Source organism: Capnocytophaga sp. H4358 (assembly GCF_002302515.1).
GTDB classification, from domain to species: domain Bacteria; phylum Bacteroidota; class Bacteroidia; order Flavobacteriales; family Flavobacteriaceae; genus Capnocytophaga; species Capnocytophaga canis.
The window spans coordinates 1,810,344-1,868,014 of sequence record NZ_CP022380.1 but is presented as its reverse complement, the minus strand read 5'-3'; the positions used below and the strand labels follow the sequence as shown (position 1 = coordinate 1,868,014).

The 57,671-nt window shown below is 36.7% G+C and carries 35 protein-coding genes, 1 tRNA gene and 1 pseudogene (1 of these 37 only partly in view); 17 read left to right on the top strand and 20 right to left on the bottom strand.

Annotated elements, in window-relative coordinates; genetic code table 11:
* Positions 1-248: 248 nt before the first annotated feature.
* Positions 249-11,963, bottom strand: coding sequence for a T9SS type B sorting domain-containing protein (locus CGC49_RS07955; RefSeq protein WP_095912329.1), 11,715 nt, complete (start codon positions 11,961-11,963; stop codon positions 249-251).
* Positions 11,964-12,221: 258 nt separating this feature from the next.
* On the opposite strand from CGC49_RS07955, the gene ald reads away from it, so the two are divergent.
* A complete protein-coding gene (ald, locus tag CGC49_RS07950; RefSeq protein WP_095912328.1) occupies positions 12,222-13,334 on the top strand; it encodes an alanine dehydrogenase in 1,113 nt (370 codons plus the stop codon).
* 229 nt (positions 13,335-13,563) lie between these two features.
* Here ald and rplS read toward each other — a convergent pair whose 3' ends face one another.
* The 3 genes from rplS to CGC49_RS07935 all read right to left on the bottom strand — a co-directional run bounded on the left by rplS (position 13,564) and on the right by CGC49_RS07935 (position 16,846).
* Entirely contained in the window at positions 13,564-13,911 is a 348-nt protein-coding gene (gene rplS, locus CGC49_RS07945) for a 50S ribosomal protein L19 (RefSeq protein ID WP_042006040.1), read from the bottom strand.
* A 106-nt stretch (positions 13,912-14,017) separates the two neighbouring features.
* On the bottom strand, positions 14,018-15,916 hold the full coding sequence (locus CGC49_RS07940) for a LysM peptidoglycan-binding domain-containing protein (protein ID WP_095912327.1): 1,899 nt from the start codon (positions 15,914-15,916) through the stop codon (positions 14,018-14,020).
* A 168-nt stretch (positions 15,917-16,084) separates the two neighbouring features.
* Complete coding sequence (locus tag CGC49_RS07935) at positions 16,085-16,846, bottom strand: creatininase family protein (protein WP_042006038.1); 762 nt, start codon at positions 16,844-16,846, stop codon at positions 16,085-16,087.
* 92 nt (positions 16,847-16,938) lie between these two features.
* Here CGC49_RS07935 and trpS point away from each other — a divergent pair, with 92 nt between their 5' ends.
* The 4 genes from trpS (at position 16,939) to CGC49_RS07915 (ending at position 22,467) form a co-directional block, all read left to right on the top strand.
* The gene (trpS, locus tag CGC49_RS07930) at positions 16,939-17,907 is read left to right on the top strand and encodes a tryptophan--tRNA ligase (protein ID WP_095912326.1); all 969 of its coding nucleotides are present in this window, start codon (positions 16,939-16,941) and stop codon (positions 17,905-17,907) included.
* A 20-nt stretch (positions 17,908-17,927) separates the two neighbouring features.
* Entirely contained in the window at positions 17,928-18,743 is an 816-nt protein-coding gene (locus CGC49_RS07925) for a 2,3,4,5-tetrahydropyridine-2,6-dicarboxylate N-succinyltransferase (RefSeq protein WP_042006035.1), read from the top strand.
* 95 nt (positions 18,744-18,838) lie between these two features.
* Entirely contained in the window at positions 18,839-19,570 is a 732-nt protein-coding gene (locus CGC49_RS07920; protein WP_095912325.1) for a YggS family pyridoxal phosphate-dependent enzyme, read from the top strand.
* Between the two features lie 47 nt (positions 19,571-19,617).
* Entirely contained in the window at positions 19,618-22,467 is a 2,850-nt protein-coding gene (locus tag CGC49_RS07915) for a DEAD/DEAH box helicase (RefSeq protein WP_095912324.1), read from the top strand.
* A gap of 299 nt (positions 22,468-22,766) precedes the next feature.
* Here CGC49_RS07915 and CGC49_RS07910 read toward each other — a convergent pair whose 3' ends face one another.
* Positions 22,767-24,533: an aminopeptidase P family protein gene (locus CGC49_RS07910; protein ID WP_095912735.1), complete on the bottom strand. Its 1,767-nt coding sequence runs from the start codon at positions 24,531-24,533 to the stop codon at positions 22,767-22,769.
* Between the two features lie 131 nt (positions 24,534-24,664).
* On the opposite strand from CGC49_RS07910, the gene CGC49_RS07905 reads away from it, so the two are divergent.
* The 4 genes and pseudogenes from CGC49_RS07905 to CGC49_RS07890 all read left to right on the top strand — a co-directional run bounded on the left by CGC49_RS07905 (position 24,665) and on the right by CGC49_RS07890 (position 26,358).
* Complete coding sequence (locus CGC49_RS07905) at positions 24,665-24,844, top strand: hypothetical protein (RefSeq protein WP_095912323.1); 180 nt, start codon at positions 24,665-24,667, stop codon at positions 24,842-24,844.
* Between the two features lie 79 nt (positions 24,845-24,923).
* Positions 24,924-25,139 carry a hypothetical protein gene (locus tag CGC49_RS07900; RefSeq protein WP_042006077.1) on the top strand — a complete coding sequence of 72 codons (216 nt, stop codon included), beginning with the start codon at positions 24,924-24,926 and terminating at the stop codon, positions 25,137-25,139.
* Positions 25,140-25,168: 29 nt separating this feature from the next.
* Positions 25,169-25,516: a transposase gene (locus tag CGC49_RS07895; RefSeq protein ID WP_095912322.1), complete on the top strand. Its 348-nt coding sequence runs from the start codon at positions 25,169-25,171 to the stop codon at positions 25,514-25,516.
* Positions 25,517-25,669: 153 nt separating this feature from the next.
* Positions 25,670-26,358 (top strand): annotated as a pseudogene (locus CGC49_RS07890) (IS1 family transposase).
* A gap of 159 nt (positions 26,359-26,517) precedes the next feature.
* Here the strand turns inward: CGC49_RS07890 and CGC49_RS07885 are convergent.
* The 9 genes from CGC49_RS07885 to CGC49_RS07845 all read right to left on the bottom strand — a co-directional run bounded on the left by CGC49_RS07885 (position 26,518) and on the right by CGC49_RS07845 (position 35,354).
* Positions 26,518-26,591 (bottom strand) — tRNA-Ile (locus CGC49_RS07885).
* Between the two features lie 104 nt (positions 26,592-26,695).
* Positions 26,696-27,595 carry a DUF1835 domain-containing protein gene (locus tag CGC49_RS07880; RefSeq protein ID WP_095912321.1) on the bottom strand — a complete coding sequence of 300 codons (900 nt, stop codon included), beginning with the start codon at positions 27,593-27,595 and terminating at the stop codon, positions 26,696-26,698.
* Positions 27,596-27,735: 140 nt separating this feature from the next.
* A complete protein-coding gene (locus CGC49_RS07875; RefSeq protein ID WP_095894023.1) occupies positions 27,736-29,955 on the bottom strand; it encodes an NADP-dependent isocitrate dehydrogenase in 2,220 nt (739 codons plus the stop codon).
* 205 nt (positions 29,956-30,160) lie between these two features.
* Entirely contained in the window at positions 30,161-30,832 is a 672-nt protein-coding gene (locus CGC49_RS07870; RefSeq protein WP_095894022.1) for a spermidine synthase, read from the bottom strand.
* Positions 30,829-31,326 carry a hypothetical protein gene (locus CGC49_RS07865; RefSeq protein WP_095894021.1) on the bottom strand — a complete coding sequence of 166 codons (498 nt, stop codon included), beginning with the start codon at positions 31,324-31,326 and terminating at the stop codon, positions 30,829-30,831. Before CGC49_RS07865 ends, CGC49_RS07870 begins: the two co-directional genes overlap by 4 nt.
* A gap of 200 nt (positions 31,327-31,526) precedes the next feature.
* Positions 31,527-32,201, bottom strand: a complete 675-nt coding sequence (locus CGC49_RS07860; protein ID WP_042344224.1) for a hypothetical protein — start codon at positions 32,199-32,201, stop codon at positions 31,527-31,529.
* 95 nt (positions 32,202-32,296) lie between these two features.
* Entirely contained in the window at positions 32,297-32,818 is a 522-nt protein-coding gene (locus CGC49_RS07855) for a hypothetical protein (RefSeq protein ID WP_095912320.1), read from the bottom strand.
* Positions 32,819-33,117: 299 nt separating this feature from the next.
* Positions 33,118-34,299 carry a hypothetical protein gene (locus tag CGC49_RS07850; protein WP_095912319.1) on the bottom strand — a complete coding sequence of 394 codons (1,182 nt, stop codon included), beginning with the start codon at positions 34,297-34,299 and terminating at the stop codon, positions 33,118-33,120.
* A gap of 149 nt (positions 34,300-34,448) precedes the next feature.
* A complete protein-coding gene (locus CGC49_RS07845; protein WP_111947370.1) occupies positions 34,449-35,354 on the bottom strand; it encodes a leucine-rich repeat domain-containing protein in 906 nt (301 codons plus the stop codon).
* A gap of 893 nt (positions 35,355-36,247) precedes the next feature.
* On the opposite strand from CGC49_RS07845, the gene CGC49_RS07840 reads away from it, so the two are divergent.
* From CGC49_RS07840 to CGC49_RS07830, 3 genes are read left to right on the top strand one after another with little or no spacing between them, the layout of a single operon-like run.
* Positions 36,248-39,124, top strand: coding sequence for an ATP-binding protein (locus CGC49_RS07840; protein ID WP_095912317.1), 2,877 nt, complete (start codon positions 36,248-36,250; stop codon positions 39,122-39,124).
* An 18-nt stretch (positions 39,125-39,142) separates the two neighbouring features.
* Positions 39,143-40,264 carry a formimidoylglutamase gene (locus tag CGC49_RS07835; protein ID WP_042006101.1) on the top strand — a complete coding sequence of 374 codons (1,122 nt, stop codon included), beginning with the start codon at positions 39,143-39,145 and terminating at the stop codon, positions 40,262-40,264.
* A gap of 19 nt (positions 40,265-40,283) precedes the next feature.
* Positions 40,284-42,068, top strand: a complete 1,785-nt coding sequence (locus CGC49_RS07830; protein WP_095912316.1) for a M14 family metallopeptidase — start codon at positions 40,284-40,286, stop codon at positions 42,066-42,068.
* 110 nt (positions 42,069-42,178) lie between these two features.
* On the opposite strand, the gene CGC49_RS07825 is transcribed toward CGC49_RS07830, so the two are convergent.
* The 4 genes from CGC49_RS07825 to CGC49_RS07810 all read right to left on the bottom strand — a co-directional run bounded on the left by CGC49_RS07825 (position 42,179) and on the right by CGC49_RS07810 (position 47,115).
* The gene (locus CGC49_RS07825; RefSeq protein WP_095894015.1) at positions 42,179-42,967 is read right to left on the bottom strand and encodes a hypothetical protein; all 789 of its coding nucleotides are present in this window, start codon (positions 42,965-42,967) and stop codon (positions 42,179-42,181) included.
* Between the two features lie 12 nt (positions 42,968-42,979).
* Positions 42,980-43,411, bottom strand: coding sequence for a DoxX family membrane protein (locus CGC49_RS07820; RefSeq protein ID WP_157909020.1), 432 nt, complete (start codon positions 43,409-43,411; stop codon positions 42,980-42,982).
* Between the two features lie 63 nt (positions 43,412-43,474).
* Positions 43,475-44,716, bottom strand: a complete 1,242-nt coding sequence (locus CGC49_RS07815; protein WP_095894013.1) for a hypothetical protein — start codon at positions 44,714-44,716, stop codon at positions 43,475-43,477.
* Between the two features lie 26 nt (positions 44,717-44,742).
* Positions 44,743-47,115, bottom strand: coding sequence for a TonB-dependent receptor (locus tag CGC49_RS07810; RefSeq protein WP_095912314.1), 2,373 nt, complete (start codon positions 47,113-47,115; stop codon positions 44,743-44,745).
* 71 nt (positions 47,116-47,186) lie between these two features.
* On the opposite strand from CGC49_RS07810, the gene CGC49_RS07805 reads away from it, so the two are divergent.
* From CGC49_RS07805 to CGC49_RS07790, 4 genes are all read left to right on the top strand, one after another.
* A complete protein-coding gene (locus CGC49_RS07805; protein WP_095912313.1) occupies positions 47,187-48,155 on the top strand; it encodes an AraC family transcriptional regulator in 969 nt (322 codons plus the stop codon).
* A gap of 191 nt (positions 48,156-48,346) precedes the next feature.
* Positions 48,347-50,212 carry a M1 family metallopeptidase gene (locus tag CGC49_RS07800; protein WP_095912312.1) on the top strand — a complete coding sequence of 622 codons (1,866 nt, stop codon included), beginning with the start codon at positions 48,347-48,349 and terminating at the stop codon, positions 50,210-50,212.
* Between the two features lie 4 nt (positions 50,213-50,216).
* Entirely contained in the window at positions 50,217-50,621 is a 405-nt protein-coding gene (gene rnpA, locus CGC49_RS07795; protein ID WP_042006106.1) for a ribonuclease P protein component, read from the top strand.
* A 21-nt stretch (positions 50,622-50,642) separates the two neighbouring features.
* Positions 50,643-51,221: an alkylphosphonate utilization protein gene (locus CGC49_RS07790; RefSeq protein WP_095912311.1), complete on the top strand. Its 579-nt coding sequence runs from the start codon at positions 50,643-50,645 to the stop codon at positions 51,219-51,221.
* Between the two features lie 143 nt (positions 51,222-51,364).
* Here CGC49_RS07790 and polA read toward each other — a convergent pair whose 3' ends face one another.
* A complete protein-coding gene (gene polA, locus CGC49_RS07785; protein ID WP_095912310.1) occupies positions 51,365-54,169 on the bottom strand; it encodes a DNA polymerase I in 2,805 nt (934 codons plus the stop codon).
* Positions 54,170-54,633: 464 nt separating this feature from the next.
* Entirely contained in the window at positions 54,634-55,311 is a 678-nt protein-coding gene (gene radC / locus CGC49_RS07775) for a DNA repair protein RadC (protein ID WP_095912734.1), read from the bottom strand.
* Between the two features lie 119 nt (positions 55,312-55,430).
* Between radC and CGC49_RS07770 the strand changes: the two genes are divergently transcribed.
* Positions 55,431-57,671, top strand: partial view of a hypothetical protein gene (locus tag CGC49_RS07770; RefSeq protein ID WP_095912308.1) — the 5' portion only. It continues 120 nt past the right edge of the window; the window shows 2,241 of its 2,361 coding nt (coding positions 1-2,241); it begins with the start codon at positions 55,431-55,433; its stop codon lies beyond the right edge, outside the window.

Genomic DNA, 57,671 nt, shown 5'->3' with positions numbered 1-57,671 from the left:
AGCTCCTAATTATCGGTGCAGATTTACCCAAAACTAACAACATTTTTTTCAATAATAACTTATTATATTTCAGCAATATACCGTATATACAATCCTCTTTCAAAAAGAATCAAAATCTTTTGAATTATGTCTTAAATGTTGATATAAATTACCTCCTTTTTCTTTACCTAATAAATTCGCTCTACACTTACCACAGAGATGTTCTAAGAGTCACAATATCTTACAATCTGTTGTAGAAACCATTGATCTTATCGATACAAGGTAAAGTGTCCCATAAATCGACGGTTATCATCTTGGCGATTTATTTCGATGATGTACCAGTAGTCCCCCGAAGGCACTGGTTTATGGTTATAGTTTCCGTCCCATTCATCAAGAACTCCATTTACAAATTGTAACGTTTTGATTCTTCGTCCGTATCGGTCGTATATATGTACATTTGAATTTGCAAAATTTTCCATATTTCGAGGTTTCCAAGAATCGTTTATTCCATCTCCATCGGGGGTGAAATAGTTCGGAATGGTGATGTCGAAATATTCTTGCTCTATGGTCATCGTTCTAGTACATCCAGCGGAATCTTGAACCATTACTTCAATAATTTTGATTATCTTACCATCTTCAATGCGTTGAGGGTCGTTTATATTCATCACATACACAGAATTTTCCCCTTGTTCTTTTCCATTGAAATAGAAAGTGTACTGAGGAGTTCCTTGTTCTGCAATAACCTCAATGGTATTCAGCCTCATGTCCGTTACTCTTTCCAATGTTAAAGGCAGCACGTTGTAAACCGTAAAAGGATCAGCTGTAATGCTACAACTTTCAGTGAGTCCTAAAACAGTATCTTCATAGTACACTGTAATCTGTTGCTTTTTAATGGTTCTGTCAAAGTCATAGATGCGTCCAGCAAAACGTGTGGTGTTTGAGAACGTATTTTTTGTAGAAGAACCATTCAGAGTGTAGTACAACTTAGAGAAATCCAGCTCAATAGCAAATCCTACTTCGATATAATCGGAATATTGATTGTCAACACACGTACCCTGTTGTTCAATGTGTCGTATGGTCAAATCGGGAAACTCCACCACAGTGAAAGATACTGTATTTTGCATCAAACATTCGTTGGCATCGGTCATTCGAATTTCGTAGTTTCCTGGTCCTATGTTGTTATTCTTGAATTCTAACTCTGTTCCAGGATTTACGTTGGAGTAGCTTCCTACCTCAACAAAACTGTCTTTATGAACTACAGAAACTCGGTATGGAGCTGTTCCTCCTCCGATAATGTTCACTCTTACGTATGCATTTTCTTCTCCGTAGCATACCGAGAATCGAGAACTTCCACGCACAATTTCCACGTTCATTGGAGCTGGCTCATGGATATTTATAGCAGACGTTCTCATGCCACAATTCCACGCATCGATGATTTCAACGAAGTAAGTAGCTTCACCTAAATCTGTGAAAACATTCGAAGTCTGAGGTTCTCGATAAAGTGTATTATCCTTGTAAAGAGCATAATAGTATGTTCCTACTCCAGAACCGCCACTTGCATCAACCGTAATGGTTCCATCATTGCTTCCGATACACGTGATTTGCGTTGCGGACACCGTAGCTGTAACACTACTTGGTAGTAATAACGTCAGGGAAGTTGTTCCAGTAAATACGTTACATCCAACAGCATCTGTCACAGATATAACATAATTATCGGCACTCAATCCTGTGAATAGGGCATACTGAACCACACCCGTTTTAGTGATTGGAGCTCCACCACCAGTTAATGTTACCTCAAACGGAGCTTCTCCTCCTTTGATAGTTACCAACACTTCACCTTTGTTATTGTCGCAGGTAACTCCATAGGTTTCATTGGCTTGAACTTCTATTTTTGGAGGGCTTTGTGGAATTACGATACGAATTGGCAACGTCTCACAATCATTTAGTAATGATTTGGCAGTCACTTCGTACATGCCAGCTTTTAGGTTGATAGCTCCTGTCACGTCTGTGGTTGTTGTGCCTGTGTATACTTCAGTTGAATTTATAACCGAAGTGATGGTATATGTAAATCCATGAACAGCTTGATTACCATTTCCTAAGGCAACATCCACGAAACGTAGAGAGGCACTACCCCAATCGCCGTAACATGTTGGACGTACGATGTTTTCGGCTACTACCTCAAAGGTGTTAGGGTCGTCCACTCGGTGGGTAGATACCAATTCACAACCCGTGGTTAGGTTGATGACCTGAATTTCATAGTTACCTACACCCAAACCTACGAACGTATGCAAGGTTGCAGTAATGGTAGTTTCTGTAACCACCGCCCCTGTGTCTATATTTCGCAAGATATACTTTAAGTCAGTTCCTAAATAGGTTGGTAATACCGTCACTGCCACAGCGATATGCTCATCACGGCTGCAAGTGATGCTTTGCGTGGTAACTACGTTGATGGTTTCTAAGCTAAACGTAGGAGTTACGGTTACCCCCGTTGTGCTTGACACCGTACATCCGTTTTGGTCGGTTATCATCATATAGAATGTCCCTCCGTTCAAATCAGGTAGAGTGTAAGAGTTTCCGTTACCTAAGGCAGCGTTAGTTGTAACGTCGTAGAAAGTTGCCTGATATGGAGATGTTCCTCCTTTCACTTTTGTCATATCAAAAGTGAGCGTTGCAGGATTCATTCGGCCATTACCTGCACAGGCGTATGCACTTGCTGTTAAAGCCTCGTTTTGTAATGATAATGGTTCAGGAGCAGTCAGCGTAATGTATCTTTCTGCATAACAATCGTTGTCATTTGACACTACTCGGATAGTGTAGCGCACCCCTGCTACCGTACCTCTCAAATCTTTGAAATTAGCGGTGTAGTTATCTGCTGTGGTTGGAGCAGTGACCGTAGTAGTTACCATTCCACCTGAGGTCAAATCCTCCATACGGACAATGGCAAAAGTAAACCCTGCGGGATCCGAGTTTGGCATACTCACGATAATTTCGCCTACGTTTGGATCGCAAGTGAGCGGAGTGGCTACCAGAGTTGCATCAGCAATATTTGGTTTTACAGGTTCTTGAATTTGTAAATCCTTGTAAATAGGACATGCAGCAGTATTGTTGTCATATACCGCTATGCGATAGTTTCCATATGCAGGATTCAATATGGTGATTGTAGGTGTGTAAGCTCCTGTTAATACTACGGTGGCTGTTTCACTGGCAGTTCCTTTTTCTTCGATTCTTTCCAAGATGTAGAAATAGTTACCAGTACCACCTGTTGGGGTACTCACACCAATTTCTACCGATGGAACGGTTGTTCTACAAGTGGCTACACTGCTTATATTGGCTGTATACTGAATCAATTCATTTACCACAAAAGTAGTGGTAGAGGTACAGTTATTGCCATCGCGTATAGTGATGGTGTAAGAACCTGCCTCTAAGTTTAATGAGAAAGCGTTGCCTGAAGCATCCCAAGTAATAGGCTCTTGTGGTTTCACGCCAGAACCTGTTTCAAGTGTATAGAAATGATTTCCAATCCCTAATTGGTTCATGGTGATGCGTACAGGAGTTTCCAACGTATTCGGGTCTGTACTACAGAACATTACGTTGGTAGTTCCAATCTGAGGTTCTTCATCTTTCGGTACGAATACGGTGGTGCTTTTCGTACAGCCGTAATCGTCACGCACATAGACCGTCCATATGGCAGTTCCCTGAGGAATAACTACCGTAGTTGCGTGAGTGTTCAACGGATATGTCGGTACAGCACTTCCTGTCACAAAATCATAGTGGTATGGTGATTTTCCTCCGTTGAAGTTCAAACGAACTAAACCATTGCTGCTACAAGTAGCATTTACCATTGGAGTGGCGGATACTGATAGTTCTATTGTGGCTTTCTCTATAATAAAATCTTTAGAAGCATTTACGCAAGTATCATTTCCTGAATTATCTTGTTCTGTAAACACAATATAATATCTTCCTGCAGGTAAATTAAATATTGTAGCAGTACTTCCTGGTACAAATGTCTGTGTAGCTCCAGTAACTTCCGTATTGCCGATGTAATTATATACTTGAGCGTTAATGAAAGTCGTTGAAGTTTGCGTTCCTGATGCAGTGAACGTTACACTTCCATCATTGGCACTACTACACGTTGTAGGCTTAGTTGCCGTAATGGTAGAAGTCAATGTTGAGAAAGTCGGTACAGGGATGGTTGCCCGCTGTGTATAATAACATCTCGTGCCACTGTTGTACATCGTAAAGGTGTACTCAACCCCTGGCACCAATCCTGTGAAAGTTATTCCTGCAGATGTAGTCACTGACCCACTAACTGTTTGGGCTGTATGTTTGTGCCATACTGTCTGTCGTGTTCCGTGAGTTACGGTTTGAATACTTCCTGTAAACGTTGTAGGTAACATGTTTTCAATACCTGGTTGGTAAATAGCAAACCAATAACCCTGTGTAGCATTTTCCAAACCTCCTGTAATAGTAGTGAATGCGGTAACACTCACCGTTCCCGTAGTTGCACACGCGGTAGGTGTTGCAACTTGAGTGGTAAGGATAAAATTCGCATTTGCCAATACATCAAAAGGTATGGTAACTTCACAGCCATTAAGGTCAGTAACAATAGCGTTGTATTGTCCGAAATCCAATCCATTGAACGTACTTGTTGAATGAGAGGTCAAAATTCTTGTTTGTGAGTAACCATTTGAGGTACTTTCAACTTTCACAGTAAACGGAGGCGTTCCTCCTCTGTTGACAGAAACTTGCCATTCCGCTAATTTCAATCCTCCTGTTTCTCTACAACTGATTGGGGTAATTTGAGTCGCTGTTGCTGTCATGGCTTCCACTCCTGGGACGGTTACTGTGGTGGTTACCACACAGCCTCTATCATCAGTAATTTCTACTAGATAACTTCCAATGGCCAAAGCTGTTGGGGTTACCGCTGGTAATATCCGATTTCCTGTGGCATCCAATTTAAACACATTTACAGTGTTGGAAGCTGTAGACGAGTAAAAATCACTTGGTTTAACGATGATTGCTCCATTGTTTTGTCCACAGAACGCCTCTTGGGTTGTAACGCTTGGATTTAAGAATCGCGGAGGGTCGTAAATAACCTTTCTCTCTACGATAGCTTCGCAGGCTTCACCATTCGGGAAATAAATTACCATAAAGCGATAGTCTCCTGGTGTAGAAGTGCTGTATGTAGCATTAGAGGTTGCAGAGGCAAAATTTGTATATGTAGCTCCCCCATCATTGCTAACTCTAAATTCTTTCGTAGCTAAAGGATCACCTCCCATAGCCGTCAGTGTAAAGGTTACGGTAGCTCCTGTAGTACAACCTATATATTGATTGTTTTCAGTCACTTGCAAACGCATAGGTGGATAAACGGTAGCTATCACAGTAGCTGAACATCCCGCATTGTCTGTGACGGTAAAGGTATGGTTTCCAACACTTAGTCCTGTAAATAGATACGAATCATCAACAGATGTGTACATATTAGCATCTCCCACACGCTGGAAGCGATAACCTTCATTTCCTTCGGTTACGGAGATACGTACACTTCCGTTTCCGATTCCATCATAACAATAGATGGTTTCAGCAGTAATGGTCAAAGTTTTTTTGTCTTCGATTATCAAAGAAATAGACTCCTCACAGCCATTACCATCACGAACTGTTACAGTGTAAGTTCCTGCTGATATGTTCACAAATTGATTATTAGAAGTGAAAGCCGTTGGGCCTAATTGATAGTTATACGATGAAGGATTTCCTCCCGTTGCTGTAACAAGGACGGTAGCCCCTGAAACAGCCCCACAAGTGACTTTTTTAACGACTTCAGCCTTTACTACAATAGGAATTGCATCGCCAATAGTGTATGGAGTGAAATCTACCATACACGAAGGCTGATTGGCGTCTCTAACGAAAATCACACCGTTGGTTGTCACAGGTAAACCTGTAGCTACGAAAGTGTTGTTAGTTGTCGTTAAAGTTACCGTTGTCCAAGAGGCTTGACTGCCAATAGCATATTCAATCACGCGTGATGCAGGAGGATTATTGACCTTAATGGTTAAAGTTCCGTCCGAACTTCCTTTACATCTTACGTTAGTTTCAGCTATTTTTTCAATATATAACTGTTTATTCTTTTCGATAGTTATCGGCTTAGAAACCATAGCTTCACAGTGTTGAGTATCTTGCCACACCTCAATATTGTCAATAGCAACATCATTCCCCAAGTTTCCTACCGAGCTATTTGCTTTATTGATGATTACCACTTCTAAGGTATTTTCTTTAATTGTGTTTTTTGGAAAAGTTACCTTATGTGTTTCCCAATTGCCTCCGTGAGGAATGTTTCCATTTCCAACATGCTGACTGCTGAGAACGACCCCTGTGGTGGTTCGTAATTCTACATATAAATTGGCATTTGTTCCCGTATTTAGAAGTAAGCTACGCACATCAAATTGTAGGTGAGCATCGGATGTGTTAGTTACGAATCCGGATATTCGTTTTTTATAAATTATCTCATTATTTCCGTTACCCATCACTGCCAAATATCTACCACCTGTTGGATCAGTAGGTGTTGGATTCACCCAATTGGCATTGGTAGCTACTTGTTGAGTGATAGCATATTCTCCATCGAATAACGTTTGATTTTCACGACAAGTCAAGTTGTTGATATTTGGCATACAAATATCAGCACCCGAACCAAAATCCTCTTGGAACAACAGATTTTTAGAAGCTATATTCGATTGAGTAACATAACGAACCTGAACCAAATGTGTGTTTGGTTCTAATGTTAGCATAAACGAAGTACCACTCACTGTTTGATAGTTTTCTGTTGATCCTACGCGATACTCATAGGAGTTGGAAGAGGTAGCACTCATGGTCACTGTAACCACTCCGTAACCATTGTCACAGCGGTACGATATTGGACTAAATTCAATAGTAGGAATCTCTGCAGGAGCAACTACAATATCAAATCCTTGTTTGCAACCCTTGTTATCTTTCACATAGATTCGCATCGAATTACTGATGTAACCAATGTTGTCAATAGAGTAATTAGCCTCTCCATCGAAGCTATATCTGTAAGGAGCTTCTCCACCACTTACGTTGTTTACCGCGATTTTGTATTGCTTACTTGAAATACCTATCCTAGTATCACAATCTTTATCGGCAACCACACCAATGAAAGCCTTAATAGTAGTTTCAGAAGGTTTGATTTCGATAGGTTTTTTAACATATGTACAGGTAGTCCCTGAAATAGTTGCGATAACCTCTGTTTCGTATAAGCCCACTGGCAAATTCAAGAAAGTTCCAGTGCTGTTTTGTTGAATTGGCACACCGTTGCGAGTGTAGTCAGGGTTCAAACGATACAATCGGACACTTCTATTTTGTTGCGAAGCGAAGTTTAATAAAATAGACCCTTCATTTGGTGCTGATGCACATTGAATGTGGTTTACATTTAGCTTAAAATTATGTGGAACAGGAGGTTCTATAAGTAAAGGAGGTGTTGAAAGAGCAAAAGCTCCATTACGCTGGTCACCTGCGATAAAAACATACTCTCCTACATGCGTAATATTTGGAATTTCCGCTTCAATAAAAGTTTGATTTTCAGGTAAGGTAGCGATTACCGCATTTTGGAGGGCTAATTCCTCCGAGGCATGTTGCTCAATTCCGTTAATACTCCAAATAGCGAAACGATATGGAGGTTTCCCTCCTTCGGCAGAAAATCGCACACGAGCAGTATTACACTGTGTCCACCCCAAAAAGGATGCTGTCATGGTCATCTCTGTACGCTTATCAATTTTGATGATATCTTCATATTTACATCCCTGAATTTGAGGAGAGGTTACCACTATGCGGTAATTCCCTGCTGTTAAATTCGTGAATTGATAGCTATTTGAGCCTGTGGTTATGTCTCTTTCTAAAGCGTTATCTTTGTAGAGTTTCATATTGTAATTAACACCCGTTGCACTCATTACAACAGAAAAATAACCTTGTGAATAATCCGATTGATGTCCTACTAAATTCGAAGGAATATCTCCTGATAATCCATTGGTTATCACATCAAAATAGTAACTCGTGTTACAGTTAGCATCTTTGATTTTCAATCGATATTTTCCTGCGGAACTGATTGTGAATGAATTATTGCTACTCACATCCTCCCAGCACGATTCATCGGAGTACGGACATCCTTGGAATGGAGCTGGGCAGGAGCCATTGGCTCGTTGCCATATAAAGTTAGTGTTTTGGAAACTCACCGTCAATAGTCGTGAATTCGATTCACACAAGAAAAATAAACTCGTCCAAAGTCCGTTGTTCGAACACACCATACCGATATTGTTTGCCAATGCTCTTATTGGGTCAATGGCTACAGCAGGAGCTACTAAATTGACAGTTTCTGAGTTAGTTACCGTTATTCCGCTGCAAGTGTTGGTTTTGATAACTTTGTAGATTCCCGCTCCGCTACTTGTTAAAGAGGCGGTGTTAGCTCCAGGAATTGCAACACCATTTTTGTACCACTGATAACTGTCAAAGCCTTCCGTTGAAGTAAGAACAACCTCTTCACCACAGAATAATTCCTGACGCTGACAACTGTCGGTGTTAATTTTGATAGTAGTTGTGTGTGTGCGCATTTGCGGAGCCAAACTACAACCCGCAGGGCCACCTCCAAAAACTACAGAAGTATTTGCTAACAGATGATCCAAGCATGGTTTAATAGCTTGTTCACAACCTCCAGTGATTCTTAATGGAATACGGATTATTCGTTCAGCAGATGCTTGTCGTAAGGTTTCGCCAGGAATGACAAATTGGTAGGTACGACTCGCCGTGTCATAGGTGTATGTAGGCACAAAACTTCCCATTGAGGCTGCTGTTAGCATCGGGCTTCCGTCTAAAGTAACATTGCTGTTTGATGGTAACACTACAGTCATCGTAGCAGTAGTGATGTGCTCACCACCACTGTTTCTGTAGCGGATCTCATATAAGAACGCATCAGAAGTCGGAGATAATTCGGATAAAGGCGTATTACTACCATTCACATAACGAGATGTCAAACTAAGATCCAAAGCGTTCGAAAGAACTGTTACCAAGAAAGTACGGGTGGTTGTGTTTCCTGACAAATCTGTAAAAGTATAGGTAACGGTAGTTACACCCAAAGGAAACTCATCTCCTGGAGTATGCGTACTACTTACTGTTACAGGCGGACAGTTATCCGTGGCCGATACCGTCCATGAAACAGGAGCTAAACATCGTCCCAAAGGTAGCCTTTGTGTGATGTCAGGCATTGGTGCCACAACAGGAGCCTCATCATCATGTGGAATGGTGATTGTACGTCTCAAGGATTTGATTTCTCCTTGATTACAAATTATGGATTGTTTTAAGTTATATTCCACTTCAAAGGTGGTCGTTTTAGTTACAGTAGTTAGGAACACACGTCCGGTATGTAATACTCCACCCACTCGATTGTCTTGTTCATCTAGCTTGAACCAACGAATGTCGTACAGAGATTCAATTCCCGTGAAGTTCAAAATAACATTTGCAGGGGAACAAACATCGGGGCGGTTTACCAGTGGAATCATCCGAGGAGGATAGAAGTTATTTGCTAACACTTCTACATCTTTCGGCACTGAACCACAACGATGTGCCGTAATCACTTTGTATTTCCCTGTTGGAATGTTAGAGAACACATGGGATGTTCCTCCTGACGAATATGTTTGTGACGCTACTACAGCATTCGTTATAGGGTTTATCAACGAATAGGTCAATGGATAGGAAATAACATGAGGATTATTGATGTTTACAGCCACGTATGCTGGTGTGGAAGCATCGCAAGATGAGCTAATAATGTCTGGATCAATAATTTCTTGTTCTTTAATTTCAAAATATGCGTAATCCTTAAAGTTTGGTGCATATGAGCTATGGTGGAAATACGGATTTCCATTCAACGCCTCTTCTAAGAAAGAATAACCAGATATATTAGTTTTTGAACCATTAGAATATATATAAGTATAATGATAATTATAAAACTCCACTCGGTATTCCCCTGTAGGTATGTTTACAAAAGTATTTACACGACCTGCAAGATTTGGGTGAGTAGCCACCATTGATTCCCATGTTACCTCCCCTGTAACACTGGTTACTTTTCGTTGTAATCTGGCTACAGGATTCACTAACAAGGGTTGATAATCTTTAAATTCATATTTATATGTTCCTAATTGGCAATCTTTAGTTATGGTAGCTTGATAATTGACTGGAGGTCGCCCTTCTGCAATGGTAATGGTTTTGGTTGCGACACTTCCACAGGCATCCGTTACTGAAACAATATACTCACCCGTAGGAATATCTCCAATATGATAATATCCTCCACCACTTTTGGAAAATTGTATAGGAAATTTAACCGTACGAGTATAGGTGCTTGTTTCCAACGGTAATTTTGTTTGGAATGCCATAGTCGTTTGCCCATCAACACGTTCCACTCGAATACTCATGTTATTCTCGTGAAAGTAGTTACCAATAGCTCCCATTCCTTCGTATACTCCATACCCTGGTCTTAAGTAATCCATTGTTCGTTGCAGTGGGGTGGCGGGAATAGGAGGAAGAGGAACCTGAACCTCTTTTTCTACGTCAGGATAACAACCTTCATGGGCATTTAATTTATAAACGATCTTATATTTCCCTGCCCCATGAGCTGTTACATCGATGTGATTATTAGATTTTATGATGCCTGTAATCAAAGGGCCTGTCCAAGTGTTAGTGCCTTCGTCGAATTTATAGATATCGACATGGTTCATCAAATTAGTGTTATTTTTTACTGCCCATCTTATGTGGAAAGACATTCGTTTATTATTGTCTGTTGGGAACATTAGGTGGTTGTATATTCTGTATCCATTGTATTTTAGGAGCTCAATCAACAATCGTGGGGTAGGTGTACAACCTCCTATTATATTAGCATGTACACGAAATTGCGGAACCGCTTGTTGGGTCACTTCTCCAAACTTGAAATGGTCGTCTCGTTCAAAAATAGGCGGTACGGTGGGTATGTTAACTCGTACTCTCACTTTAATTTCATCATTTTCTTCAAAGGTATAATCTGTGTAGTACCACCCCCCTGAAAAGCTGGATGAAAAATCCTTGATAGTTCCTTTGGTCACGTTCTCCACCACAAAAGTACCCGACTGTTTCATCAGGTTGTCAAGTACAGTTCTTTCCGCACCGCTTAAGTTCGAGTAGATGTATCCACCTCCCGTAAGCAAATGAGAACTGTACGTCATTCTGTACTTACAGACTCCAGAAGGGTCTCTTTCAAAACTCTGAGGTTTTACTCCTACCCCTAAGCATTCATAGTTTTGTACTATTGTCCCCGTCATAACCATCGGAATTCGGCGTGTTTCCCCACATTGTACAACATCTCCTGCCAAATCCTCTATTACCAATACTACATTTCCTAACGGGATGGAATTAGAGCCTGACCCTTCGATGCTTATTACATTGCTTCCCGTAGGTCGTGTAAAATCTTCGGGAGCATATAAAACATTTCCGTTAGGATCTTCAACACTCACTCTAAAAGGACCAGTCCCTCCTGTAGGTATTCTAAATGTGATTTTACCGTTTCTCTGAGTTAAACATGTAGGAGGGGATTGTTTAATCTCCTGAATGTTCATTATCACGTAGGAGCTGGTTACGTTAACTATCTTAGGAGCAGTTTGTGTACCAGAATCCTGATCCATAACTGTTACGGTGTACGTTCCAGCGCGTAAAGCATTAAAGGTGTAGGAAGCAGGAGTTCCCGTCAATTGTTGATATTCAACGTTTCCCGTTCCTTCTGGTGGTGTCAGAACCGCCAAATAGCTTCCTGTACAACCAGCAGGTAATTCTACCTTTAAAGTTGCATCAGAAAAACACGATCCGGGAGTAGGTGTTGCCGTGAAACTATCAATACATGGGGTCTGAGCCTGTGTTACCCAAACAGTGCATAAAAAGACAAATGTTAGCAAAAGATTTTTCATATAGGTTGAATCTTATTAGTTCATGTTTCTATCATCGCTATGCGTAATACAAAAAAATCGAAACATAGCTATGTAGAAAATATTCGATATGCAAATATATATTTTTTAATGGATTTTCTCATAAAAAAACTTCTTTTTAGCGAAAATTTAATGCGTTTATAAATAATCAGTTAAATTTTTCATCTTAATTTTTCAATACTTTTGTTTGTTTTCTTTTTTTTTGTAATTTTATGGCTTCAATTTTAATATGTATTTATTATGATAATAGGAATTCCAAAAGAGATTAAAAACAATGAAAATCGTGTTGGAGCCACTCCAAGTGGCGTGAATGAACTTGTAAAATTCGGACATACGGTTTATGTCCAGAAAACGGCGGGTGAAGGCAGTGGATTTTCTGATGAGGAATATGTGGAAGCTGGAGCTAAGTTGTTGCCAACTATAGAGGAGATTTATGCTCAATCGGAAATGATTTACAAAGTGAAAGAACCTATTGCGGTTGAATATGATTTAATACGTGAAAACCAATTGATTTTCACCTATTTCCATTTTGCAGCAGAAGAAGCTCTCACCCATGCTATGATAAAACAAAAAGCTGTATGTTTGGCATACGAAACGGTCACTGAAAACAATTCGTTGCCACTACTAACTCCCATGTCGGAAGTGGCAGGACGTATGGCAGCTCAGCAAGGAGCTCGTTTTTTAGAAAAACCTCAAGGAGGACGAGGGGTGCTTATGGGCGGAGTGCCAGGAGTTCATCCAGCTCGTGTACTGGTATTAGGCGGTGGAGTGGTAGGTTATAATGCCGCTATCATAGCCGCAGGATTAGGTGCTAATGTGCTGATAGCGGATATTTCGCTTCCAAGGCTACGTTTGTTGGATTCAATTTTACCTAAAAATATAAAAACTTTGTTTGCATCCCAGTACAATATCAAGCAAGAACTGGCTCATTGCGATTTAGTTATTGGAGCAGTGTTGGTTCCTGGAGCAAAAGCACCTTATTTAATCACTCGCGATATGCTCAAATTGATGAAAAAAGGTTCTGTATTGGTGGATGTTGCTATTGACCAAGGTGGATGTTTTGAAACTTCACGAGTAACAACCCACAGCAACCCTGTATATGAAGTTGATGGTATCGTTCACTATTGTGTAGCCAACATACCTGGAGCTGTTCCTTACACTTCTACGTTGGCTCTAACAAACGCTACACTTCCGTATGCTATTGATTTGGCAAACAAAGGATGGAAACGAGCTTGTCAAGACAACCGAGGTTTAGCTGAAGGATTGAATATTATCCAAGGAAAAGTGGTCTATCAAGCAGTAGCAAATACCTTTGGATTAGAGTATACACCAGTAAGTGAATTTCTAAAATAATGCGAGGAGTATAGTGATTACGTAGCAAGAAACTATCCTCTTGTAAAAATATAGAAGAAAATAGGCTTAAAAAAATAGATCTTTGCAACTTTTAAAAAGTTAATTTATTTTAATTCAGGTTGTTACAGATTAAATTTAACTCAAACGATTTTTTTGGATAGCCTTAAATAAAAAAAGTGAAAAATGAGTTTGAAATTCATTTTTCACTTTTACATATTCACTAATTCGATTAGCGAACTTCTTTAATACGAGCTTTTTTACCTGTAAGTCCTCTGAAGTAGTAGATTCTTGCGCGTCTAACTTTACCTCTTTTGTTCACTTCGATTTTTTGAAGAGCAGGCAAATTGAAAGGGAAAATACGCTCTACACCTACTGTTCCAGACATTTTTCTGATAGTAAATGTTTCAGTAGCTCCGCTTCCTTTACGTTGAATCACTACGCCTTTGAAAAACTGTGTACGTTTTTTATCTCCCTCTTTAATTTCATAGTACACTGTTATAGTGTCACCTGATGAAAATTCAGGAAAATCCTTTCTTTCTACAAAATTGTCTTGTACGTACTTTAATAAAGGTTCCATAAAAATTTAAAATATAATTTAGTTATCATTGGGCAACATTCACGTCTTTCGCCAGAGGTTGACCAAATCGAGTGCAAATTTAGATATTATTTTTGAAAATACAAGTTTATTTTACTTCTTTTACTTCCATATTTTCGTATTTAACGATGAAAACACCTTGGTTTTCGTAACCTCCACCTTTGTAAGGGTTGCGTTGATAGGCAAATTTATTTTCTAAGTAGGAAGTTTCGCCCACATGTGATGTTGATTGTTCAAAGTTTCCAGTAACTCCTAATCGCAGTACGGCATCCATTGTAATGTCAAATCCTCTAATAGCATATCGGTTAGGCAAAACACCATATGTTTTCACATAGCGTTGCGAAAAACTGTCATCTCCGTTGGAGTATTTATTGAAAGTAGGATAGGTGAACTGCAAATCCGATAACTGATTGTTAGAAATGTTATTAGAGTCAAAAACACTTCCTCTATCAATAGTAGCCAAGATAATTTTTGGAGAAATATCGTTCTTTTTAAGAGATAAAGCTCCGTGTAGCACACGCACCGCGTTGGACACATAGCCAATATCATTGGATTGAATCAAAACAAAATTCAGACGGTTGTAATCAATGGCATTAGGAATTGATTTTGCAGTAACTTCAGTAACGATTTTTGCGTTCGGAAAACTACTTGCTAATCGTTCACGAACCGCAGTGTTCTTAGAGTCTGCCAAAATTAAAATGTTTGCATCTGAGTGATTTTCAGAAATGTAAGTAATCATTTTGTTTTGTTGTACCTCATCAGTTGGAAGTGTTTGAAATACGTTTGGATTTAAATCAATATTTCGGTTTGATAGAGGAGCCAATACCGCAACATTGGTAACATGTTTTGTCAGGTCATTAAACGATTTCGCTGAAAAAGGGCCAATAATTAGCTGTGAGTTTAGCAAATTCTCATCGGCGATTATATTTTTCATGTTGTTATTTTCACTGTCAAACACATTGACTTTAAACGAATACCCCATTTTTTGTAATGAATCTAAGGCAATCATAGCTCCCGAATAGAAATCCGTTGCCATAGGCGTGGCACGATTGTCTCCTAAGCGTGTACGAAGTGCGGCAGATTTGTTTTCTTCCGAAATATCTGATATTCTGAAAGGAAGCACAAAAGATAACTGACGTACATTTTCTGTCGATGATAGCGATTGCACATTTTGATTCGAATCTGGAAAACTTTTTTCCTCAAAAGAGGTCATTGAATAGCGATATCGATTGTAATTTTCCTTCGGAATCCAAATTTGAGTATCGGCCTTTACACCATCTTTTAATTCAGGATTCAATTTGATAAGTTCTGCCTCTGACAAGCCAAATTTACGTTGCAAACTATAAAAACCCTCAGCTTTTTCTACAGCGTAAGGCACTAAATCCGTTCTATGATTTGGTTTTGAGGCAACACTTTCAACGGCAGGTACCCAAATTTCTTGGCCATCTTTGAGGTTACTTGCCGTAACTCCACGGTTCATTTTTTCTAATTCTGCTTGACTGATGTTATGTTCACGAGCGATACGCCACAGGGTTTCTTGAGGTTTTACTACGTATTTTTTTTGTCCTTGCACACCTTTTTCAACTGTCCCAGTAGCTCTACTGAAAATTGGAATTGAGATTAATTCTCCTTCTTGTAATCCACGTGTATATAAATCAAAATTATACCGTTTGATATCATCGATGGTGATGTTGTACTTTTGAGAAAGCCCGAAGAATGTTTCTTTAGCTTCCACTGTATGCGGTATAAATCCCATTGGGCGTTGTGTACTGTAATATTTCACCTTTCCACTTGGAATAACAATCACCATACCCTTTTTCATACTATCTTTAAGTCCTGGATTCTGCTTAAAAATATCGGATGGTGACACACGATAAGTCTTAGCAATGTGGTCAATACTCTCATTTGCTTTAATTGTATGGGTCTGCTGTTGGGCGAAGATCACTCCAAACAAGAGGAAAAAAACGATAGAGGTAATTTTTTTCATATTTGTATTACACTTTTTTTTAGTAATTGAATGCACAAAGATATTGCATTCATTGAGAACAAACGCAATAAACTCAAAAAATTAATATTTTTTTAACCTCAGCATCAACAGTCTTTACTTTCAATAGAGGAAAGCGATGCGGAGAATCAGTATGAGGTTAGATTCTGACTATTCGTATGGGTGCTCAACATCCAGTTTTTCCAACTGAATGAACACATTAGCAATTTTTTCAGTGATGAACTTAAAATATCGCTCTCCTTTTTCAGCGGTAGCTAATTTAGGGTTACCGACACCTGTGTCGGCAGTGATTTTTGACCATTTGCGTTCTGACCACATCCAACCTTCTGTAAATTCTTTTATTTTATGTTTCTTCTCTTTACCTTCGCCTGCCTCAGACAAAGGAAGTACTAATTCAGGACGCAGGTACATTAGCAAACTGGTTTCCATCTCATCGGCATGGTCGCCAATTTGGTCAAAATAGTTTTTTTTCTCTCCATTTTGAAACCAATTGCACACAGAAATATGCATTTTAGGAAATTTTAGCCCTAATTCTCGTAGAATAGGCTTGAAATCATTACCGCCGTGGCTGTTGAGTACCACTAATTTATGAATGTTCTGGCGGTTGAGGGTTTCGACAATGTCCGAAAGTAAAATCAATTGAGTGCTTGGATTGATATTGATATCTAAGGTAATGTCAGCTTGTCCCGTATTTACTCCGAAAGGTATGGCAGGAAGTACGATGATTCTACAACCTTGTTCCCATGCAATTCGTGCCGATTCAGAAGCAATACATTCCGATTCAATTACATCGGTGGCATAAGGCAGATGATAATTGTGTGCTTCCGTAGCTCCCCAAGGTAAAACGGCTATGCTAAAATTAGTTTTTTGGATAGTCTTCCAATTTGTTTCTGCTAAGATATATGGTCTCATTTTGAGTAATTTTGATTTAAGTAGCATGCAAAGTTACAAAAAATAAAAATGATTTTGTACTTTTGTAGACTTTATTTAAAAAAACAAAGAATATGGCACGAATTTTAACCGGCATTCAAAGTACAGGAACTCCCCATCTGGGCAATATACTTGGAGCAATTATGCCGGCAATAGAAATGGCTCAAAATCCTGAAAATGAATCTTTTCTTTTTATTGCGGATATGCACTCGCTTACCCAAATTAAGAACGGTCAAGAACTTAAAGCAAACACATATAGCGTAGCGGCTACGTGGTTGGCTTTTGGGTTGGATTATAATAAAATTACGTTCTATAGACAAAGTGATGTGCCTCAAACAGCGGAACTTACGTGGTATTTGAGTTGCTTTTTCCCTTACCAACGTTTGACACTTGCTCACTCATTTAAGGACAAGGCAGATCGTTTGGAAGATGTGAATACGGGGCTTTTTACGTATCCAATGTTAATGGCAGCTGACATCCTTTTGTATGATGCCCAAATTGTACCCGTAGGCAAAGATCAGTTACAACATCTCGAAATCACACGTGATGTGGCTTCGCGTTTCAACCACCAAATGGGCGAAACTTTTGTATTACCACAGGCTAAAATTGAGGAGCGAATTATGATTATCCCTGGAACAGACGGAGAGAAAATGAGTAAATCACGCAATAATTACATCAATATTTTTCTTCCAGAAAAGCAACTTCGCAAACAGGTGATGAGTATCCAAACCGATAGTATACCGCTTGAAGAACCTAAAAAACCAGATACATGTAAAGTTTTTGCTCTATATAAGCTGTTGGCTTCGGATGAACAGACACAAACTATGCGAAATCTATACGAAGGAGGAAACTATGGTTATGGACAAGCAAAACAGGCTTTGTATGAACTTATTTTAGAAAAATTCTCCGAACCGCGTCAGAAATTTCATTATTATATGGAAAATTTGGACGAATTGGAGAAAATATTACAAGAAGGAGCTTCAAAAGCACAAAAAATAGCAACAAACGTACTAAAAAGGGTACGTGAAAAAATAGGATATTAAAAAAACAACACTATAACAGTATGACAGAAATAAAAAATACGATAGAAGCAGCTTGGGAAAACCGAGAGCTTCTTAAAGATGAAAGCGTACAAAACGCTATTCGTAAAGTAGTTGATTTGTTGGATAGTGGAAAGTTGCGTGTGGCAGAACCTACTGAAAACGGATGGCAGGTAAATGAATGGGTTAAGAAAGCCGTTGTGATGTACTTCCCGATACAGAAAATGGAAACCTTAGAAGCGGGAATTTTTGAGTATCACGACAAAATTCCGTTGAAGAGAGGCTATGAAGAGAAAGGAATCCGTGTAGTTCCTAATGCAGTCGCTCGGCATGGAGCTTATATTTCAAAAGGCGTGATTTTGATGCCAAGCTACGTTAATATAGGTTCATATGTAGATGAAGGCACCATGGTTGATACCTGGGCAACTGTAGGAAGTTGTGCTCAAATTGGGAAAAATGTACATTTGAGCGGAGGTGTTGGTATTGGAGGGGTTTTAGAACCTTTACAAGCGGCTCCTGTGATTATAGAAGATGGTGCTTTCATTGGTTCGCGTTGTATTGTAGTGGAAGGCGTTCGAGTGGAAAAAGAAGCTGTTTTGGGAGCAAACGTGGTACTTACAGCTTCCACAAAAATCATTGATGTAACAGGAGAAACTCCGATAGAGTTGAAAGGATATGTTCCAGAGCGTTCGGTAGTTATCCCAGGAAGTTACACTAAAAAATTTGCAGCAGGTGAATTTCAAGTGCCATGTGCATTGATTATCGGAAAACGCAAGGCTTCCACCGACAAAAAAACTTCATTGAATGACGCTTTGAGAGAATATAACGTTTCGGTGTAAATATCTATTTTTAAACTGTTTAGACTTTACCAAGTTTGATATTTCTTTATATGATATTCATGCTTGGTGAGGTCTAAATTTATTATTGTTCCCCAATGAATCAAAATATTACTGAAAATATAAATCAAATTCAAGCACGAATTGAAAATGCTTGTCAGAAAGTAGGAAGAAATCCAAAGGAAGTAAAATTGCTTTTGGCAACCAAAACGGTTAATGCAGAGCGGATAAAAACAGCATTGAATGCAGGATATACGCTCATTGCTGAAAACAAAGTGCAAGAGGTCAAAGAGAAATATGATGCTTTGAAGGACATCCCACATACGAGTCATTTTATTGGGCATCTGCAAACTAACAAAATAAAAGAAATTCTAAGATATAATATCCATTGTATTCAATCGCTTGACAGAATTGAACTAGCTCAAAAATTGCAACAGCGATTGGCTTACGAAAATAAAAATATGGATGTTTTCATTCAGGTAAACACATCGAACGAGGCTAGTAAATTTGGAATAGCTCCAGAAAAAGCCATTGCTTTAGTGCAAGAGGTAGCTCAATTTGATCGACTACACATCAAAGGATTGATGACTATAGGTTTATTCAGTGCAAAATCAGAAGAAGTTAGACCATGTTTTCAATTATTAAAGAATTTACAATTAGAAATCAACGGATTGAACATAACAAATGTAGATGTTTCTGAACTTTCAATGGGAATGAGTAATGATTTAGAAATCGCCATTGAGGAAGGAGCAACAATCATCCGAGTTGGAACAGCTATTTTTGGAAAACGTATATATTCAGATAGTTATTACTGGAATGAAAATCATTAACACAATTTTTTTTCCAAAGTACAAACAAGAACTTCATCGCTAAGAATATGTATTTACTTTTTTTTGATTTTACGTTTGACACTGATTTTTCGGTTTATCTGCCTAATGCTTATATTGCTCAGCAAAAAGGCAAGGCGTGGTATTTTTTAAAAAAAGCTACGGATTCCGTGTTGTTAGGATTACCTGAGTTATCCATAAATTTACAACAAAAAGAGGCTTTGGTCTTAGTTAATAGCTTACAACGAACAGTATTACTGCAAAAATTTGTAAAAAAAGGCAGTTCCTTAGAAATTATTTATAAAAACATCACTCAAAAACAACTTATTCAAAGATATATTGAAGAAAAAACGGATGTTTTATTAGAGATTATTGCCAAAAATGAATTTATAACCACTTTAGAATACAGTAGTAGGGATGAAATTTTTAAAAAACGCATTCAGGTTAGTGAAAAAATCATAAAACCTTTTTTAGAGTTTGAAAAAACAAACTTAGGAATTAACTATCGTTTGTTTTTGTATGACAATGACACTAAGATGATTCCTTCGGAACAAAAAATTGAATTGTTGAACAATCAAAAATCATGGATTGTTATCAATCGAGAGTTAATGCGTGTGAATCATATTAAAGCATTGAACATAAAACCTTTTTTGAATAAAACTGAAGTTCATATTCCTGAGAAAATGGTTCATGAATATTTCGATAAGTTTCTTAAAGAAATTCTTAAGAAAGTAGAAATCAATGCCATAGGGTTCAACGTTTTACAAAAAAATAGTATTCAGTCATCGGAATTGCGTTTAGTTAATGATTTTTTTGAAAATCGCTATAAAATTTCGGTGGGATTCAATTATGGAGGTTATGTTTTTTTCAGTAACCAAGGTCGAATTTCCCATTCTGTTCTAGAAGTAGATGAAAATAACGCCATACAAATCATAACTTATAAAAGAGATACATCGTCTGAAGAAAAAATATATGATTTATTTAGGAAAATAGGTTTTGAAGAGGAAAATGGTTTATTTTTCGTTCAAAAAGAAGGTCTTTATGCGTCAGTATATCATCTTTTGGGACACAGTTCTGCTTTTATTTCTGAGAATATCAACATGAATTCCATAGAAATTGAAGGTAAAAAACTAAATAAAGACAATTTTGAGCTTATTTTTGATAACATATATACCGAAAATGATTGGTTTGATTTGAAAATCCATGTAAAAAAAGGGAATAATACGTTTCATTTTAAGGAATTAGTCAAAAATATTAAGGAAAATAATCCAGTTTATATATTGCCTGACGGAACTGTTTTTTTAATTCCCGAAGAGTGGTTTGCCCGCTATGGAACAATTGTAAAATTCAGTAAAGTGAACGAAGGTAAATTGCAGTTGCCTAAAAGTAATTATGCTCTGTTGAACGACACTCCTGAGTTGCAACCTAAACAGTTGATAAACAATGTAGTATATGTTCCTTCTCCTAATTTGAAAGCTACGCTTCGACCCTATCAAAAGGAAGGAGTGCAATGGCTTTTGGATCATCATTACAACGGCTTGGGAGCGTGTTTGGCGGACGACATGGGTTTAGGAAAAACCTTGCAAACCATCGCTTTGTTGGTTGATATTCACGACCGATTGCCCATGCAGGAAAATACCACTCCAACCGATTTATTTGATTGTGTGCAGCAGAAAGAACCGCTAAAAGCCTTGGTAATTTTGCCTTCATCGTTAGTGTTCAACTGGTATGACGAAACTAAACGCTTTGCACCGCATCTGAAATGTACGCAATATGTTGGTAATGAGCGCAAAGGCAAATCTAATCGTTTGCAGAATTACGATGTAATATTCACCAGCTACCCTATTGTGACACGAGACGCTAAGTTATTCCATAAACATGAATTTCGATATGTGATTTTAGATGAAAGTCAACGAATTAAAAACAAAAACTCGCAGATTTTCAAAGCTATTCACGATATCAAAGCTACGCATAAAATTTCACTCAGTGGAACACCTATCGAAAACTCCCTCAGTGACTTATGGTCGCAAATGCAATTCATAAATCCAAATATATTGGGAAGCTTTTCTCAGTTTTCGAAATATTTTAAGCAAGGCATTGAAAAGAAAAAGGATCCCATTGTTTTGGAGGAATTAAAAACAATCATCAGGCCGTTTTTGCTCCGCAGAACAAAAGAGCAAGTATTGGATGATTTGCCTGAACTTACAGAACAAATCACTTATTGTGAGCTTTCCGAGGCTCAAGAAAAATGGTATGAACGTGAAAAATCAGCAATTCGCAATCAATTACTACAAGTTGATGGACAGATTTCGCAACTGAATGCTTTAAATATGCTCATGCGTTTACGTCAAATTAGTAATCATCCTAAATTGGTGGAGAAAAACAGCGATATACCCTCTGGAAAGTATGAAGAGGTTATTAGTTATATGGAATTAATAGCTAATTCATCACAAAAAGCATTAGTTTTTAGTAGTTTTGTGTCACATTTGGCAATTTTTGAACAATGGTGCATTGAAAATAATCTAAAATATGCGAAATTGACAGGAAGTGTACCAACGGATGAGCGGAAAAAGGAAGTAGAAGCCTTTCAAAATCAGCCAGAAGTTATATTCTTTTTCATTTCGCTCAAAGCAGGTGAAGTAGGGTTGAATCTCACTAAAGCCTCTCATGTGTTGCTTTTGGATCCTTGGTGGAATCCTTTTTCCGAAAAACAAGCCATTGCCAGAGCTCATCGTTTAGGGCAAAAAAACAAGGTGAACGTTATTCGTTTTGTATCAAAAAACACCATTGAGGAGAAAATCATTCGTTTGCAGGAGTCGAAAAAAGAATTGTCACAAAACATCGTGGACGATACTGCAATCATCCACGATGTGATGCAACATATTGATGAAATTCTTTAGGTTCATTTGTAAAATATCTAATTTTCTTTCAGAGTGTTAAAAAACACCCAACTTCATCCCAACTGTTGGATTTCTTTCTTTTTTTGGTTGTTTTTTAGCTTTGAAAATCAGAAAAAACAATTTGGCGTCTAAAAGGTATAACTATTCTTTTCTATTTAAAAATTTTGTAGCATTGGAATTCAATTTTTAACACAAAACCCCGATTTTCGGTTTTCGCCGAACTTCGGGGATTCGTTTGTAGCAGATTTATAAATTATTTATCTGATATACAGTAGCATATACTCTTTTTTTGAACAGACCTACAGAGGTTTCACCAATTCCAAAAACCAAGTTTTCACTTCGCCTTCCAGGTGTGGAGCGATTTTCTCTTCACAAGTTTTGTGATAAGCATTCAGCCATTGCTTCTCGTCATCAGTCAAAAGTGTAGGATTAATACCAGTTGCCATAAACGGACAAAGAGTTAAGGTTTCAAAGTCACAGAATGTACCAAACTCATTTTTACAGACTTCTCTAACAGCAACTAAATTTTCATGTCGAATCCCATATTTATTTTCTAAGTAAAAACCTGGTTCATTTGAGCAAACCATTCCTGGCAATAGCTCCTGTGGGTTCATATCCTTACGAATGTTTTGAGGGCCTTCATGCACGTTCATAAAACTACCTACACCGTGTCCTGTACCATGTCCATAGTCTTTGTTATTTTTCCAAAGAGCCATACGTGCAAAAGCATCCAGCTGTACACCACGTGTTCCTTTGGGGAATTTCACCAACGAGAGTTGAATCATCCCTTTAAGAGCCAACGTACTATCATTGATAAACTCTTGCGATACTTTTCCTAACGGTATAGTACGCGTAATATCGGTTGTCCCCTCTAAATACTGTCCTCCAGAATCTACCAAGATACTTCCTTCCGCAAACACCTCTTTGCTACCGGTTTCAGGAGCAGAATAATGCACTATAGCTCCATTTCCTTGATATCCAACAATGCTTCCAAAACTTTCTCCTACGAAATTTTCTCCAGCCGCTCGAAATTCTCTTAACTTAACCCCTATGCTGTATTCTGTCATTGGTTCTTTACCTACTTGATGTGTGAGCCAATAAAAGAATTTAGCTAAAGCTACACCGTCACGAACCATTACGGTACGGAAACCTTCTAATTCGGTAGCATTTTTTACCGCCTTCATTAAATTTCCAGGAACAGGAGATTGGATAAGCACATTCCCTTGAATTGCCTTGAAAATCGCCTGATTTGTATTTGGTGCAATAAGAATCTGTTTATCTTTTATTTCTGTAAGATATGGAAAGAAATCGGAATAAGCCCTTATCGTTACGTTTGCTTGGGTCAAATGAGCTCTCACCTCATCGGTAACTTTTTGTGTATCAACAAACAAAAAAGCATCTTCATTAGAAAGAACTATATAACCCAGAAATACAGGATTGTACGCTACATCACTCCCTCGGAGATTGAGTGTCCAAGCTACATCATCCAAAGCTGTGATAATATGGAGGTTTGCTTTTTGTTGCTTCATTTTCTCGCGGATAGCTTTCAATTTTTCTGCCACCGTTTGTCCCGCCCATTTGTCAGGATGTACAAAAATTGAATGTAAAGGACTTTTCTCTCGATTTACCCAAACTTTATTTAACAAAGGGTTGTCTTTCAATTCAATATGTTTAGTAGCTAGTGCCTTTTCCAATTTTTCCCAAGCTACATGTGATGTTGCTAATGCATTCACAGCAACTACCGATTTCTCAGGAAGCTCTGAAAGTAACCAATCCGTATAGTCAGGTGTACCTTCCACACCTTCTTTAAACAAATCAATACCCGACCCTTCAAGTTCTATAGGAGCTTGTACAAAATAACGAGAATCCGTCCATAAACCTGCTTTATCTTCGGTAATAACCACAAATCCCGCTGACCCTGTAAATCCTGAAATCCACTGACGTTCAAGCCATTCTTTTGGTAAATATTCACTTAAATGCGGATCGGCACTGAATACTACAAACGCATCCACTCCTTCGGTTTGCATTTGTTTTCGTAATAATAATAATTTCTCTGACGTTTTCATCATATATGCTTTTAATTTTATTTTCTGTACCTAATCCACAAATGTAGGATTATTTTAAAAAAAAGACAAGAATTTTTAAAATATTTTGGGTCACAACTATCCGAAATTTTTAAAATAAAAATTTCGGATAGTTGTGTTTTTATACACATAAAAAACTTAAAAGTGCTTACAGAAGTTTAAAAAACAATCTGCCTTGGTTGTTTACTTGGTATGATAATTATGAATTAGGCATTCCCAATACAACTAATGCTATTGACGGTCATTTTGCTGATTTAAAGAATAAGAGACCTTTGCAAGACAAATCTCCCTAAAATAACTTTTTAATTATTTGATTATTAGGTGATTATTTTGTATATCTACTTTATCAAAAGCACCAAAACCCTATCCGCTATGTCCTTTGCTGCTTACGATGTAGAAAGACGCACCCGAAAAGGCTCTTTTTATGCACAAGTCGATACCATTATCAATTGGAAAACCATTTCCGCTATCATTGACCAACATTATCAAAAAGGACTTTCCGCCTCGGGTGAAAAACCTTACGATGGGCTCCTGCTTTTCAAAATGCTACTCATCGGGATGGGAACAACCTATCGGATGTCAAGGTAGAAGAGTATGTAAACGACAGCCTATCGGCGATGAAATTCTGCGGTATGCAGCTGGAGGATAATGTTCCGATCTACAGTGTTTTAAACCGATTTCGCACCGAGCTTACCGAAAAGAAAGCCTTTGATTCTTTGCTTTCGGAAATCAATCATCAGTTAGAAAAACACAGAATTATCATCCATCAAGGCATAAAGGTAGATGCCAGTATTACGCAGAGTTCGTTTCATTCGAAAAAGCCGAAAACTTTTGAAATCGCCCAAGACCGAAAAGAAGACAAGTTGTCCGAGAAAGAAGTTGAAAAACAAGACCATTTTTTCAAGGAAGTGGCTGAAGATGGGGTAGATAAGGAAGCGAGATGGGTCAAAAAAGGGAGATTTTAATTAAAATAGCCTCAAAAGATTGAGAAAAAATGATGAAAAAGAACATAATTTCGAATTTTCAGAAACACATTTTCTAAAAAAATCGGTCGTGTTTTAAAAAGTATGATGGTATAAAAATTTGACAATCAGGGAATAAAGTTGTATTTTTGTTGAATGCTAATAACAATTACACTCCATTGCCCCAATTGTCAAAGCACAAAGATAGTCAAAAATGGGAATAAAAAGAACAAAAAACAAAACTATCTTTGCAAAACCTGTAAACGCCAATTTATCGGCGATCATAATCTGACCTACAAAGGTTGGGCTTCGCATATCACTGCGAAAATTCTCTTGCTTTTGGCAAGAAATGTAGGTATTCGTGATATTGCTGAAATTGAGAAGGTTAGCATCAAAAAAGTGCTTTCGGTTTTGGTAAATTTCAATCGAGAAATCAAACCCAAACAAAACAAATACAAATCGTTACAAGTTGATGAACTTTGGACTTTTGTAGGAAAAAAGAAGAATAAAAAGTGGTTGATTTATGCTTATTCTGTTGAAACAAAGGAAATTGTAGCATGGGTATGGGGCAAACGAAACATAAAAACAGCCCAAAAACTTCGTGAGAAATTGAAGAAATTGGGTGTTAGTTTACAGATAATTGGGAAGCTTTTGCGTCTGTTTTTCAAGAATATACACATAAAGTAGGTAAAAAATACACTACTGATATTGAAGGAAACAACACACTTTTGAGACATCGGATACGCCGAGCGGTGAGGAAAACTTGTTGTTTTTCAAAAAAGTTTGAAAACCATATAAAAGCCTTTGAAATTGTGTTTTTCTACATCAATTTTGGGTGGATTTGAGTATCATACTTTGGGAAACACTACCAAAAAATCATCCTAAATACAGGAAAAATAGAGGATAAATGGCTCTTGCAAAGGACTCAAGAAATTTATAAAAAACATTTCATACATAAAAAACAGAAAAGGCTTTACATTTCTGTAAAGCCTTGATTTTCTTTGTGGTCCCAGCTGGGCTCGAACCAGCGACCACCTGATTATGAGTCAGGTGCTCTAACCAACTGAGCTATGAGACCTGTCCGCTGTAAGACGATGCAATATTACATCTTTTTTTTTTCTTACGCAAGTAAAGAAAGAGTATTTTTACACCATTGTATTTAAGTCGTTAAATATGAAACCTTTATAACTTCATAATTTTATTAGCAGGTTCATAATACAAAAAATTGTATTTTAAACTACCTCCAAAATAATCGTGTTCATTTCGCAGTGAGGCGTAAACATTCAACTCTTGTCGGAGTGCTTTTTCAGCATCTTCATTGATTTTTAACGGATTTAATGAAGAAAGTAAAGGTCTTAACCGATTAATCAGATTTTGATATTGAGCTGAAGCATATCCCATTTTTTGGTCGTTTTTTACCAAGTGACTTAACACAGCATCTCGGTTTCCATTGAGTTGGTAAATAGTTTCTAAAACATTTATCTCAACGTTATTTAAGCCATTCGCCACCAAAGGAAAACGTTTCAAGTGGAGTTGGATAGCATTAGGCAGTGCTGTTAAGCGAGTTTGTATGTTTTTGGTGTGTTTTTCTAATTGCAGAGGAGAATTGCTACAGTAGAGTTGCCAAATGTAATCAGCATATTCGATATCATCTTGAATTAGCGGATGTCGCTGGGTGTAGGCAAGTTTTATTTTTTCAATAGTTTGGCTGCTTGGAAGTAAATTAACCCATGACACTTGAATATTTTTGCGGTGTTGCTTTATCCATGAAATCACACCTATCATGTTAAACTGACTTTGTAAGTCTTCTGCAAACCATAATACTATTTCATCTTGTGTTTTTTGATTGCATAGGTTTCTATATTCCTTCAAAACGGTTTCAATAAACGATGATTTTTCCGTATTATATTCATTTTTAAAAAAATCATACCGATTTTTCCAAAAATGTTCACTACCTACATCAGTTGTTGTTTTTCCCTCACAAAGCATTTCGTTCCAAGTGATTACTTCCGATTTTGCGTAGGTTTGTTGCAATTTTTCAGAGGCAGATTGGTTGTTAGTAATATGTAGTACTCGTTTCATAATATCATTATTTTAGTTGTACAGACCATCCGCAAACTTACGAAAAAAAATAATATGATATATTTTTATTTTCGAAAAAAAATAATGAAGAGTAATAAAAAAGGCTATCTTTTTCAGTTAGATAGCCTCTTTTAAATACATTAACTCAAGATTCTATTTAATGTTTTACTTGGTTGCATTGCTGCATAAGTTCGTTTTTCATTCGGAGCATAATATCCCTCAATGCTGACAGGATGTCCCTGAACGCTTACTAATTCCTCAACGATTTTCGTCTCATTATCTTTCAACGCTTGTGCTATAGAAGCAAATTCACCTGCCAATTGGTGATCTTTATCTTGATTAGCCAAAGCCTCAGCCCAATACAAAGCTAAATAGAAATGGCTTCCACGGTTATCTAATTGTCCTAATTTTCGTTGAGGTGATTTATTGTTTTCCAACACTTTTTCGGTAGCTTCACCAAGAGCATTGGCTAAAACTAAGGCTTTTGGATTGTTGAAAGTTTCTGCAAGATGCTCTAATGAAACTTCTAATGCCAAAAATTCGCCCAATGAATCCCAACGCAAGTAGTTCTCTTCCAAGAATTGCTCCACATGTTTTGGGGCAGATCCACCAGCTCCTGTTTCAAACAATCCTCCTCCGTTCATCAGAGGTACAATAGAAAGCATTTTGGCACTGGTACCTAACTCTAAGATAGGGAACAAATCAGTTAAGTAATCACGAAGTACATTTCCTGTTACAGAAATGGTGTCTTCCCCTTTCTTTAGGCGTTTTAACGTATAAACCGTAGCTTCTTCTGGTGATAAAATTTGGATATTTAAACCGTTGAGATCATAATTTTTAAGATATTCCTCCACTTTTTTGATAAGTTCATTATCGTGGGCTCTGTTTTTATCCAACCAAAAAACGGCTGGAGTTTGGGTTGCTTTAGCACGTGAAACTGCCAACTTTACCCAATCTTGAATAGGCGCATCTTTCACTTGACACATACGCCAAACATCACCAACTTCTACATTATGAGACAAATAAACCACTCCATCTTCCCCAATAACGTTCACTATTCCCGTCGCAGGGATTTCAAAAGTCTTGTCGTGAGAGCCATACTCTTCCGCTTTTTGAGCCATCAGTCCTACGTTCGGAACAGTCCCCATAGTAGTTGGGTCGAAAGCTCCGTGTTCTTTGCAGAATGCGATTACTTCTTTGTAAACTCCTGCATAAGAGCTATCAGGAATCACCGCCAAGGTGTCTTGAGCTTCGCCTTTGGCGTTCCACATTTTTCCTGAATTGCGAATCATTGCGGGCATTGATGCGTCAATAATAACATCGCTTGGCACATGTAAATTGGTAATCCCTTTATCAGAATTTACCATTGCCAAAGCAGGTGCGTTTTCGATAGCCGTTTGAATATCTTTTTCAATAATCTCTCGTTCAGTATTTTCCAAATTCGACAGTTTAGCGATGATATCGCCCCAGCCGTTATTTGCGTCCGCTCCGATTTTTTTTAGAATATTTGCATGTTTTTCAAAAATATCGGCGAAGAAGGTACGCACTGCGTGTCCAAAAATAATAGGGTCAGATACTTTCATCATCGTAGCTTTCATGTGTAATGAAAACAAAATGTTTTTATCTCTTGCCACTTGTACTTGTTCTTTTAGGAAAGTAAGCAAGGCTTTTTTGCTCATCACTGCTGCGTCAATGATTTCGCCCTTCTGTAAAGATGTTTTTTCTTTCAAGACTATTTTCTCTCCTTCAGCGGTTGTAAGCTCAATTCGTACGTTGTCTACTTTTTCTGTAGTTACCGACTTTTCACTGTGGTAAAAATCGCCTGTGGACATAGTAGCTACTTCGGTCAATGAATCTTTGCTCCAAGCGCCCATAGAATGAGGGTGTTTTTTAGCGTAGTTTTTCACTGCCTTTGGAGCTCTTCGGTCTGAATTTCCTTCTCGAAGCACTGGATTTACGGCACTTCCTTTAATTTTATCGTAACGTGTTTTAATCTGTTTTTCTCCTTCGGTAGTCGGATTTTCGGGGTAGTCAGGCAAATCGTATCCTTTGGATTGTAACTCTTTTATGGCAGCAATCAGCTGAGGTACTGAAGCACTAATGTTTGGTAGTTTAATGATGTTAGCCTCAGGTTGTGTTGCCAATTCTCCTAAAACTTTTAAAGCATCTTCCACCTGTTGTTCTTTGGTCAAAAAATCAGGGAAATTCGCCAGAATACGTCCCGCTAAGGAGATATCTTTCAACTGAAAATCAATATTTGACGAAGTCGTAAATCGTTTGATGATAGGCAATAGAGAATGGGTCGCCAATAACGGAGCTTCATCGGTTTTAGTGTAGATTATTGTTGCTTTTTGAGTCATTACTATATGATTTTTTATTAAGAAACCACAAATGTAACATTTTATTTCTAAAAAAAATAGTATTCCCTTAAAATATTTTAGCACAAATCTCAAAATAGCCATCACCTTCAAAAGAAAGTAATGAGTGCATTTCTCGTTTACGTACGAAGAAAAACGAAACGAACAAAATTATACTAAACGTATCGAAGTTTTTAATTCACGCACTTTAGGAGGTAGTGCCTTTCTTAAAAATCAGTAATAACTCATTGCTTCCTTCAACATTAGGAAGAACCTTTACTGTCGCATATTGTTTGCAATACTCAATAAAACGGAGATTCCTGATGGCGTCCTCTTTTCTTACTTTCATTGTGTTAAACAGAATGATTCCGTTGTTATTCAGCAATGAAATTGTTTGATTGATAAAAGCTTTCGAAAATAGAAAATCAGGCATGTGGTTATCCTGAAAAATATCAACGATAATTAGGTCATAGGTTTGTTTTGCTGTTTTGACAAAATTCTGAGCATCATCAATTACGATGTCTAAACCATCTATATCATTGATTATAAAATACTTATTTGCAATATCAACTACTTCACCATCTAATTCAACCGCTGTCATAGCCCCTTGGTAACCTATTTCATCAATCAGAGTTCTCACAACACTTCCTCCTGCCAGTCCCATTACTAAAATACGTTCCATTTCTCGCACACGTGCGAAACCTATTTTCTTCAAGCCAAATCGCAGAATACGCTGAAGACTTCCATAGGAATAGTTCGTATTCGGTGTATCAAGTATATAGCGACCGTTGTGTAATAACACCTCCAACGACGTACTCACCTGTGAGTCTTGTTTATGTACCGAAATAGGAATAATGTAACTAAGTATTTTCTTTATCATTCGATTCTTTTGAAAGTATTTTTGGCGTGATTCACGATTGCTTTACACAGTTGAGCATCTTTCTCGTCCGTATACTGAATTTCAATAATATAAAAACCTCTTTCACTATTGATTGTATATTTCATAAACGATGTTTTACCGTCTATCATTCCTTCAAGAAAATAGTAATCTTCGTCATGAAATTCTGTATTAGAATACTTTACATTTTCACTTTTCAAATCTTGATCATACGCCTCTTTCAAATTAACCCAATCAGATTCATCATTTATGATAAATGCATGATATCCTCCAAGAAGAATATCTTTTTCAGGATATCCAAGCCGAATTCCATCTAAATGGTTCATTACAACATCCATCTTCGTTGGATATTCAAACTGAAATTCGTAGTCCTGATTCAAATAAGTTTCATATGTAAACTCTGGCTCCCGTGGCTGTTGATTGTTACAACCTATCGAGATAAATATACCTACAAAAAAGATAATTAATTTATTCATATATTCTGATTTTTAATCACTTACAAACAATTTGTTACAAGAATATCAACTTTGTACCGAATTTGCTAAAGTTTCTGTTGTTCAGATAACGCATATTACTTTTACCCTGCCTTTGTTTTGTATCTGCGGAAAAGGTTATATCTACTTTGGTCTTATCACAGGCGAGCAGAAAAAGTTTAATGTGTAGTTTTTCAAAAAAACTACTGAGCGTAGTCCCATCTATACTCTCCTGTACCACTTACCTTCCGTTGGTTTATGTCAAATTTATATTTTTCTAAACATATGATTGGAAATCCATCAGTTAGAAAACCTCTTTTTTCAAATTCTTTTTTTTGTTGTTCTAACTGGTCATTCATTAAATTTTCAGGTATTTCCGTGTTTGATTTCCAGGTTTTTGTAGCTTCTTCCCAATATATTCCGGGAGGGGTTTCCTCTCCGTACAGGTAGATGTAAAACACGCCACTTTCCTCTCCTGTTTCAATTCCCCAAACTGAAGATGATGCCTCTAATATTTTCTCTCCTGTTTTAAGATTATAAGCCTTCAAATCACGGGTTCCGCCTGTACCTAAACTGACCAACAAGAAATGATTGTCAACCTTTTCTAATGAGACATATTCGTTATCCGATGCCAATTCAAAAGAGGCTATTCCTTCTTTTTTCGCTTGGATTTTTAATTTGTTAAACATTTCATTTTCATCATCTTGATTGACTATACGACAAAATGAATCTTCAAACTCGACTGTCTCTCCTTGAGACAATTCAGGTAAAGAAACCTCTTTTGGGATTTGTCCCTCGGTCGTATTTTGCTTTTTAGGTGTCGTTTCACAACTCACAATCAATAAACATGTTACAACTATAAAATAAATAAATTTCATTTTTTCAAAATATTTTTATTTGCTTTTTTAATTCCATATTTCAACACAGAAAACAGGCTCTCCAGATTTGTTTATTTTTCTGATAATATTTTATATCAGTCAATAAAATTAGTGTTCATATAATCAATTTGAAAACTATCCCCGTTCTTAACAAGTATCACGTCTGACGAAGTTTTCACCTCCCCATAGTCTATAAAAACATTAAAACTCAAGTCTTTTAAATGTTTTATTTTCAGGTCCTCAAGTTTGTCAACATCTCCATTTCCTGTTCCAAACACATTAATATCATCTTCTTTCACTGGGTTATAAACACTTGCCCATTTCTTTTTATATTGAGCTCTGGCTTGTTCCAAAGCTTCTTCCGAATCGTAGTTATCCTCTGCCCAAAAACTGTAAAGCTCAATGGCTTCATTGTAAAATTCTAAAAATCGTTTCGTATAGAGTTTATCATCCCCTCCCCATTCAGGAAAACAAAATCCATTCCCGTTAGGACATTGGAATATAGCATACAACCACTTTTCGGCAGCTTCAACCGAAACTTTGTCGTTCTCACTGTTGCTTTTGCAACTCCACAGTAAGGTAATCACTGCGATACTAAGTATTATTTTTATTTTCATAAACTGTAAATTTATTGTTTTACAAAAGTGTCTGCAAATTTTCGTCAACATGAAAGCTTTTTCTGACAAAAACACACTCAAGGTGAGATGAAATATCATCATCACCTCGAATATGTTTAAAAACCTAATTCAACATTACAAAGATAATTAATTTTCACTAATGTTTTGCATTTTTCTTGCTCTTATTGATAAGTTTAGTTAAAATTCTTATACTTTATATTCAAAGGGAAAGTTTCAATTACATTCAGTAACTATTTTTTTTAGAAACAATACGTTTTGAATAGCTTTGTTTCTCCTGTTTATTTGCTGATTTTTCTAGGATTGTGTGTCCCATCAAAAGGAGCTGTAAATTGGTATTTGTTTTGCCATTTTTTTCCGTCGCCTGGCTGTTGTAGATTGTACTGACGCAAGTACGTTACGCCTCCTTCGTTAGTCAAAAGCCCCACTAACAAACTCCGATGCGTGATTTCGTATGGATAGTTTGGACTTTTGAATGTTTTCCAATCTTTTTCTAAAAACACAAGTTTGTCTACTTTAAAAGCTCCTTCAAATTGTTTTTTAGCGTCAGCCAAAGCTTTTTGCGTTGTTGCGGGTGTCATATTGTATGTTTTTGGCATATCTATACCTTTTGCCGTATGAGCATCCCAGCCTTTTACTCTTTGTTTTATCTGTTCATATTTGTTTAACACAAATAGATAACTATCATCTTGTACTTTTTTGGGATGCTTCTCAAAATGTTCTTTCATTGTTGTAGCAATTCTGAAACTCATTTTGCAGTTATCGTATTTCCCCGCCTTTTCGAATTTTTCAATATTGTTTAGCATTCCAAAAAAAGCTGCTCCGATGGTGTTGAAAGGTGTTTTGTCATACACCATTTGATCCAAACGTACCACTTCAAGCCCCATATCTGCTACACGAGCTCTGTGAGAATAAAGTAAAAGAAGAATACCACTATCGGTCACTACCTTTGTATGTTCATTATCTTCATATTTTGCTTCAAAAGTGATGTCTCCATAGCGATGGGCTTCCAATAAAGTTTTACCTGAAACATAGAACGAATAAGGTTTAATCCCCTCAGGATCAGCGTTAAATACAGCGAAGTAAGCGTGTATAACATTGTCATCTTGAAAAGAATAACGTTTTCCTCCTTTGTTGGGCAAATTTACCTCAAATAACTTGGATTGAATACTTTCACGCAATCCTCGATTGTTCAACTGTTGATGTGTATAAATTTCCTGTGAGATCAAGGCTTGCTCACTGTTGGCATCCAGCAGATAAAATTCTTTGAACGCAGGATTGTCATAAGGCTTGTGATATAACCTTTCATCTAACTGTGTATAAGATTTTCTAATCTCTCCGATTGATTTGGTATATCCCTTTTCAACTGTTTTATTGTTGAGTTCAGGATCGTTCTGTGCATTGATTTGTAGCGAAAATACCACAAGCAATCCTAGTGTTGCTTTTAGAATATTTGTTTTCATAGATTCCTGTATTTCAATTTAGTTAAAATTTTAGTTCACTCAGGATTTTATCCTGTCTAAATCATAAAATGCTTTAATTAATTTGTGATAAATGTGTTCGATTTTGCATTTCTTCCCCCATTTGACACGTATTTTGGAGCATTTTTAGCTTATAATTCCTTGTGGAAATTAACAATAACTCTCCAACATTTCTCGTTTTTTCCGATATTAATATCACCATTTGTAAAAACATTTTTCTCTGTTTTTCCTCGCGGGGTTTTGTTAGCTGTCAAGTAGAGGAAACCTGTTGTGTCACAACGCTGTGGTAAACTATTCATGAAAGCCGTCATATTTTCCCCTTGAATATGATTTCCATAACAAAAGATTGTTTTAAGACTTATGTTTCTACTGACGTCCAAGGATTTCAAATTGGTATCGCTACAATTTAATTCCTCTAGGTTTGCATTCGCTTTCAGATTCAAATTCTCAATCTGGCTTCCTCGAACGCAAATTCGTTTTAAAATGAGATTTCTGCTCACATCTACCGATCTGATTGGATTAACCCCCATTGACAACTGCTCCAGTTTTAGATTGTTACCCAATTCAAGTGAGGATATGCTATTCTCGGAACAATCCAGTTCTTTTAGATTTACATTTTTTGACAGATCAAGCTCCTTAATATTGTTTTCCGAGCAGTATAATTTTTCCAGTGCAGGATTTTTATTAACCTCCAATCGTTCCACTTTTGCTCGTGGGATGTATAGTGCAGTTACTTCGCCATAAATAGCAATTTCAGGAGCATCTACTTCAAAAATAGTGTACTGTCCAAAAAGTGTTTCGTTAAACTTCTCACCAACATCTTCTCTTTTGTTATTATTCCAATCAATCCAAACAGCATTTTGTTTCGATGTTTCTGCTTCCAAACTGAGGCAAATGCTTTCTCCTTTTTTCTTCTGTGTTACAAAAGTTATTTTATTCGATTTTTCCATCAAGGATTCGTAATCCTCCATCTCATCTGTTGAACAGGCTGCAAATATTAACACAGCCAAGAACATTATCAATTCTCTCGTTTTCATCTCTTCTAAGTTTTAATGTAATCTTACTTTATTATTTGCGTTGTCCTCATTTTCAAATAATTTCTTTTGTAGCTTCACAGCGTGGGTTACGTTATCTTCTCGACTACATAACCCTCAACTCTGATTTAATATTTGAATATGAAAAAAAATAAGTTTTCTTTAATCTTCTTCGGTAGCTATAGCTGTGCTATCCTCCCGACAGCACAGCCTTAAACTACTACTAACATTTGAATATGAAAAAAAATGATTTAACTTCTAATCTCTCAAGTTGCGCTATCCTCCCGACTGCACAACTTCACTTCACTAATTAAGTTCTCTTTTTATATTTTAAAAAACCATGATGTTTTTCTCTTACAGAATAAAGTCATTTTATCTTCTGTTTTCTGGTACAAAGGTAGGGTGAACCTAAAAGACGCAGTTGTAAAAATCAAATTACTTTTTGTAAAAATGACGCATTAACAATTTCAAAATTTGTATAAATCATATACCTCAAAATATGTTAAACATTTTAAAATGAGTAAAATATAAATACAAAACTATTTGAAAAATGAATCCCTTTTGTTTAGCAGTTAATGTTTTGATGAGAAAAGAATGCTGTATTTGTTGATATTCAAGAATATATAAAGTTCTTCGGATATGCCTTTTGTCTGCTATTTATTTTTTATACATCTGATAATCATATTATTACAAATATTTATCTTTTTTTATCTACAAATTACGATTTGTATAAATCACGCATACACATGCATCTACCTATCTAGTAATCAGATTTTTATGAATACAAATTATTTTTATAGTTAAAATGCATTCGGAGAACCATCTTTTTTGGATATATTTTTTTTACAATTGGAAAAAAAAATTTACTTTTGTTGCGATGAAATGCAGTTCAGAAAATGAAATATATAGAAAATAAATTTTTCGGTTTCTTTGTCGTTTTTTCGTTTCTGATTATCTATGGTTGTTCCTCTGAAAAAACACAAGTTGTAGATAATGAGGCGAAAAGCATGTACTTAAAGGAAGCTCAGAAACTTTCTCGGAAAGAAGATTCTCTAAAAATAATGGTTCAGAAATATACTGATGAGAAAAACAATGTCGCTTTGATGATGTTTTACAGACAATTAGGTAAAACCCAGCGTGAAAACACACGCTTTTCTGATGCCATCACCTCGCACCAAACGGGGTTAGAAATTGCCTTGAAACTCAACGACACTCTTGAAATTGTTCAGGCTCTCAACGATTTAAGTACTGATTTCAGACGTATAAGTGCCATGACAGAAGCTGCTAACTACAGTTACGACGCTCTTCATTATATCGAAGCTTTTTCCGATGTTAAAAACAGTGGACGAAAATTGCGAGTAATGACTCTCAACGGTATAGGAAACATTAGTGAACGTTTGGGTTACTCGGATGATGCCGAACGCTATTTTCGAGAGGCTCTTAAAGAAGAAACTGCCTTAGACAGCAAGGTGGGACAGGCCATCAATTATGCCAATCTGGGATCTATTTTCCGAAATCGACAGGAATATGATTCCGCAAAAACTTATTACAACCTCTCATTACAGAAAAATATTGAAGCTAATTCAAAATTAGGCATTGGACTGTGCCATAATCATTTAGGTAACCTTTATGCGGTAGAAAAAAAATACGATTTAGCAGAAAAAGAATATCGAATTGCCTACGATTTGATGGAAAAGTACTCCGATAAATGGCACTGGCTCAATGCTTGTATTGCCTTGGCTAAAATAAATCTAATCACAGGTAAAACAGAACAATATCACGAATATATTTCTTTAGCAGAAAAAACGGCTCAAGAAATCAATTCGACGGGACATTTAGCTGAAATCTATTTACTTAAACACGACTATTCCATCAAACAAGGTAAATATGAAGCTGCTTTGAAACAGTACAAATTCAGTAAATCCATGACCGATAGCATTTTAGGCGTTAAAAACACCAATCATTTTATGGATTTACGGGTAAACTACGAGCGGGAACAAAATTCAAGGCAACTAAAAATCATTGAAGCTGAAAACCAAATCAAGGAGGAGCGAAGAGAGCGAGTTCTTTACTTGATGTGGTTAGCTGCTGTTGTGGGAGCTATTATCATCGGTTTGTTGTACTATGCTTATCGACAACGCACCCGAAGCAACCAAATCTTAAAACAGATTGAACAAACTCGCTCGGATTTCTTTACAAATCTGACCCATGAATTTAGAACTCCATTGACTGTTATTCAAGGACTTAATAGACAATTACAACAACGTAAAGACTTAAGCGAAAAGGAAAAGACACGGTTTATGCTTGCTATCGACCGACAAAGCGAAAATCTACTTAAGTTGGTTAACCAACTTTTGGATATTTCTAAATTGAAAAGTGGTACGGACAATCCGAAATGGGAACGTGGAGACATCATCTCTTACTTGCGTATGACTGCTGAAACTTTCGGATTATTCGCACAAGAAAGAAACGTAAACTTAGTGTTTTATACCGATATTGCAGCTCAAGAGATGGATTTTGTTTCCTTCTATATGGATAAAATCATCAGTAACCTACTGTCAAACGCTATCAAACACACTGAAAACGGCGATAAAATTGAATTTATTGTCTTGAAAGGAAAAAATCCTAATGAAATTATGATTCGTGTGGCAGACAATGGAGATGGTATCCCAAAAGATGAATTAGACCGTATTTTTGAATTATTTTATCAGAGTCCTAACGTAAAAAATAATTCAGGAACGGGTATTGGACTGGCTTTTACAAAAATGCTTGTCGAAAAAATGAAAGGGAAAATTGAAGTAGAAAGTGAATTGGGAAAAGGCTCAACCTTTACCGTTACCTTGCCTTTAAAAAATAAGAAAATGCAAAATCTTCCGATGCTGGTGCTTCCTAAGGCAGACCATATCGTTACAAATACCTCGCAAAATCAAGATAATCATGATGATGACCATGGTAGTGATAGAATTACACCTATGGGCACTGATGTCCCAATTGTTTTAGTGGTTGAAGATAGTAAAGATGTTTCCTTATTTGTAAAATCTTTATTGCAAAGTAATTACAATGTTATTACTGCTAAAAATGGAGCGGAAGGGTTGCTGATGGCTGAAAAATATATTCCCGATATAGTGATTACCGATGTGATGATGCCTGTAAAAAACGGATATGAATTCTGCACTGATATGAAAGACAATGTTTTGTTGAATCATATTCCTATTATTATGCTTACTGCAAAAACCTCAGAGGAAGATCAATTGGAGGGATTGCGTCATGGGGTAGATGCTTATATGCGTAAACCTTTCAGAAGTGAAGAATTATTGATTCGGATTGAAAAAATTTTAGAAAATAGAAAAATATTAAAAGATAAATACTTAAGCGTTATTGAAAGTAGTGGAAATAATATTTCCGAACAAAAAGCAGACAATGATGAGAAGATGAAATTCTTATGCAAGGTGATGGACATCATTAATGCTGAGATTACAAACCCTAATTTCAACGCTACTTTTATTGCTGATAGAATGGCTATGAGCACTTCACAACTAAGTAGAAAACTTAACCAAATTGTTGGAGTTTCAACGGTGTCATATATCTTGCAGGTAAAACTCATAAAGGCTAAAAAAATGTTACAGGACAGTTCCATAAGTTTAGGAGAAGTTTCCGACGCATGTGGATTCTACGATTTGAGCTATTTTTCTCGTACATTCAAAAAAGAATTCGGTATCACGCCAAGTGCATACCAAAAAAATGCATCCATGAAAGGGTTCTTGAATACATAAAAGTTGAAATCAAAAAAAATGTCGTTATTATACCTACAACCCATCGATAGCACCTTAGCTTCAAAAACTTACAAACCACAGCAATTAGGTTCGCAAATAAGAAAACACACCTTCGAATTGGGTGTTCCTGATTTGGATGAAATTAAAGTGGCTTTCTTTAGTGTAGAAACCGCTGAACGAACTTTGCATGAAGTTCGCAAGAGTTTGTATGCTCTTTATAGAGGTAATTGGAATTTTCCGATTGCCGATTTGGGAATTTTGTACGAAGGTCACTCCACTAGCGACACTTATTTTGCAGTTAGAGAGCTGGTAAATTCTCTCATAAAACAAAATATTACCCCTGTTGTTATTGGAGGAAAACGGGATTTGACCTATCCTATTTATCGAAGTTTTGACACTTTAGAACAAATGGTCAATTTGGTAACTGTAAATCCTACGTTTGACTTTGGGGATAAATATGAATTGTTTTCGGAAACATCTTATTTGAGTAGAATTCTATCCGAAGAACCTATTAATCTATTTGATTTTACAAATTTAGGTTACCAATCGTACTATGTAGCCCAAGAAGAATTAGATTTACTCGAAAAAATGTGTTTCGATACCTATCGTTTGGGAATCATTGTCAACGACCTACCGATGATTGAACCTACCATGCGCGATGCTGACATTGTAAGCATTACGATGAACGCTATACAAGCACGAGATATTGAAAACACTGATGGATTTGTGAATGGTTTTTCCAATCGTGAAATATGTGCTATTTCTCGATACGCAGGTATCAGTAGTAATGTTCAAGTCTATGGTATATTCGACATCCCCGATACGGGACTTGCTGCCCAATTGACAGGACAAATGTTTTGGTATTTTTGCGAAGGGTTTAACTTCAGAGTCAAGGAGTTACCTTTGGTAAATGACAATAACTATATCAAATACATTGTCCCAGTTGACGACATACAAATTGAATTTTTTAAAAGCGTAGCTACAGGTCGTTGGTGGATGAAAGCAGGAAGCGAAAGTTTTTCAGAACGCAAGCCTCATCTTCCACTGGGATTGATTCCGTGTAATCATAAAGAATATCTTGATGCAACACAAGGCGTTATTCCTGAACGTTGGTGGAAGGCTTATCGGAAATCAATTTAACTTTGTAATATATTTAAAAATGAAAAACAACATATATATCTTAATTGCACTTATCGGATGGACACTGGTAGGCTGTGAGCCTCCTTTTTTTTCGGAAACACAAAGCTTTGTTACTCGTTTTGAAACTTCCAATGGAGAGGAGAGTGCAACCTATGAGGAAGTAATCAATTTTTACAAAAACCTATCTGCAAAATATAGCTCCATCAATCTAAAAACAATGGGGCTAACCGATGCAGGACTACCTCTACACATCGTTACTTACAGCACAGATGCTGAGTTTAATTTTACTAAACTTCAAAAAGATAAAGTTATTATCCTGATAAATAATGGGATACATCCAGGAGAAACCGATGGTATTGATGCTACAATGCTATTGTTTCGCAATTTGGCTGAAAAACAGATAAAAACACCTGAACATGTGGTTGTAGTTGCTATTCCTGTCTACAACATAGGTGGAGCTTTGAACCGAAATTCAACAACCCGTGTGAATCAGAATGGCCCTAAGGAATATGGATTTCGAGGTAACGCTAAAAACTTGGACTTAAATCGTGATTTTGTGAAATCAGATTCTGAAAACGCTCTTTCTTTTGCAAAAATATTCCATTTGATACAACCTGATGTTTTCATTGATAACCACGTTACTAATGGTGCGGACTACCAACATGTACTTACTTATGCCATCTCTCAGCCAAAAAAATTAGGCTCTTTTCTTGGCGGATATATGCAAGATACCCTAATTCCGAATCTATCCGAAAAGTTAATCACACATCAGAATAGTGTGAAGAATGATTCTATTGAAAAGCCTTTTCTACACTTGGCTCCTTACGTAACTGTTTGGAATACAACCCCTGATAATGGATACAGAGAAATGCTCGACACACCTCGTTATTCCACAGGATACACAAGCCTATGGGGTACTATGAGTATACTAATCGAAACCCACATGCTGAAGCCTTACAAACAGCGTGTCGAAGCGAATTATGAGATGATGAAGGCTCTATTGGAATTACTTGAAAATGATTCAAAAAACATCAAACAGCTACGTACTAAACAAAGAGAAATAGCCCTTACCGAAAAATCGTATCCCATTCAATGGCAATTAGATAGCTCACAAGTGTCGTCCATAACATTCTACGGTTATAAAGCGGATACTCTCATCAGTGAAGTTACAGGACTACCACGTTTGCACTATGATCGGAATCAGCCCTATGTGAAAGAAATTCCGTACTATAACCACTATGTACCTACCAAACAGGTGGAGGTACCACAAGCGTACGTTGTTCCTAAAGCATGGACAAATATCATTGATCGGCTCAGGGCTAACAAAGTAAGTATGAATGAAATAAATAGAGACACACTCATGTCGGTTGTTTATTACCGCATTGAAAATTATAAAACTGTAGATACTCCTTTTGAAGGGCATTATCTCCATTTCGATACGGAAGTTTCAAAACACAAAACAGAAATACAACTATCAAAAGGTGATTGGATTATACACTTAGACCAACCAGCGAAACGTTATCTGTTAGAAGTTTTAGAGCCAGAAGCTCCTGATTCATTTTTCAATTGGAACTTCTTTGATGCCATTTTACAGCAGAAAGAACATTTTTCACCCTATTTATTTGAAAAAACCGCCTTAGCTTTTTTAGAAGAACATCCACAACTTCGAGACTCATTGGAATTACTCAAAAAAAACGACCCGAGTTTCGCTAAAAATAGCTACGAACAACTAAATTGGATTTACCGACAAACACCTCATTACGAGAAATCACACCTGCGATACCCAATTTTTAGAGTGGAATAAAGGTGCGCTCTTAAGTCTCCTGTAGATTTGACGCGTACAATTCCGCTCCCCAAAAGATTATCACAAAGGCTATATATATATACGGATGTAAAAATTACTAAATTAACAGTTCACTCCGTTCGAAAATTTTTGATTTTCTCCTCATTAAAATCACTTTCTTTAAAATACCTATTTACATAAGGAATTCCTTTCATCAAAACAATATCCTTAGGCATATTTTGCTGAGTAAAAGACATCGCAGTATTATGTAATGATGAAGATACTGCCGTATCTTCATTTGAAAATAATTGTAATGATTTCTCAGATACAACTGAACAATAAGTTTTCACCCATTCAATTATACTTTCCTCTTGTGATAAATCTGATTTCTCAATATACACATTTAGCAGAGATTGAAAATCCTTAAAGTTTTCTGCATTACCGTACTCATTAAAAAGATTCTGTACGGGGATATATGAGTTTGACAAATTTACCTCCCTTTTTTTTATCTTTGCAGACGGAACGATAGATTCTAAGCTACTCATTTGCTTTTGCATATAGTTGTAAATGATATGCTGAGTATCTGACTTCAATCGTTCTTTTGTATATTCAGGACTAATATTTTGCACAATTAGTAGGATAGCATCTTCATAACTGATAGACGACAACTCTTGTGTTTTTTCTTTACGAACTGCCATATTTGAACTAAATAAGTGCATTCCGGTGAGTGAACGGTATTTTAAAGGTACATAAACTATTTGCCCTATGTTCGTCAGATCGAAACGTACAAAATGTTCGTCGTCGCACGACTGCATATACAATAGTAAATTACGATCGTAGCGAGGTGGTATCTCAAAATAATACCAATTCAAATATTCACGCATTACAAGATTGAGTAATAACTGATAAGAAGGTTTCATATTATTAGTTAATTATATCCAACTTCCTCGCTTTTTGAACAATACTTTTGAGAGTTCGGGCAAATGTATGGCGATGAGATACAAATTCATCACTAAAATTATTATATCGAACCATAAAAAATCCGTAGCATGGCTAATATACCAATGGCAACCCACCATACCGATACACATAGGCAGTAACCAAATCCCCCCAAACAGATAGGTACAACGAGGGATTAGTAATAATCCGCCGACCAACTGTGCGAAACCAATGAGGTATATAAAACCTGTGTTTTCCCAAATGAGATAAAAATCCAGAAAATCACCGCCCAAACCAAAATCAATATACTCTTGCGGATTGATTCGCATGGTTAGTTTTTCCCAACCGTGAGGAATAAATGTATAGGCTAAAAAAGCACGAAACAAATAGCCCAATACCGTCGCAACCCATTTTATTTTTTTCATATCTGTCATAGTTAAATTTAAAAAAATCCGAATTAGGTGAATAACTCGGATTTTAGAAAATCGTTATTTCTGTATTACATTCACGCCCATTAGTCTTCCACTTTCTTTGAGTTGAAACTCTACTTTAGTTTTTCCATTGGTAGGGTCGTAAGAAGAAAGACCTGAAAATCCATCTGTTACATTATTAGAAATAAAGAATATTTTGTCTTTATATAAGAAAGGATTTTGATAGCAAGTATAATTATCCACAGGTATGTCTAATGCTTTCTTCCGCTTGGTTTGAGCGTCTATTTCTGTCCATTGCCAAACATCTGCTCGGTATTTTATCCCGTGTTGTCCTCCGCCGTAATAAGAAACCGCTCTTGATGGAATGGTGGTATATACCTTGCCGTTATGGGCAAAAATACGGTTAAATTCTGCCGGAAATTGATAATCATTGATATCTAAAACAAAAGTAGTATCAAATTGATTTTCACCTTTCTTAATTCTTAGTATTTTAGACGAATACATTTGCGATTGATTTTTCATATCGCCAACGGCTACCATATACAAATCTCCCGTTACGGCATCTATGCTCCATAGTGGGTGGTCTGAAAAAAGTGATAGATGTGTTGTCCCTTGAAATGTGGTTACGCCTTCCAGTTGATGAGTGGAAAGATTATAAACCGCGATTGCCACTTCTTTTCTCTTAGGCACTACTTGCCATAAGCCAGCTTGTCGTTCTCCGATTTGCACATCCATATAGAGTTTGTTGTCTCTTTTCGCTAAAATGAGTTGCCCCACAGCTTCATAAGGTTCTCCTTCCGACAGAGAAGATAAATCAATTTCGCCTGTGCGTTGCATCGTAGCAGGATTAAAGGTTTGAATTTTTAATCCCCCACGAGATAAGTCCCAATAATAGCCTTCGGAATCACTCACAACAAGATAATTTGTTTCATAGGTGTTATTTACCGTAGAAAGCAAGCCCGCATCGGAAATGGTAGCGTTATCTTCTAATCTTAATTTAGAAAGTCCTTTATTTACATAGGCATCCAAACGATAAAGATGATTGCCAAAGGTACGACCACCTGCCGAATAGGCTAACTGATGAAATGGTTTTCCGTCAAGGGATACTTCCCCATTGGGTTTTCCCTGAAAGGTATAGATACCTCCCGACCAGTCTGCTTGACCGTTGTAGATTACCCAAGTGTCCTTACTTTCTCCCGTAGAAGGAGTAGGGGAATCCTCATCATTACGATTACATTGCACAAAAACAATACTTAATAGTGCAACGAAAAACAGTTTTAAAAATTTTTGATTTGTCATAATTACTATATATTTAGAATTTAATTTTAATTAAAATGATACGCTATTTTGAAATAGAAAGCTCTCCCAGGCTTTTGAACCCTAAAATTATCATACAGCTTTTCATTGGTCAAGTTATACACATTAAGGCTCAAACTTACTTGAGGACGATGGAAGAAATAGCTAATTCCTGCATCAACACTTGCCATACCTAATCTATTATCGTTGGGAATAAGTAACTCCGTAGCTACTTTTTGGAGTTTGCCAAACAAGGGCGGCTCTACTTTTCTGCTCATTGCCTTTAAAAAAAAGCGATGCACATAATTGATATGATAATGAAAACTTAGTTTGTCTTCTTTTTTAAAAATATCAAAAAAATGAAATCTTGTATAGTGGTTTCCAAAGAAATACGGAATATTGGGTACGCGTGCACCTTCTAAAAATTTCATTGTCTTTTCAACATTGACCGAACGAATGTCTTGGTAAGTAATATTCACAGCTGTTTCCCATCGGCGAGACGGTCGGTAAGTCAGTTCGTATTCTCCTCCTAATATTCTCGTATTGTGATAATTGATATATCGATTGAATGGAATATCTAGCTGCAAGAAGATAATATCGGATACTTTCCTATAAAATATATTGAAATTACTATTCCATTGATAGTTTTTTGATGTGAAATCAACTATAAAATTGAAGTTGTGGCTGCTTTCAGGTTTTAGTTCTAAATTCTCCTTTATCAGGACGGCATCGCCATAGAGTTCATATTCATCAGGCAATCGAGTGGCGTTTTCGTAAGTCGTTTTTAATAAAAATCGATTTTCTTTTACGCTTATTCCTGCGGTGTAGCCTATATTTTTGCCTTGATGATTGGCTTGCCAAGAAAATCCGTAATTATCTGTACTAAAACCTTTTGCGGAATATTGGTAATGTTTTAGTGCGAATACGGTTTCTATCTTTTTATCCCACCAAAAGGAAGAAAGCCCAATAGCGGCGATGTTTCGTCTGTAATGTGCAGGAAACGCCAATACATCAGAGTTTGTAATGGGTGAAATAGCTCCTAATGGGTCGCTTCCTATTCGTTTTTGTTGATGCCAAGTGTTTCCTAATTCTATTTGGTGTGAATCGGTGAGTTTATAGCTTGTATTTACTCTCCAATGAAACAAATTAAATTTCAGATGCTGTTCATTTCCTCTATTGATTTCTCCTTGTTCGTTCGTTTCAGCCGATACATTCCCTAACCAATCATATCGTTTTTTGCTTATATCTATCAACTGATTATTAAAAATACTATAAACCGTATTGATATTCAGTTTTAATCTTTGGTTTAAAAAAGCATTTTGGTATTGAAGATATTGAGTTATATTTTTTTCCTTAGCGTATGGCTCTCCAAATACTTTTGACATATCGGCACTATGTTGTATTTCTTTATATAGAGAAGAAAATAGCACGCCTACTTTTAGTTTTTCTGCCCATTTTTTATTTCTAACCCCAGCATACCACTCTCCGTACATATTTTCAGTAGCATCGTGAAATCTTGGTACTTCTATATTTTTGATTGTAGAAGTATTGGAATCATACAATGGAGCTGTGATGGTAAAATTATTCTCAGAAGTAACCAAACTGCTTTGCATACCAAGATAGTAATCTCCTGATTTATTTAATTTTAGAAAACCATTCAGCGTAGTTTTATAAGTACCAAAAGACCCTGCCGTAGCCGTAATATGCAACAGATTTTTTTTAGGGATTTTTGTCAGAAAATTTATTCCTCCTCCCAAGGCATCTGCCGATAATTCAATGGGTAATGTTCCTTTATAGATATTTACTTGCTCTAAAAGTTCAGGAGCAATCATCGATGGGTCAAAGCTATGACCGTAGAGTTCTATTGGCATTCCATCTTTAAAAATTCTAACCGCTTTCCCTTGCATACCTCCCAGATTGATTTGCGACAAAGCTCCTACACTGCCATCGGTTCTTAATTTTATTCCTGCCGTTTGGTTAAGAATGGTTCCTATATTCTCGGCTCTATGTTGGGCGTTTTTTAAATCAATTACTTGCACACTGAACGGGCTTTCTTTCAGCTTTTGTTTTTGCGTTTTGGCTTCAATGATAACTTCACTCAGCTCATAACTATACATTGATATACGAATTTCGTTATTGGGCAAAGAACAATCTACGGTAATTGTTTGGCTATGTATAGGCTTGTTGTTGTGCCAAATTTCAATATTGTATCGTCCAGATGTTATATTTTCAAAATAAACGATGCCTTTATCATTCGGAACGAATTTTTGCTCTACGAGGCGTAAATGAAGTTCTTTCAAAGGGTAGTTCAGTGAGAAGTCATATACATTGATACTCACAGGACAAGCAAAAACGCTCATAAAAGGAAACAGCGTAAAAAATATAACTTTTAAAAACCTCATTATATTTATTTTATCTAAATAAAACTAATTATATTTGTCGCAAAAGTAAGACGAAAAATGCTTCTTGGGTTGTGAGATACGAATTTTCGGTTGTGAATTTGGGAATTATGGAATATAAATTAAACGAATACAATATTTTAGAATTACTTACGGAATATCCAGCTACTTATTTTTCTATTGGTAGCGGAGGGTATTTTCATCATACTCAAATCAATACTGAAAACTTTACTTTATTTCAAAATCAAATTTTTTCAGGAGAAAAAACGATACATTTGGATGGTGAATCTTCTGTTCCCAGTTTAGAAATACAAATAAACATAGGCGAAAATGATATACCTTTTTATATCAATCCTTCCCAGCGAAAAATAGCGAAAAAATCGCATTGTAATTTACTGTATATCAATGGAGAAAAAAGCGGAATTTCTTTTCAATCTCAACAAGAATACAAGACCTTTGATGTGCATATGCCTGTTCATAGGATATTTGAATATTATGGGAATAATGCTATCATAGATAATTTTATTAAGCAAATTGAGAATCAAGAACCTGCAATGCTTTTCGATGAATATTTACCAGTTTCTCACACGGTTTATGAACTTATTAGAGGTATAAAGCAGTGCAATTTGCCCGATTTTTTGAAAGAAGAATATCTAAACATAAAAGTTCAAGAAATTTTTCTAAGTATATTATCCGAATCCGAGCGAAGTTTTGAACCCAATGGCATCAGTTTAAAAGACCAAAAGTTGCTTTTGGAAGTCAAAAATTTAATGGAGCAAAATATTGAAAAACCGCTCACCATCATAGAATTATCAAGATTAGTGGGTATGAATGACAACAAGCTAAAAATATTCTTTAAACGCTATTTCGGTTGCACTATATTTGAATATTTTCAACAATACAGAATGCACAAAGCTAAAATGTATCTCGAACAAAAAGAACTTACAATCAAAGAAATAGCATACCAGTTGGGCTATTCCAACACGGCTAATTTTTCAAATGCTTTCAAACGATTTTGGGGTATTTCCCCAAGTAAAAAATAATTGTCTGTTATAAAACTCCAAAACCAATCAGAATTTTAACTTGTTGATAGTATGGTTATATCTTAAATTCCATTAGCAAGTGTAATTTTTTGAGATTGTTTTTCTCCTCTAATTCTAAAAATTGATTTTGCCTATTTGTACAGAAGTTATATCTTTGTGCTTTTACGTTTAATTTCAAAATTAATAATACTATGAAGAAATACGGTCTTATTGCCTTACTTCCATTCTTTTTTGCATACTTAAATGCCCAAAATACAACTTATTGGCAACAAAAAGTCCATTATGAAATGGAAATTGATGTTGATGCAAAAAACTTTCAATATAAAGGAAAACAAAAACTCACGTATTTCAATAATTCTCCTGACACCTTGCAAGTAGTTTTTTATCATCTCTATTTGAATGCTTTTCAGCCTAATAGCGAAATGGATTTTCGTTTACAGTCAATTGCTGACCCTGACCGTAGGATGGTTAAGAACTTGGGAACTGCGGAAAATCCTGTCTACGAGAGTCGTATCGCTAAATTGAAACCTAACGAAATAGGGTATATTAATGTAAAATCGTTAAAACAAGATGGTATTGCTGTGAAGCATACTACAGAAGGCACAATTTTGAAAGTAAAACTCAACAAGCCAATTCCGCCCAAATCAAAAGGAGTTTTTACAATGGAATTTGACGCTCAAGTTCCTGTTATGATTCGTCGTACGGGGCGTAATAATCCTGATGGAGTAGCCTTATCAATGGCTCAATGGTATCCAAAAATAGTGGCATATGACTATCGTGGTTGGCATCCAACAGAATATATCGGTCGCGAATTTTATGGAGTTTTTGGTGATTTTGATGTGAAAATTACCATTGATAAAAATTATGTACTTGGAGGGAGTGGTACTTTGATAAATGCCGATGAAATTGGTTTTGGTTATGAAAAACAAGGAGTCATTTTACCAAAAACTAAAGGAAGAACCAAAACATGGCATTTTGTAGCTTCCAACGTACACGATTTCACTTGGGCTGCCGACCCTCAGTTTAAACACGATAAAATTACATTAAACAACGGAAAGACATTTCATTTCTTATACAAAACCGAAGTTGAAAATTGGAAAAAAATACAACCTAAACTGATAGAAACCTTTGAACTTTTCAATAACCTTGTTGGTAAATATCCATGGGAACGCTACTCTTTTATTCAAGGAGGTGATGGAGGAATGGAATATGCAATGTGTACCCTTTTAGTTGGTGGTGCAAATTACGATGATTTGTTGGGCACTGCCGTTCACGAGTTGGCTCACGCTTGGTTTCAACATGCTATCAACACCGATGAGGGATCATATGCATGGATGGATGAGGGCTTTACATCATTTATTGAAGATTTGGCAATGGCATTAGTTATCAACCCTACCAAAAATGAAACAAATCCATTCGAAGGTTCTTACAAAAGATATTTTCGTTTGATAAAATCAGGATGGGAAGAACCAGCTACTACACATGCCGACCGTTTTCAACGAAACTTCGCCTATTCAGTAATGGCTTATAGCAAAGGAACGCTATTTTTAACTCAATTGGGATATATCATTGGAGAACAAAACCTTATTAAAACGTTACAACAATTTTACAAAGAATATGCTTTAAAAAGCCCACATCCTAACGACTTTGTACGTGTTGCTGAAAAAGTATCGGGTATGCAACTTGGATGGTTTTTAAATGAATTTATCAGCACTACTCACACGGTGGACTATGCCATAGAAAGCGTTAAAGCGAAAGGTAAAAAAACCGAAATTACCTTGCGTCGTATTGGAGCATTACCACTACCTGTTGATTTATTTGTGGTTGATAAAAGTAAAAAAGTAACCTATTGCTACATTCCGTTGCGTATGCAATTTGGGGAAAAATCTAATCCATATCAATATGAGAGAAAGGTATTCCCTGCATGGGGATGGGCAACCCCTACTTACACATTTGAGATAGACGTTCCGTTTGAAGAACTTCACAGTGTTGAAATCGACCCATCAGAAATGACAATAGATATTAATCGTCAAAACAATTCGTTTACGAATCAATAGAATCATGAATTTTTGTTTCTCAAAAGAGGAAAAGCTCTGTAAATTAGAGCATATTCAAAAATTATTTTCAGAAGGAAAAAGTGTTCAAAGTTTTCCACTTAAGTTCTTGTACATCCCTATTGAAAAAAGACGAGAGAACACTCAATTTCAGCTACTTATCAGTGTTCCGAAACGTAATTTTAAAAAAGCTGTAGATCGTAATCGCATCAAACGGCTTATACGCGAAAGCTATCGATTACAAAAACATCAACTAGCTACTTTTACGAATGAAAAATATGCTTTAGCATTTATTTTTACAAGTAAAGACATGCCTACTTATGATTTGATTTTCAACAAAGTAAATAGATGTTTCGAGAAGTTTGCACAAGTCTTGGAAACTCAAACAAAAGATTGCACATTAGAAAAATAAGCCAAATAAAAAGTTTTTAATATGAATTTACTTCAAGAATTAAAAAATCGCAGTGGAAACTGCTGTGAGTTGTGTGGAGCAACCGAAAATTTACATATTTATGAAGTTCCTCCTGTTGGAGCAGGGGGTGTTGATGGCAGTTTATTGGTATGCGAAACATGCAAAAACCAAATTGAAAATCCCGCAATGATGGATACAAACCATTGGCGTTGCCTGAATGACAGTATGTGGAGCGAACATAGAGCCGTAAAGGTAATGGCGTGGAGAATGCTAAACCGTTTAAAATCAGAAGGATGGTCGTTAGATTTATTAAACATGATGTATTTAGACGATGAAGAGTTGGCCTTTGCTAAGGCTTCCGACGACCATTTGGACGAAAGTGAACGTATTGTGCATCGTGATAGCAATGGAGCTATACTTGAAACGGGAGATAACGTAGTGTTAATCAAGGATTTGAAAGTAAAAGGTTCGAGTATGGTTGCTAAGCAGGGAACTATCGTTCGGAAAATATCCTTGGATAGAGAAAACGCCCAATATATTGAAGGAAAAGTAGACGGACAACAGATTGTGATTGTTACACAATATGTTAAGAAAGTGTAACCCATCGATAAAAACCAATACCAAGAAATCTTAAAGGTTTATATTCGTAAAATATGGCAAAAATCTTTGTAAATCACTTTTACAAGGATTTTTTTGTTAGCTACATTCAACTCACAAAGTATGCGAGTTGAATGTAGCTACTATTAATGAGCCTCTAACCAATTTTTACCTACTCCCAAATCGACTACCAAAGGAACAGTAAGTGAAAAAGCATTTTCCATTTCGTATTGGATAGCACTTTTAACGGCTTCCAGTTCGTCTAAGGGAACATCGAATACCAACTCATCATGCACTTGCAAAAGCATTTTGGTTCGAAATTGCTCTTTTTCCAAACGGTTTTGAATACGAATCATCGCAATTTTAATAATATCGGCGGCACTTCCTTGAATTGGAGCATTGATGGCGTTCCGCTCAGCAGCTCCTCTAACCACCTGATTACGTGAATGAATATCTGGCAAATAGCGTCTTCGTCCCAACACTGTCTCAACATAGCCATGTTGCTGAGCAAAAAATATTTGTTTGTTGATATACGCTCGTAAATTTGGATATGTAACATAATAAGTTTCTATGAGTTCCTTACTTTCGGTACGTGAAAGGTCCGTTTGGTTGCTAAGTCCAAAGGCAGAAACTCCATAGATAATCCCAAAATTCACGGTTTTAGCATGGCTACGTTGTTCGCGTGTAACGGCTTCAATAGGAACATTAAACACTTTAGCTGCGGTGGAGCGATGAATATCTTCCTTGTTTAAGAATGCTTGAATCATATTTTGCTCTTCACTTAGTGCAGCAATTATCCGTAATTCAATTTGCGAATAATCCGCAGCGAGTAGTACATGTTGTTCATCACGAGGTACAAATGCCTTACGTACTTGCTGTCCTCGTTCAGTACGAATTGGGATGTTTTGTAAATTTGGATTATTACTACTCAATCGTCCAGTAGCTGCAACGCTTTGCATGTAGGTTGTATGGACACGCCCTGTTTTGGGATTTACCTCGTTAGGTAAACTATCTACATAAGTAGACTTTAATTTCTGTAACTGCCTCCATTCTAATATATTAGAAACAATCAAATGTTTATCTGCAAATGCTGAAAGTACCTCTTCGGAAGTGGCATATTGCCCTGTTTTGGTCTTTTTAGGATTTTTAGCAATTTTCAATTTTTCGAACAGAATATCCCCCAATTGCTTGGGAGATGCCAAATTGAACTCCTCCCCTGCTTCAGTAGCAATGGCTTTTTCTAAAGTAGCTATATCGTCGTCCAATCCTGCTGATAACTCTTTGAGAAAATCAGTATCCAAACGAATACCTTCAAGTTCCATTTTCGTAAGAACCTGAATTAAAGGAGCTTCCAAATTATAATATAATTCATCAACCTTCGATGATTTCAACTTTTCTTCAAAAACTTCCTTAAGTTGCCATGTGATGTCAGCATCTTCAACAGCATATTCCTTTTGGTCATGAAGCGACACTTGACGCATCGACAACTGATTCTTACCTTTTTTCCCGATAAGACTTTCTATGGAGACAGGGGTATAGTTCAAATACGTTTCCGCCAATACATCCATATTGTGCCTCATATCTGGATTGATGAGATAATGAGCAATCATAGTATCGAAAATCAATCCTTTAACTTCTACTCCATAATTGTGTAATACTTTAATATCATATTTCAGATTTTGACCTACTTTCGTAATATGCTCATTTTCAAAGAATGGTCGAAAAATTTCGAGTTGTTTGCTCGTTTGTTGTTGATTCTCAGGGAAAGGTACGTAATAACCCTTTCCTGCACTCCATGAGAAAGCAATACCAACCAATTCAGCTTCCAAGCTATCAAGATTCGTGGTCTCTGTGTCAAAACAGACTTCTTTCTGTTGTAATATATTCTGAATAAGAATTTTACATGCCATTGGAGTATCTACCAACTGATAAAAATGTGGTGTGTTTTGTATGTTTTTTCTTTCAGAAATATGCTCAGTTGCAAACAAATTACCTTGCACAACTACAGGGGCTGTTTGCAAAGAAAATAAATCAGACGGAGCTTCGATTTGCTTTGTTGCTGGAGCTGTGGTCTGGTAAGTTTTGATAAGATTCTGAAGCAGTTGTCGGAATTCGAGCTCTTCAAAAATTTTGGTAACAGCCTCCATATCAGGTTGCGACAGTTCAAAATCGGTTTCATCAAATTGCACTGGAACATCCAAAATAATGGTTGCTAATTTTTTGGAAAGAAGTCCTTTCTCTGCATTTTTTTCGATATTTTCACGCAGTTTTCCTTTGAGTTTATCGGTATTAGCGAGTAAGTTTTCCATACTACCAAAGTCAGCAAGAAGTTTCTTTGCGGTTTTCTCACCAACTCCAGGCAATCCTGGTATGTTATCGACGGCATCTCCCATCATTCCTAAAAAATCAATCACCTGATCTGGACGTTCTACCTCAAATTTTTCTCTTACTTGGTCAACACCCCAAATTTCGACATCATTTCCCATCCGAGCAGGGCGATATACGAATATATTCTCAGAAACTAACTGAGCATAATCTTTATCGGGAGTAACCATAAACACCTGATAATCTTGTTTTTCGGCTTGTTTGGCAAGGGTTCCAATAATATCATCGGCTTCATAACCTTCTTTTTCGATGATGGGAATGTGCAAAGCTCTCAAAATCTGTTGAATATAAGGCACTGCTATGCGAATGGCTTCGGGGGTTTCATCTCGATTCGCTTTGTAATCGATGAACAACTCCAAACGATCTACACTCCCTCCTTTGTCAAACGCCACCGCCAAATGGTCAGGACGCTCTTTTTTGATGACATCAAACAACGAGTTCATAAACCCTAAAATAGCGGAGGTGTTGAGTCCCTTAGAATTGATACGCGGATTTTTGATAAATGCGTAATATCCTCTGAAAATCAACGCATAAGCATCTAATAGAAATAGTCTTTTTTTTGACATTTTTAAAATATTTTGTTAATCGAAACTCTCAATCGGACAAAGGTACGTATTTTTAATGAAATTTTGCTTTTCAGGTAAAACGATGAAATAATATCTTCAAAGCCATTAAAACCACATAGGGACATAGGTTTATGAAATCTATTTTTCAGAGTTATTATATTGTGGATGAATGATGAATTGGGTTGTAGGGGCGTATTGCATACGTCCTAAAATTCATAGTAGGGCGGGCGTATTGCATACGCCCCTACAAGAACAAAACTATATTTTTGATTTAAATATAGGGAAGTGTTGTAAAAAGTATGATACCTTTAATAAAGTGGATATTTCTGTCAGGCTGAGCGTAGTCGAAGCCCTGTAATTACAGGGCTTCGACTACGCTCAGCCTGACAATCAAAACTACCATCATACTTTTTATAACACAACCAAATATAGTTCATTTGCTCCACAAAATTTTTAAGAAACCCTTAAAGTTCTGCTTCATCGGCAAAACTGAAATATGTTTTTTCGTTCAGAATGATATGATCCAACAGTCGAATATCTAAACTCTCTCCTGCCATTTTTATTTTTTGTGTAATATGCCTATCTGCTTGGCTCGGCGTTAAATTCCCTGACGGGTGATTATGCACCAAAATCAGAGCCACTGCCCCCCACTCTATGGCAGCTTTGAACAACAGACGCACATCTACCACCGTTTGAGTAATTCCTCCTTTTGAAAGTTGTGTTTTGTGAAGCACACGATTGGCATTATTCAGGAACACTCCCCAAAACTCCTCGTGAGCTAACTCTCCAATAATGGGTTGCATAAGCTGAAAAACATGTTTTGAGGCTTTAATGACTGGCTGTGGTTCGGGTAATTCAGCGCTTCTGCGTCTACCCAATTCTGTAGCTGCGAGAATGGTAATTGCCTTTGCCTCCCCTACTCCTTTAAATTGTTGCAACTGCTTCAATGTCAACTTTCCTAATTGTGTTAAATTATTGTTTACCGATGTCAGAATACGCCTACTCAATTCCAAAGCACTTTCATTCCGACTGCCTGAACCTATCAAAATAGCCAACAATTCGGCATCACTGAGTGCATTTTTACCCTGTGCCATCATTTTTTCACGAGGTTTGTCATCATCCGACCAATTTTTGATAGAAATATGCGTATTTGTCGACATAGCTTTATAGTTTTCAAAAATTCAATGCTAAAAGTAGAAAAAAAAATGTAAATTACAAAATATCAAAAAAATAGATTATTTTTGCAATACATTAGTTGGTGATGGGGCGTATTTTTCTTGCAATATTGGTTGTTGTATTGGGGTTCAGTGCCTGTGGCAGAGGTAAAAAACCTGTCAAAGGCGATGTGCTTCTATTCCCTGAAAACACTCAGGTTATCTATCGAATCAACGACAAGAACAACTTTTTGAGCGCCATCGAAAACAATGAATTTTGGAAAGAAAACAATCCCAAACCATTACGAACTTATGAAACAAAACTAATACAAAGCCTCCCTGCTGACAATAATATTTGGGTTGCTTTTACTGGCTACAAGAATTTTTTCGCAATCGCTAAACAAGAAACTTCTGATACGCTCAGCATCTGGAAAAATGCAAATCAACATGTTCAAAAACAATCACAATTTGGCAAAGAATGGTTCTATACGATAATTGACAATAGACTGATTGTTAGCAATGTTTTTGAAATACACTCCTTCTTTAACACAGATAAAACCAACCCTACTAACAAAACTGAAAGTCAAAGCATTTTAGAAGATTTACAAAGAATCGCTACAACGGCATGTAGTGCAAATCTTTTTATGCAAAATGAACAGGCTAACCAGTTTTTCAGTCCATTTTTTAAGAAAAATATTACCAAAGAATTTGACCATTGGCTGGCGTTGGACTTATTTTTGGAAGAAAACGATATACGTTTCAGCGGAATGGCTATTGTTAAAGACGATTATCAGAACGATGTACTGATACGTTCCTCTCCTTACGAAAATGATTTGACAAAGGTGTTTCCTGCCCAAATTTTGGAAGCTACCTCTTTTTCGTTCAAAGAAGCCGAAAACATCGTCTTGCGAGATTCAATCCACGTGCCTTTCAAAAAAAAACTCAATGGCATAGCTTCTGTGCGTACTATTGATGGATTATTTGTGGTCGCATCGTCCTTTGATGTGGATGAAACCTTATTGCAACTTCCTATTTTAACGGAAGTCACTCAGAGTGATTTTGCCATGTATGAACTTACGGACGATTCCTCCTTGGATTTCTTCAAATCATTTGAACCAAACTTCAAACCTCGATTTGTGAGCGTGTATGATGACTATCTGCTATTCTCAAAATCCAAAGAATTGCTCATCGCAGTTATGGGGGATATCGACCGAAAAAACACACTTTCAACGAACAAATCCTATGAAGTTCTAGAAAAGAACACGGCTTCAACTGCTAACTTAACTTATATCGCTAACCTACGCGATAACAGTGAATTCAATAAAAAATACCCAAAAATTGCTGAAAACTATCGGTGGGCGGTCTTTCAACAAACATCTCAAAATGACTATTGCATACTAAATTTCGCTAGCAAAAAACAAACTCAAAAATCGCTCTCCGAAAAAATCAAAGAACGTTTTCAATTTTCTTTTGACGAAAACATGATTACCCCACCAACGATTTTACTAAATCACAGAACAAAACGTTTAGAAATTGCGGTACAAGATCAGAACTACGACCTTCATTTAATCGGCAATAACGGAAGTTTGTTATGGAAAAAACAATTGGACGGAAAAATCCAAAGCCCCATCTATCAAGTTGATTTGTTCAAAAACGGATTCCTACAGATGGCATTCACCACTGAACATTCCATTTGGGTAGTGGACAGAAATGGCAATAACGTAGCCCCATTTCCCAAAAAGTACAAAGGAAAGATCACCCCAATGGAAGTATTTGACTACGACCGAAATAGGGAATATCGTTTTCTTTTTGCTGAAGGAAAAAATCTGCATATGCTCGACAAAAAAGGTGAGGTAGTAAGCGGATTTCTACGCAAAACCACCAACGCTACTCCACTATTCACACCAAAACACTATCGAGCCAACGATAAAGATTTTTTGGTATACCTGTCTGACGACGGGAAATGCAACATTTTGCATCGGAACGGAGAAATTCGCATTCCGATTCAAGGAAAATATAACTTTTCAAACAATCCTCCGCTGTTTTTCGATAATCGTTTCTTATTTTCAACCCAACGCGGTGAACTGATACGCATCGACCTTAACGGAAACATCATTGTGAACGACCGCGAATGGGTTCGAGAACACTATTTAATTGGAAATCAACACACAACGTCTTTTCTTTCTGGAAATACAATTTCTATAGGAACCACGCGAATTGACATTCCTGATGGACGATATGAACGTCAACGATTATTCCGCATTCGAGGCGTGAACTACGTTTCTGTTACGGATTCTTATCAAAAGAAAGTATACCTTTGGAACGAAAAAGGAGAGTTGATACAGGAT

Excerpts from the sequence above, each read along its gene's own strand:
- CGC49_RS07920 (WP_095912325.1), top strand. The coding sequence starts at position 18,839 with ATGAATCAAAATATTACTGAAAATATAAATCAAATTCAAGCACGAATT.
- CGC49_RS07940 (WP_095912327.1), bottom strand. The coding sequence starts at position 15,916 with ATGAAAAAAATTACCTCTATCGTTTTTTTCCTCTTGTTTGGAGTGATC.
- CGC49_RS07865 (WP_095894021.1), bottom strand. The coding sequence starts at position 31,326 with ATGAATAAATTAATTATCTTTTTTGTAGGTATATTTATCTCGATAGGT.
- CGC49_RS07955 (WP_095912329.1), bottom strand. The coding sequence starts at position 11,963 with ATGAAAAATCTTTTGCTAACATTTGTCTTTTTATGCACTGTTTGGGTA.
- CGC49_RS07895 (WP_095912322.1), top strand. The coding sequence starts at position 25,169 with ATGAAATTCTGCGGTATGCAGCTGGAGGATAATGTTCCGATCTACAGT.
- CGC49_RS07800 (WP_095912312.1), top strand. The coding sequence starts at position 48,347 with ATGAAGAAATACGGTCTTATTGCCTTACTTCCATTCTTTTTTGCATAC.
- CGC49_RS07870 (WP_095894022.1), bottom strand. The coding sequence starts at position 30,832 with ATGATAAAGAAAATACTTAGTTACATTATTCCTATTTCGGTACATAAA.
- CGC49_RS07810 (WP_095912314.1), bottom strand. The coding sequence starts at position 47,115 with ATGAGGTTTTTAAAAGTTATATTTTTTACGCTGTTTCCTTTTATGAGC.
- CGC49_RS07880 (WP_095912321.1), bottom strand. The coding sequence starts at position 27,595 with ATGAAACGAGTACTACATATTACTAACAACCAATCTGCCTCTGAAAAA.
- CGC49_RS07925 (WP_042006035.1), top strand. The coding sequence starts at position 17,928 with ATGACAGAAATAAAAAATACGATAGAAGCAGCTTGGGAAAACCGAGAG.
- CGC49_RS07875 (WP_095894023.1), bottom strand. The coding sequence starts at position 29,955 with ATGACTCAAAAAGCAACAATAATCTACACTAAAACCGATGAAGCTCCG.
- CGC49_RS07845 (WP_111947370.1), bottom strand. The coding sequence starts at position 35,354 with ATGAAAACGAGAGAATTGATAATGTTCTTGGCTGTGTTAATATTTGCA.
- trpS (WP_095912326.1), top strand. The coding sequence starts at position 16,939 with ATGGCACGAATTTTAACCGGCATTCAAAGTACAGGAACTCCCCATCTG.
- polA (WP_095912310.1), bottom strand. The coding sequence starts at position 54,169 with ATGTCAAAAAAAAGACTATTTCTATTAGATGCTTATGCGTTGATTTTC.
- rplS (WP_042006040.1), bottom strand. The coding sequence starts at position 13,911 with ATGGAACCTTTATTAAAGTACGTACAAGACAATTTTGTAGAAAGAAAG.
- CGC49_RS07935 (WP_042006038.1), bottom strand. The coding sequence starts at position 16,846 with ATGAGACCATATATCTTAGCAGAAACAAATTGGAAGACTATCCAAAAA.
- CGC49_RS07910 (WP_095912735.1), bottom strand. The coding sequence starts at position 24,533 with ATGAAAACGTCAGAGAAATTATTATTATTACGAAAACAAATGCAAACC.
- CGC49_RS07835 (WP_042006101.1), top strand. The coding sequence starts at position 39,143 with ATGTCGTTATTATACCTACAACCCATCGATAGCACCTTAGCTTCAAAA.
- CGC49_RS07900 (WP_042006077.1), top strand. The coding sequence starts at position 24,924 with ATGTCCTTTGCTGCTTACGATGTAGAAAGACGCACCCGAAAAGGCTCT.
- ald (WP_095912328.1), top strand. The coding sequence starts at position 12,222 with ATGATAATAGGAATTCCAAAAGAGATTAAAAACAATGAAAATCGTGTT.
- CGC49_RS07860 (WP_042344224.1), bottom strand. The coding sequence starts at position 32,201 with ATGAAATTTATTTATTTTATAGTTGTAACATGTTTATTGATTGTGAGT.
- CGC49_RS07850 (WP_095912319.1), bottom strand. The coding sequence starts at position 34,299 with ATGAAAACAAATATTCTAAAAGCAACACTAGGATTGCTTGTGGTATTT.
- CGC49_RS07840 (WP_095912317.1), top strand. The coding sequence starts at position 36,248 with ATGAAATATATAGAAAATAAATTTTTCGGTTTCTTTGTCGTTTTTTCG.
- CGC49_RS07820 (WP_157909020.1), bottom strand. The coding sequence starts at position 43,411 with ATGAAAAAAATAAAATGGGTTGCGACGGTATTGGGCTATTTGTTTCGT.
- CGC49_RS07915 (WP_095912324.1), top strand. The coding sequence starts at position 19,618 with ATGTATTTACTTTTTTTTGATTTTACGTTTGACACTGATTTTTCGGTT.
- CGC49_RS07790 (WP_095912311.1), top strand. The coding sequence starts at position 50,643 with ATGAATTTACTTCAAGAATTAAAAAATCGCAGTGGAAACTGCTGTGAG.
- CGC49_RS07825 (WP_095894015.1), bottom strand. The coding sequence starts at position 42,967 with ATGAAACCTTCTTATCAGTTATTACTCAATCTTGTAATGCGTGAATAT.
- CGC49_RS07855 (WP_095912320.1), bottom strand. The coding sequence starts at position 32,818 with ATGAAAATAAAAATAATACTTAGTATCGCAGTGATTACCTTACTGTGG.
- rnpA (WP_042006106.1), top strand. The coding sequence starts at position 50,217 with ATGAATTTTTGTTTCTCAAAAGAGGAAAAGCTCTGTAAATTAGAGCAT.
- CGC49_RS07830 (WP_095912316.1), top strand. The coding sequence starts at position 40,284 with ATGAAAAACAACATATATATCTTAATTGCACTTATCGGATGGACACTG.
- CGC49_RS07815 (WP_095894013.1), bottom strand. The coding sequence starts at position 44,716 with ATGACAAATCAAAAATTTTTAAAACTGTTTTTCGTTGCACTATTAAGT.